Raw genomic sequence first — 57,671 nt, forward strand, 5'->3', positions numbered from 1 at the left:
TCTTCGACATACTCCGCAAGACCGAGCCGGGCCGCGGCGGGGAGATCCAGCTGACCGACGCGCTCCAGCAGCTCGCCGACGACGAGAAGCTCGGCGGCCCGGTGCACGGCGTCGTCTTCCAGGGCCGCCGCTACGACACCGGCGACCGAGGAGACTACCTGCGTGCCATTGTCAGGCTCGCGTGCGAACGTGAGGACCTGGGCCCGGAGTTCCGCACCTGGCTCCGCGGTTACGTCGGCCAGGAGCTGGCCGAGGACTGACACCGGCGGACCAGACAGAGGGCGGGCCCGGAGGAGATCCTCCGGGCCCGCCCTCTTCGCCGTCCCGGCTGTTCCGGACGGCCCCTTCCGCGGTCCGGAACACCCGATGCAGGCGTCCGGAACAGCCGGGACCGGCCGTCCTGAACAGCGGGGACCGTCGTCCTGAACAGCCTGGCGCCGCCGTCTAGAACGGCTCGAAGTCGTCGAACTCCCGGCCGGCCTCGTCCCGTTCTGCCTCCCTGTCCCGGCGGCGCTGGGCCGCGGGCCGGGGTGCCTCGAAGCGGTGGTCCTCACCGCGGCGGCCGAGCATCTCGGCGCCGGCCGTGACCGAGGGCTCCCAGTCGAAGACGACCGCGTTCTCCTCGGGGCCGATGGCGACGCCGTCGCCGCCCCGGGCGCCCGCCTTCATCAACTGCTCCTCCACGCCGAGGCGGTTGAGCCGGTCCGCGAGGTAGCCGACGGCCTCGTCGTTGTTGAAGTCGGTCTGGCGCACCCAGCGCTCGGGCTTCTCGCCGCGCACCCGGAACAGCGGCTCGCCGCCGACCTCCTCGCGGGTGACGGTGAAGCCGGCGTCGTCCACGGCCTTGGGCCGGATGACGATCCGCGTGGCCTCTTCCCTGGGCTTGGCCGCACGCGCCTTGCCGACCAGCTCACCGAGGGCGAAGGACAGCTCGCGCAGGCCGATGTGGGCGACCGCGGAGACCTCGAAGACGCGGTAGCCGCGGGCCTCCAGGTCGGGCCGGACCATCTCGGCGAGGTCCTTGCCGTCGGGCACGTCGACCTTGTTCAGGACGACGAGCCGGGGCCGGTTGTCGAGGCCGCCGTACTGCCGCAGCTCCTCCTCGATGACGTCGAGGTCGGACAGCGGGTCGCGGTCGGACTCCAGGGTCGCGGTGTCCAGGACGTGCACCAGTACGCTGCACCGCTCCACGTGCCGCAGGAACTCCAGGCCCAGGCCCTTGCCCTGGCTGGCGCCCGGGATCAGACCCGGCACGTCGGCGATGGTGTAGACGGTCGAACCGGCGGTCACCACACCGAGGTTGGGCACCAGGGTGGTGAAGGGGTAGTCCGCGATCTTCGGCTTGGCGGCGCTGAGCACCGAGATCAGCGAGGACTTGCCGGCGCTCGGATAACCGACCAGCGCCACGTCGGCGACGGTCTTCAGCTCCAGGACGACGTCCTGGAGGTCACCGGGCACGCCGAGCAGCGCGAAGCCGGGCGCCTTGCGGCGGGCCGAGGCCAGCGCCGCGTTGCCGAGACCGCCGCGGCCGCCCTGTGCGGCGACGTACGACGTCCCGTGCCCGACCAGGTCGGCGAGCACGTTGCCCGCCTTGTCGAGGACCACGGTGCCGTCCGGGACCGGCAGGACCAGGTCCTCGCCGTCCTTGCCGGAGCGGTTGCCGCCCTCGCCGGGCTTGCCGTTGGTGGCCTTGCGGTGCGGGGAGTGGTGGTAGTCGAGCAGCGTGGTGACCGACTGGTCCACGGTCAGGATGACGTCGCCGCCACGGCCGCCGTTGCCGCCGTCCGGGCCGCCCAGCGGCTTGAACTTCTCACGGTGGACGGAGGCACAGCCGTGGCCTCCGTTACCCGCGGCGACGTGCAGTTCGACGCGGTCCACGAAGGTGGTCATGGTTCGGTGCCTCCAGAAATCACGGGTATGTCTAGGTACTAACACGCGAAAGGCGGACCCGCCTTCCCGACCGGGAAGTGAGGTCCGCCTCGCGAAGCGTTCGGTGCCGAATCAGCGGATTCAGGCGACCGGAACGATGTTCACGACCTTGCGGCCACGGTGGGTACCGAACTCCACCGCGCCCGGCAGCAGGGCGAACAGGGTGTCGTCGCCGCCACGGCCGACGCCGGCGCCGGGGTGGAAGTGGGTGCCGCGCTGGCGGACCAGGATCTCACCAGCGTTCACGACCTGACCGCCGAAGCGCTTCACGCCGAGCCGCTGGGCATTGGAGTCGCGACCGTTCCGGGTGGACGATGCGCCCTTCTTGTGTGCCATGTCTTCTCAGTCCCTTACTTCGCAGCCGTGGGGATCGACGTGACCTTGATCGCCGTGTACTGCTGGCGGTGGCCCTGCCGACGGCGGTAGCCGGTCTTGTTCTTGTAGCGCAGAATGTCGATCTTCTGGCCCTTGTGGTGGTCCACGACCTCGGCCTGGACCTTGATGCCGGCCAGCACCCACGGGTCGCTGGTCACAGCGTCGCCGTCGACAACGAGCAGGGTCGAGAGCTCGACCGTGTCGCCAACCTTGGCGGTGGAAATCTTGTCAACCTCAACGATGTCGCCGACAGCAACCTTGTGCTGGCGACCACCGCTGCGCACGATGGCGTACACGCGGATCTCTCTTTCGCTCGAAGAAACGGCACCCCCGCAGGCCAGCCGCCCGGCAGCAGCATGGGCGACCTCTCCCGGCCGGCCTAGCGTCCGGGAGGAACAGGTTTACGGGGATGTGGCGGGCTCGATGACACGCCGACGGTCAAGATTACGGGCCGGGGCCGTGGGGGTCAAACTGGGCGTCCGCCCCCTCACGTCGGCGTCCCGTCGCTCAGGCGGCCGCGGCGACGTACCCGGCGTACGCCTCCTCGATGCCCTCCGGCGAGAGGTCGAGGTGCTCCAGGATCGTGTAGCGGCCCGGCCGGGTCTCCGGCGCGAACGCCACGGCCCGGACGAACTCCTCGTCGCTGAAGCCGATTTCCTCGGCCACCACGGGCAGCCCGTGCCGGCGCAGCCCCTCCACGATCAGCCGGGAGCCCTCGTGGTCGCCGCGCAGGTACGTGGCGAAGGCGGCGCCGAGACCCACCTGTTCGCCGTGCGCGGCGGCCCGGCGGGGGTAGAGCAGGTCGAGTGCGTGACTGATCTCATGGCAGGCGCCCGAGGAGGGCCGGGTGTGCCCGGCGATCGACATGGCGATGCCGGTCAGCACCAGACCCTCGGACAGCACGGTGAGGAACCCGTCGTCGCCGCAGCCGCCCGGGTGCCTGAGCACCGCCTCGCCGGCCTGGCGGGCCATGGCCGCGGCGAGACCGTCTATCTTCTCGCCGTTGACCCGGTGGTCCAGCTCCCAGTCCGCGACCGCGGAGATGTTGGACAGGGCGTCGCCTATGCCCGAGCGCACGAAGCGCAGCGGAGCCTCGCGGATCACGTCGAGGTCGATGAACAGGGCGATGGGCGCGGGCACGCCGTAGGAGCCGCGCCCCGCGTCGTTGTCCAGGTTGGACACGGGCGAGCAGATGCCGTCGTGCGAGAGGTTCGTCGGCACCACGACCAGGGGCAGCCCGATCCGCGCCGCGGAGTACTTCGCACAGTCGACGATCTTGCCGCCGCCGATGCCCACGACCGCGTCGAAGTCACCGGACTTCATGCGGTCGGCCAGGTCGACCGCCTCGTCCAGGGTGCCGCCGCCCACCTCGAACCAGGTGGCGGCGGGCAGGGCCGGCGCGAGGCGCTCGCGCAGCTGGGCGCCGTACCCGCGGCTGACCGCGACGGCGAGCCGCCCGGAGTCGGAGATGCGCTGGTCGGCGAGCACGCCCGCCAGGTCGTCCAGGGCACCCGCGCGGATGTCCATGACGATCGGCGACGGGAACAGCCGGGTCAGTACCGGCATGCGATCTCCCGCCCGCGGGCGAGGTCCTCGTGGTTGTCGATCTCGACCCAGTCGACGTCGCCGATCGGCGCCACGTCGATCCGGAAGCCGCGGTCGACCAGCTCCTGGTAGCCGTCCTCGTAGTACAGCTGCGGGTCGCGCTCGAAGGTCGCGCGCAGGGCGTCGGCCAGCTCCCCGGCCGCGTCGCCCTCGATCAGGGTCACGCCGATGTACTCACCGGTCGCCTCGGCCGGGTCCATCAGCTTGGTGATCCGCGTCATCCCCTTCTCGGGGTCGACGACGACCTTCATCTCCTCGTCCGCGAGGGACTTCACGGTGTCCAGCGCGAGGATGATCTTCTTGCCGTCGCCGCGGGCGGCCAGCAGCGTCTTCTCGACCGAGACCGGGTGCACGGTGTCGCCGTTGGCGAGGATCACGCCGTCCTTGAGCGCGTCCCGGCCGCACCACAGGGAGTAGGCGTTGTTCCACTCCTCGGCCTTGTCGTTGTCGATGAGCGTGAGCGTGAGGCCGTACTTCTCCTCGAACTCGGCCTTGCGCGCGTAGACGGCCTCCTTGCGGTAGCCGACGATCACCGCGACCTCGGTCAGACCGATCTCCGCGAAGTTGCCGAGGGTCAGGTCCAGGACAGAGACGGCCTCGGGCCCGTCCTCCGCGCCGACCGGCACCAGGGCCTTGGGCAGGGTGTCCGTGTAGGGGCGCAGACGCCGTCCGGCGCCGGCCGCCAGCACGAGGCCTATCATCGCGGTTCTCTCCTTCGGTTCAGGGTCGCAAGCCGGGGGCGCGGTGCCCCGGCCCGCTGGAAAAAGCAGGTGCGGCCCTCTCCTCGCGGACAGGACCGCACCCCGACGCGCCGGTGACCGGTCAGTCGACGGAGGTCGACTGCTTGGTCGCCGCGGCCTTCTTCGCCGCTGCCGTCTTCGTGGCCGCGGCCTTCTTGGCCGTCGTCTTCTTCGCGGCGGTCTTCTTCGCGGCGGTCTTCTTGGCCGCCGTCTTCTTGGTGGCCGCCTTCTTCGCCGTGGCCTTCTTGGCCGCCTTGCGGGCGGTCTTCTTGGCCGGGGCCGGGACCTCCTCGGCGGACCCCTCCTCGACCGGAGCTTCCCCGGCGGGAGCCTCCACGGCGGGAACCTCTCCGGCGGGGGCCTCCGCGGCCGCCTCGCTCGCGGCCGCGGGGACGACCACGACGGCCGTCTCCTCGGACGCGGTCGGCGCGGCGGCCTGCCGCACGGCACGGCGGCGCGGACGGGCCGGGGCGGCGCTCTCGGCGGGCGCGGGCGGCTCCTCCGCGGCGGGCTCCGCCACCGGGGCCGCAGGCGCGGTCTCGGCGACGGTCACCACGGCGGCCTCGGCACCCGCGGGGGAACCCGCCGGCGCGGACACCTTCCGGGTCGCCCGACGACGCGTACGGCCCTTCGGCGCGGCCTCCTCGGCGGCCTCGGGCGCCGGGACCACCTGGTCCTCGGCGGCCACGGGCTCGGCCAGCGCCTCGGCGGCCGGCTCCGGCCGCACCGGACGCGCCGCCGCCTCCTCGGCGGTGACCTCCTGGGCGGTCGGCTCGACGGCCTCTTCGCCGTCCTTCGCCCTGGCGGCGGCCTTCCGGGCGGACTTCTCCGCCCTCGGCGCGCCCGCCGGGGCCGACGCGCGACGGCTCGCCCGACGGCGGGTACGGCCGCGGCCGGCCGCCGCCTCCGCCTCGGCGACGCTGCTGTACAGCTCCTCGTCCGGCGCGAACCCCGGGGCCGCGAGGGCGACCGGCTCGGCGATCTCGGCGGCCACCTCGGCGGCGGTCTCGATCTCCGGCTCGGCGACCGCGGCGGTCTCGTGCACGTGCTCGTGCGGCTGCTCCTGCCCCTCGCCGCCACGGCCGCGCTTCTTGCGCTTGCCGCCGCCACCGCCGCCGGAGCCGGGCTGCTCCAGGTGGACGATGACACCACGACCGTTGCAGTGCACACAGGTCTCGGAGAAGGACTCCAGCAGACCCTGGCCGACCCGCTTACGGGTCATCTGCACCAGGCCCAGCGAGGTCACCTCGGCCACCTGGTGCTTCGTACGGTCGCGGCCCAGGCACTCCAGCAGGCGGCGCAGCACCAGGTCGCGGTTGGACTCCAGGACCATGTCGATGAAGTCGATCACGATGATGCCGCCGAGGTCGCGCAGCCGCAGCTGGCGCACGATCTCCTCGGCCGCCTCCAGGTTGTTCCTGGTGACCGTCTCCTCCAGGTTGCCGCCCTGGCCGGTGAACTTGCCGGTGTTGACGTCGATGACGACCATCGCCTCGGTCCGGTCGATCACCAGCGAACCGCCACTGGGCAGCCAGACCTTGCGGTCCAGTGCCTTGGCGAGCTGCTCGTCGATCCGGTAGGTGGCGAAGACGTCGACCTCCGAGGTCCACCTCGACAGGCGGCCCGCCAGGTCCGGCGCGACGTGCGCGACGTACCCGTGGATCGTCCCCCAGGCGTCGTCACCGCTGACGATGACCTTGGAGAAGTCCTCGTTGAAGATGTCGCGCACGACCCGGACGGTCATGTCCGGCTCGCCGTACAGCAGTGTCGGGGCGTTGCCGCTCTTGGCCTTCTTCTGGATGTCCTCCCACTGCGCCTGGAGCCGCTCGACGTCGCGGCGCAGCTCGTCCTCGCTCGCACCCTCGGCGGCGGTGCGCACGATGACGCCCGCGTCCTCGGGGACGATCTTCTTGAGGATGGTCTTCAACCGGGCCCGCTCGGTGTCGGGCAGCTTCCGGCTGATGCCGGTCATGGAGCCCTCGGGCACGTACACGAGGTAGCGGCCCGGCAGGGAGACCTGGCTGGTCAGTCGCGCGCCCTTGTGCCCGATCGGGTCCTTGGTGACCTGGACGAGCACGGACTGCCCGGACTTGAGGGCGGTCTCGATGCGCCGCGGGCCGTTGCCCATGCCCAGCGCCTCGAAGTTGACCTCACCGGCGTACAGGACGGCGTTGCGGCCCTTGCCGATGTCGATGAAGGCGGCCTCCATCGACGGCAGCACGTTCTGCACCTTGCCGAGGTAGACGTTGCCGACGTACGAGGTCGACTGCTCCTTGTTGACGTAGTGCTCCACGAGCACGTTGTCCTCGAGGACGCCGATCTGGGTGCGCTCGCCGTGCTGGCGCACGACCATCACGCGCTCGACGGCCTCGCGGCGGGCCAGGAACTCGGCCTCGGTGATGATCGGGACGCGGCGGCGGCCCTGCTCACGGCCCTCGCGGCGGCGCTGCTTCTTGGCCTCCAGACGGGTCGAGCCCTTGATGGACTGCACCTCGTCGGACGGCTCGCTCTGCTTGCGCGGCTCACGGACCTTGACGACCGTGCGCTCCGGGTCGTCGGAGGACGGCTCGGTGTCCACGGAGGTGTCACCGGCGCGACGACGGCGGCGACGACGGCGACGGCTGCCCGCGCTGGAGCCACCGGGCTCCTCGCCGCGTGCCTCCTCCTCGTCGTCCTCCTCCTGCTCGGCGGTGTCCTCGGCGTCCTGCGCCGCCTGCTCGGCGGCCAGGTCCTCGGTACCGTCCTCGGCGCCCTCGCCCTCGGCGGCGTCCCCGCGACGACGGCGACGGCCGCCCCGACGGCGACGGCGGCGCGAGGAGGACTCCTCGTAGCCCTCGGCGTCCTCGCCCTCACCCTCGGCGCTCTCGGGCTCCTCGTCCTCGCCCTCGTCCTCGTCCTCGACGACGGCCTCGGCGGTCGGGGCCTCCTCGACGCGCTCGGCGCGGCGGCGACGGCGACGGCGCGAGCCGGTCTCGGCGCGCTCCTCGGCGTACTCCGGGCTCTCCTCGGGCTCGGCGGGCTGCACGGGCTCCACGGCCTCGGCAGCGGCCTCGGCGGCGGCGCGCTCCGGCGTCTGGAAGCGCGGCTCGGCGAACACCGGCGCCTGGAAGACGGCGACGGCCGGACGCGCGGGCCGGCGCGAGCCCTCCTCGGCCCCGGCGGCGCGCGCGGGCTCGGAGAACCCGGACGCGGGGCGCACGGCCCGGCGCCGGGCTCGACGCGGGGCGGCGCTCTCGGCGGCCCCGGCCGCCTCGGCGGCGGCGACGGGCACGCTCTCGACGGCCGGCGCGGGCTCGGTGGTGTGCGTGGTGACGGGAACCTCCGGGGTGTGCGCGGCCTCGGCAGCGGGGGTGCTCTCGGGCGCGGTGACCCGGCGGGTGGCGCGACGGCGGGGACGACGGGGGGCGGCGTCCTCGTCGGGGGCCGGGGCGGCGGGCTCAGTGACCGGGGCCGGAGCCTCGGCCTCCGGCTCGGCGACCGGGGCCTCGGCGGCCGGGGTCTCCTCGGCGGCCTTCGGCGCGCCGGCGGGCGCGGAGGCCCGGCGGGTGGCGCGGCGGCGGGGACGCGCGGGGGCGGCCTCGGCGGCGGGCTCCTCGGCGGCCGTCACGGCCCCGGAAGCGTCCTCGACCGTGGCCCGGACGACCGTCTCGGCGGCCTCGGCGGACTCGGGCGAGCCGGCGGGCGCGGCGACGCGGCGGGTGGCCCGACGGCGGGTCCGGGGGGCGGGAGCGGCCTCTTCCGGCTCGGGGGCCGCTTCGGCGGCGACCGGCACGGCGGCCTCCGCGCTCTCCACGGCCTCGGCCACCTCGGCGGCGGGCGCCCCGGCGGGCGCGGACGCACGACGCGTGGCACGACGGCGCGGACGCGCGGCGGGCGCCTCCTCGACGGTCCCCGCCTCGGCGGCAGCGGTCTCGGCGGCCGGTACGACGGTCTCGGGCGTCTCGGCGGCCGGTACGACGGTCTCGGGCGTCTCGGCGACCGGTACGACGGTCTCGGCGGTGGGCGCGGCGGCCCGACGGGTGGTGCGACGGCGGGGACGCGCGGCGGGCGCCTCCTCCTCGGCCGGGGCCTCCGCCTCGGCCGCGCTCGGCGTCGCGACGCTGCGCGTGGCCCGGCGGCGTACGCGACGCGGGGCGGCGTCCTCGCCGACAACGACCTCGCCACCCTCGGCGACCTCGGCGGCCGGGGCCGGCGCGACGGTCTCGGCGGGCTCCGCCGTCTCGGTGGTGGCGGGCGCCCCGGCGGGCGCGGACGCGCGGCGGGTGGCACGGCGGCGCGGTCGCGCGGCGGGGGCGGCCTCCTCGGCCACCTGGGCCGCCGCGGCCTCCTCCGTGTCCACGGCCGTGGCCGCGGCAGCGGCCTCCTCGGCCTCGACCGCCTCGTCGGTCTCCTCCGTCTGCGCGGCCGGTATGGCCGGGACGGTGACCTCGGCGGGCGCCTCGCCCGCGACGGGCGGACCCGCGGGGCGAGAGGCGGCACGGCGACGCCTGCGCGGCGGCAGGGTGTCGCTCGGTGTGTTCAGTTCGGAACCCTCGGTGGGTTCGGTCGGCTCGAGCATGCGGGCGGTTCTCCCGTCAGGCTCCCGGGCGCCGCGCCTGGTCCGGCACCGGCCCGAAGGGGCCGTCCGCCGGTGACGTCCGCGGCCCGCGCGATGCGCGGTGGCCGCCGTCCGGGGCGCGGGCGCCGCACGGGAGCACTCTGTGTCCTGTCTCGCCGGTTCCGTACGCCTTGTCGGTACGGCCTGGCGAAAGTCTTCTGGTCGGTGCGCTGCCCGACCCAGGTGGCTCCCGAGTACGAGGGCGGCGCTACGACGTCCGTCCTACGCGGGACCTTCCGGCATCGGCGCCGTCGCGGCGGCAGCCGGCGCGGCCGTCAGGGCCTTGGCTGCCTCGCGGTCGGGCGCGAGCGGGTCGGTCACCGTGCCGGTCTCTTCATCGAACAGCCCCTGCGCCAGCCTGGTCACCGCTGCGGGGACCGGCGGCGCCAGGTCGGCCACGGCGCGGAGACCGGACAGGACGTCGTCGGGTCGTACGGCAGGCGTCACGTGCCGAACAACCAGCCGCAGTATCGCACAGGGCTGGTCGGTCGGCCCATCAGCCGGTGCGCCGTGCGCCTCGAGGCTCGCCACGGCCGGGCGGGCGTCGAAGGTGCGCACACCGTTCTTGGTCATGCGCTGCACCTCGACGGACCCGGCCCCGTTGAAGGCCTCGACCGCGCGCTCCGCGTCGGCCGGATCGACTCCGGCCAGCCTGAGCTCCCAGACGGAAGCCGTCAGCCGGTCGGCGAGACCCGAGGTGTGCGCCTCGACCGCGTCGACGATGTCGAGGCCGGTGGGCAGCGACTCATCGAGGAGGACGCGCAGTTTCCCGGGGTCGCGCGGCGCGGTGAGCGCGATCTCCAGGTACTCCGCCTCACTGCCGGTGCCGGTGGGTGCGGCATTGGCATACGACACCTTCGGGTGCGGCGTGAATCCGGCCGAGTACGCCATGGGCACCTCGGCGCGGCGCAGCGCACGCTCGAAGGCGCGCTGGAAGTCTCGGTGGCTGGTGAACCTCAGGCGGCCGCGCTTGGTGTAGCGCAGTCGAATGCGCTGCACCGCGGGTGCGGGCGGCGGGCCTTCGGGCTGTCGCTTGCCCAGTGTCCTGTCCTTCGTGAGAGCGGTTGTACTCCTACCAAGAGTACGTGCCGCGAGGCGCGGAGGTTCCCGTCGTGTCGGCGGGGGCGGGACGGGGCGGTCCGGTTACCCTTCACAGCCACCCCCTTTGATCATTTTGCCCCCTTCCGAACGATCCCCGGAGGGTACGACGGCGGAGAACCGCGGCCGGCGCCTGCTCAGGGCCCTCACCTTCTGGCTGCGTCCTGCGTTCACGCTGCGGGTGCTGAGCCGGTTCCAGCGGATCGCGGGCTTCGACCGCTCCATGGCCCTGGCGTCCAGCGCCCTGACCGCGCTGGTGCCGCTGGCGATCATCGGCGCGGCGGTGCTGACCAGCGTCGGTTCGTACGACATCGCACAGCACCTCGTCTCGCGGTACGGCCTGACGGGCGAGGGCGCCGCGGCGGTCGAGTCGCTCTTCGCCCCGGACCAGGAGAAGGCGGACGTCAGCGTCGTCGGCGTGCTGTTCCTGGCGGTCTCGGCGCTGAGCTTCACCCGCGCCCTGCAACGCCTGTTCGAGCAGACGTGGGAGCTGAGGTCCCTCAGCGTGCGCAACACCCGCAACGGCCTCGGCTGGCTGCTCTCCGGCGCCTGCTACATGGGGGTCAGCGGCCTGATCCACTCCCTGCCGAGCGAGGGCCGGGCGCATCTGGTCAGCACGGCGGCCGAAGTGCCGGTGACGGCGGTCTTCCTCGTCTGGAGCGGCGTCCTGCTGTCCGCGCGCCGCGTCGCCTGGCGCGACCTGATCCCCTTCGGCGTCACCGGCGCCGTGGCCATCGGCCTCTACTCCGTGGGCGCGACGCTCTACCTCCCCCGCCTCTTCAACACCTCCGCCCAGCGCTACGGCGTCGTCGGCGCCGTCTTCGCCATGATCTCCGCCCTCTTCGCGGTCATGCTCTGCATCGTCGGCGCCTCCGTCGTCGGCCGCGAGGTCCGCGACGAACTCACCCGCATCTCCCACGGCGAACGCACCCCCGACGACGAGGTCCGCCGCCAGTGGGACGCCATGGTCGACCAGGCACGCTCACGCTGGCGCACGGCCCGCGGCCAGGTCACCCGCCGGCACCCCGAGCCCCCGCCGGACGACTGAGCCGCCAGGCGGGGGTCCAAGGGACCTCCCCCGTCCGGCCGCGCCCCGGTCAGGGCGCCCCCGCTCCACGAGGCGTCCTCCCGGAGCACGGAGGAACCTCCGCCCGAGCCCGAGAGCACGGCCCGGACAGCGTTCCGCCCCCGTTCATCCGCCGTCGCCGGTCACGCGCTCGGCGCCTCGGTGTCGGCTTCCCCGGTGTCCGGCGCCGGCGTGTCGGGAACCTCGGTGCTCGGCACCTCGGTGCTGGGTGCCTCCGGGTCGGGTGCCTCGGTGTCCGGTGCCTCGGTGGTCGGCGGCGCGGTCGGTGTGTCGGGTGCCTCGGTGGTCGGCGGCGCGGTGGGCGTGTCCGGTGCCTCGGTGGTCGGCGGCGCGGTGGGCGTGTCCGGTGCCTTGGTGGTCGGCGGCGCCGTCGGGCTCGGAGGTGTGGTCGGCGCGGTCGGGCTCGGCGGAAGCGGCGGGACCGGCGGCAGGTTGTTCACGACGATGATGGTCGTGTTCTGGGGCGGCGAGGTGACCACCACGTAGACGACGCGGTTTTTCACCCTGCGCGCACAGTGCCACCTCTGCCGCTCATTGCGGACCTTGTAGCAGACCAGCTTGTCGGGCGTGGCCGGTGCGACGTGCGAGGTGCGCGGTGACGCGCCGACGTCGCTCGCGGAGATCCCCCAGGCCCCCAAAGCCAGGCAGGAGGAGGCTGTCACTGCGACACCGATGTTCCGGAAGAGCCGCTTGGCCATGCTGCTCACCCCAATCTCGGAGCGATCTGGACTGCGCCCGTCAAGGGCACCGGCAGGGCGACGCCCCGCCGCACACCCAAGCGTCAGTCCGCGCCCATCGGGGAACCAGGGGCAGAAACCACCGGCCGGGTGGGCGGAATTACCCCTCTCCCGCGAGCTCTCCGGCCGCTCCTTGCAAGAGCGCCAGCCGCGTGAGGTCGGCCCTGCGACGGAAACCCGTCTTGCTTCCGAGCCGGTCGAGATGGGAATGAACCGTGTGCTCGCTGATGTTCAGCTTGGAGGCGATCTCGCGGTCGGTGGCACCGCTCGCGACGAGTTCCAGGATCTGCCTCTCACGATCCGTGATGCGCAGACCTCGCTTGTGCGGAGTCCGGTCGTCGAGAACGGTGGAGAAATGACTGCGACCGGACGCGACGGCACGGATCGCTGTCAACAACTCAGCCTCCCCGACGTGTTGGCTGAGATACCCGCGAGCACCCGCTTCGATGAAGAGCAGGAGCTCCTCGGTCTGCGCCGCGGAGGCCGACAGCACGACGACCTTGTGCCCCCGCTCGTGTAACTCCGTGACCAGCTTGCACGCGTCCCTGACCGGCGCCTGGGTATGGAGCAGGACGACGTCTGCGTCCGCCGGGCACTCGGCGCGCCGCGGATCCGAGTTGCCGACAGAGGCCACCCTCTCCAGGTCCGGCGCGGTGTCGAGCACGTGCGAAAGGCCGCGCAGAAGAATCGGACCGTCGGAAATGATCGCTACGTACGTCGATTGTGCGCTCATCGGGGTTCCCGTGGATAGGGGCACCGGCCATGCGGGGACCGCGGGCCTGGGCAACTGGCGATTCGACAGCGTCACCTCAAGAATCGCCGCTGCGCGGCTGACCGGCATGCTGCGCTAGCCCGTACGGGAAAAGGAGGAGCCCATGGCCGTCGGCGGCCATGGGCTCCTCCTCACGCCGTCGGCGACTCACCCGCCGATCGAGGCCCCGTCACCTCAGTGCGCGTGACCGCTCGAAGCGGGCGCAGGCCCCGCGTTCTTGACCGTCAGGGGCAGCAACTTCTTGCCCGTCGGGCCGATTTGGATGTGGGTGTCCATCTGCGGCCATTCACCAACGGACCTAAAACCGCTACCGTGCTGGTCATGGGGAAGCGAACGAGGACCCGCGCGGCAACTGACCGCGCTCAGTACACGGTTGAGACTGAGTGGACGGAGGCGGACTTAGCGCTCTTGGAGGAACTGAAGAGGGCGGAGGCACGCTTACCCGACGACGCCCCGCGGGCCCTGTTGTCCGTGCGACTCTCCGTCCTCACCGACGACACGACGTCACCTGTTCGTCAGGAACTCGATCTCCGAAAGCTGGCCCTGGAGCGCGGTTGTCGAGTGGTAGGGGTGGCGAGCGATCTCAACGTGTCAGCCACGAAGGTTCCGCCGTGGAAGCGCAAGGAGCTCGGGGACTGGCTCAACAACCGGGCACCAGAGTTCGACGAGATCCTTTTCTGGAAGCTGGACCGCTTCGTCCGACGGCTCACCGACCTCAGCACCATGATCGACTGGTGTCTGAAGTACGGCAAGAACCTCGTCTCCAAGAACGACTCGATCGACCTGACCACGACGGCCGGGAAGATCATGGTGACGATCATCGGTGGTATCGCCGAGATCGAGGCAGCCAACACGAGCACACGCGTAGCCAGCCTCTGGGACTACACGAAGACTCAGGGTGAGTGGCTTGTAGGCAAGCCCGCGTATGGATACGAGACAGCGGAGGACGGGGACGGCCGAGTCGTACTCGCCATCAACCCGGATGCGTACCGGGCACTGCACTGGTGCCGGAAAGCCGCCATGCGCGTCAAGCCGGCGTCAGCGCGGCGCATGGCCAAGGTTCTCGTACGAGCCAGTCTCTGCGGGCCAGGGCTTACGGCCTCAACACTGCTCCGGCGCCTCAGGAACCCAGCCCTCATGGGCTACCGGGTAGAGGAGGACAAGAACGGAGGCGTACGCCGCTCGAAGATCGTCCTCGGCAGCGACGCTCAGCCCATCCGTGTGGCCGAACCGATCTTCACCGAGGAGGAGTACGACAGCCTTCAGAAGGCCCTGGACCACAGAGCGAAGGACCAGCCCACACGGCGTCCCGGCGGTGCGACGAAGTTCCTCGGCGTACTGATCTGCCATGACTGCCGCTCGAACATGACCGTGCAGAAGAACCGGGTCGCTGGACGGTCGTACTCGTACTTGCGGTGCGGCAAGTGCAAAGCCGGAGGACACGGCGCCCCTAACCCCGACGAGATCTACGGCAAGCTCGTGGACGACGTTCTGAGGGTCCTGGGTGACGAGCCTGTCATGACACGCGAGTACCGACAGGGCGCCGAGGCCCGCAAGGAGCTACAGCGGCTGGAGCAGTCGATCAGCTACTACATGACTGGCTTGGAGCCCGGAGGCCGGTTCACGAAGACCCGCTTCACCAAGGAGAAGGCCGAGAAGACGCTGGACGACCTCATCAAGCAGTTGGAGGCCATCGACCCGGAGTCCACGAAGGATCGATGGGTAGCCGTGCACAACGGCAAAACCTTCCGGCAGCACTGGGAAGAAGGCGGCATAGAGGCCATGGCCGCCGATCTGCTCAGGGTCGGCGTCAAGTGTGTGATCAAGCGGACCAGGGTGAAGGGGGTTCGCGCCCCTCACATCCACATGAAGCTCATGATCCCCAAAGACGTACGAGACCGGCTGATCATGAAAGAGGATGACTTCGCCAAAGGGGTCTGCCGCACGATCGGGTGACATCTGAACTCGCTTGCCCTGTGGGGCGGGTGGGAAGGATGTCGCTGTGCCCAAGCCTTATCCGGAGGAGTTCCGCCAGGACGTCGTGCGGGTCGCGAGGAACCGAGGCCCGGGTGTGACGGTGGAGCAGGTGGCCACCGACTTCGGAGTCCATCCGATGACGTTGTGGAAATGGATGCGCCGCGCGGACATCGACGACGGAACCAAGCCAGGGGTGACCAGTCAGGAGAGCGCGGAACTGCGGGAAGCGCGTCGGCGGATCAAGCTGCTGGAGCAGGAGAACGAGGTCCTGCGGCGGGCCGCGGCCTATCTGTCACAGGCGCATCTGCCGGGAAAAGGATCTACCCGCTCGTGAGGGAGCTGGCCGGGGACGGGGTGCCCGTCACGGTTGCGTGCCGGGTGCTGAAGCTCGCCAGACAGCCCTACTACCGCTGGCTGGACCAGCCGGTGACCGACGCCATGCTGGAGGAGGCATACCGCGCGAACGCGCTGTTCGACGCGCATCGCGACGACCCGGAGTTCGGCTACCGCTTCCTCGCCGACGAAGCGCGCGGCGCCGGGGCCGTGATGGCGGACCGGACCGCATGGCGGATCTGCCGGGACAACCGCTGGTGGAGCGTGTTCGGCAAGAAGCGCCGCAAGGGAAAGAAGGCCGGCCCGCCGGTGCACGACGACCTGGTCCGCCGTGACTTCACCGCGACCTGTGCAAACCGGCTGTGGCTCACCGACATCACCGAGCACGCCACCGGCGAAGGCAAGCTCTACCTCTGCGCGATCAAGGACGCCTTCAGCAACAGGATCGTGGGCTACTCCATCGACGCGCGGATGAAGTCCCGCCTGGCCGTGGCCGCCCTGGAAAACGCCGTGGCCCGGCGTGGAGACGTCGACGGCTGCATTCTGCACAGCGATCGCGGATCGCAGTTCCGCTCCCGGAAGTTCGTCCGGGCGCTCGATCGCCACCGGATGGCCGGTTCGATAGGGAGGGTCGGAGCTGCCGGCGACAACGCGGCCATGGAGTCCTTCTTCAGCCTGCTGCAGAAGAACGTCCTCGACCGCCGCGCCTGGGCCACCCGTGAAGAACTGCGGATCGCGATCGTGACCTGGATCGAGCGGACCTACCACCGACGGCGCCGACAAACGTCGCTCGCCCGGCTGACCCCCGTCGAATTCGAGACCGTCATGACCACGCCGGCCCTCCAGGCCGCGTGACCGCACCTGTCACCCGAACCTGCAGCAGACCCTCAGTAGGAGAATGCTTGCTGGGAGGAGGAAATTATGACTTGAGAGCTTTATCCAGGCTCTCTCCGAGTGAGGCAAATAGCTCCGGGTTTTCCACTACCAGCTTCTGGAGCGCTTCACCGAAACTCTCAGCCTCCTCAGCTAGGCGGAGCTGCAAGCACTGTTCCACCGCAATAATGTAGCCCACTGCTCGAAAATACGGAGACGTGAAATCCTCACTGAGCCGGATTGATTCCTTGGCGTGCGACAGAGATTTCTCATGCTCACCGATTAGCGCATATTCACGAGCAAGGAGCTGGTGCGCACCAGCAGCATCGCGCGTCTGCCCGTACTCAAGTAGTATAGCGATCGCCTGAGATGCATACTCCTCGGCGATCTGGATCTTCTGAAGCGCGAGGAGTAGCGGGGCTTGAGAAACCAGAACGTGCGCTAGACGGGACTTGTCACCCAGTTCGCTAAGCACAGAAATGGCCGCATTGAACCTGCCCTCGGCACCTTCTGGGTCTCCGAGGGCATAGAGCGTCTCGGCAACGTTTGCGTGCGCTAGTGCTTCACCTGACCGGCTACCAATCGTTCTACACAGTTCAACGTCCTCAAGATGCAAGTCAAGCGCCTCGTTGAATTTCTGAAGCCGTCTGAGTGTGACCCCAAGATCATTACTCACCATACTCACTTTATGAGGGTTTCCGATTTTCTTGAATTTTTCCAGCGAAGCCCGCTGAAGCTTTTCCGCTTCTTCTAGGTTACCCATTTCAAAATGAGCTATCGCAAGAGTATTCAAGGTCTCTGCCGCGCCTGGTTCATCCCCAGATTCCAGGCACACTTGCAGATCCAATTTGAAGTATTCGATGGCTTTTCTGGTTTCCCCTGAGGCCCGATGAATCGTCCCTAGATTGTAAAGAACTTTTCCGATTTCGTGCTGAAGATCGAGCCGCCGATAAATCTCCAGGCATTTTTCGAGGAGAGGAATTCCCTCCCCGTGTCGCCCGCAGTCCATAAATAGACAAGCGAGCTGGTTCGCAGATGAGGCGATCGCAACATCAATTCCCGACTCTAGCGATTTCAAATATACACGGGAAGCGAGCTCAAGCCCCTGATCAAATTCCCGCCTATACCGCGCGAGATTCGCCTGAGCGCCAAGCAATGCAATCTCGCCCAGCGGGTCATCTAGCTGGCTGGCAGCCGGGATACCTGTGTGAAGAACTTCCTCCCAAATCTGCCATTCACCTAGAACGTCGCAGATGCTAGACAGAGAGGCGGCAAAGCCGACAGCCCTCTCATTGGTGTCATGAATGAGCGTCATATTAATAGCGGCTGCAGCATTGGGAAGTTCTTCTCTTGCCCATGCAGCGGCTGATTCCGCCGAATCGATTTCTGCGGCATTTCCTAGATGGAACTCTACTCCTGTATGGCCAATGAGGAAAAATTGGGCCTTAACAGTCGAATCCTTCAACCAGTCGAGCATAGACTGGATTGCTTGCGACTTCTTTTTTGCGTCATCCCCGTCAAATTTCTCCTGCGCGTAAACCCGCAGGAGGTCATGGAAACGATATCTGCCGTACGTTGCTGCATGTTCGATCAGGTTGGCCTCTGCAAGCCTAGAAAGTAGCCTTCCTGCCTGACGTTCGTCGCATCTCATCAAGGATGAGCACAAGCCAGGTCCAAAGTCTTCGCCAGGTACGCATGAAAGTCTCTTGAAGGCATTTTTTGCACCCTTCCCAAGCTTTCGATACGAGAGGTTAAAGGCCGCCCTGACGGCTAAATCGCCAGCCTCCAGAGCTCCAAGGACATCGCGCATGTCTGTTAGCTCTTGCGCGAGGTGGGACATGCGCATGTTGCGTGTCGCGGTAAGTCGATTTGCCGCAATCCGTAGCGCTAGCGGAAGATATCCGCACGCCTCGACTACTTTTTCCGCACTCATTTGATCCGCCCCCACAACGTCGTCCCCGGTTACCCTTCTGAGGAAATTAAGAGACGTGGACGAGGGGAAGACCTCGAGATCGATTCTACAGAACCCTTCTAACCCGCGCAGCTGGCTTCGGCTAGTGATTAGCACAAGGGCTGAATTCCCTGCAGGTATAAGGGGCCGTACCTGTCGTTCGTCACTAGCATTATCTAGAACAATGATGAGCGGTCGATCAGCTACAGCTTTCCGATAGGCATCTAGCCTGGCTAGAGGGTCGCCCGGGATTTCCTCTTCCGGTATGCCGAGGGACCTCATGAGGCGACCCATTACTTCCTCAGGCGGCGCTGGATATTCGTCGGCGCCACGCAGATCTACGTAGAGGTCGCCGTCAGCATATGAATCGCTCGCGAGGTAAGAAGCATGGACTGCCAGGGCGGTCTTTCCTACACCCGGCTTCCCAGTGATAATTGCCCTAACAGGGGGTGTACAGGTATTCGCAGCGGGGGACGAAATCCCTAATAGCTCGATCTCAGCTTGTCGGCCAACGAAGTCCGGGATGTCGGGAGGCAGTAGCCGCAGACGAGTCGGCAGTGTGCTGGAAGCTTCAGGGAGGCTGATATTGAAGAAAGTTGGGTTAGTCAGGACTGGCTGATGCGCATCCCCGCTGATCGCCACTGCGGCGGTACCACTGGCTTCCGTGCCGCGTGTCTTCAACGAGTCTCCTCGGGGCTCTGAGTAATCTCCGTCTCAATGGGTCCCTCGGCATCGCCCCCCACTGCAACGGCTCCCGGCCCGGTTGCAGTGACACCGTGCGCTTGCACCGGACTGCTCAACTGTCCCTGGCCTACGACTCGAGTCTTGATCGTCGCTCGCGAAGACCCTCCGATCGACACAGATCCGGTACCTAGGGCCGTCGTTGGCCTAGCGGAGTCTTCAGGCGATCCGTCTCTGCTGAGGTAGTACTGCAAGGACGCCCCCACGGCCACGAGTATGGTGAGGGCTACCCACCAAGCCCAAAGAGGCCTGTCACTAACGACGTTCGTAACGAGACCCGTTGCAGCAGCCACCACAACAGTGAGAAAGGCTGCGACACCACGCTTCGCTGACTGAGTCACGTGTTGCCCCCAGGGTGCTTTGACCGTATACCACTGTTTTACAGCACACGCTCCAGCGCCCGTGCATGGTTCCACGTATCCGTATCAGGATCTGGCGCCGTCGAAGGTACCGGGGACCACGAGGGCACGAAGATCGCTGATCACGACCGACTAGATCAACGAGGCACACCAGGGTCACTGGATGACGCCAGGCGTCAGGTAGCCAGAAGCCCAGGTTGATTGGCAAACAGTTACCGGGCTCTTACAGATGGCACTGCACGGGTTCCGCTCCGTGGCATGCCGTCAGAAGGGGCTGGTTTGCGTCGACAAACCAGCTCGAGCCAGAGACAAGCATCCGCTTAAGACTGGCCCTCAGACCCACTCCACCTCGGAAACGATGTGCGGGCTAATTCCAGGGCCCGGTAGCGGCGTCCGAGAGGGCGCCGGCGGCGCCGACGGGCGAGGGACCGAGGTGCCGACCGCAGCCAGCGCAGCCGCCACCTCGTCCTCACTAGCCCCCGCCAACGCCTCAATCACCCGATCGAGTGTCTCGCTCACCTCAGTGCGCGTGACCACTCGAAGTGGGTGCCTGACCTGCGTTCTTGACCGTCAGAGGCAGCAACTTCTTGCCGGTCGGGCCGATTTGTATGGCCGTGTCCATCTGCGGACAGACGCCGCAGTCGAAGCAGGGGGTCCAGCGGCAGTCCTCGACCTCGGTCTCGTCGAGGGCGTCCTGCCAGTCCTCCCAGAGCCAGTCCTTGTCGAGGCCGGAGTCGAGGTGGTCCCAGGGGAGCACCTCCTCGTAGGTGCGCTCGCGGGTGGTGTACCAGTCGACGTCGACGCCGTGGGCGGCGAGGGCCTTGTCGGCGCAGGCCATCCAGCGGTCGTAGGAGAAGTGCTCACGCCAGCCGTCGAAGCGGCCGCCGTCCTCGTAGACGGCGCGGATGACGTCGCCCACGCGGCGGTCGCCGCGGGAGAGCAGGCCCTCCACGATGCCGGGCTTGCCGTCGTGGTAGCGGAAGCCGATGGAGCGGCCGTACTTCTTGTCGCCGCGGATCTTGTCGCGCAGCTTCTCCAGGCGCGCGTCCGTCTCCTCCGCCGACAGCTGCGGGGCCCACTGGAAGGGGGTGTGGGGCTTGGGGACGAAGCCGCCGATCGACACCGTGCAGCGGATGTCGTTCGAGCGGGAGACCTCGCGGCCCTTCTGGATGACGTGGGTCGCCATGTCGGCGATCTGCAGGACGTCCTCGTCGGTCTCCGTGGGCAGGCCGCACATGAAGTACAGCTTCACCTGGCGCCATCCGTTGCCGTAGGCGGTGGCGACCGTACGGATCAGGTCCTCCTCCGAGACCATCTTGTTGATGACCTTGCGCATGCGCTCGGAGCCGCCCTCGGGGGCGAAGGTCAGGCCGGAGCGGCGGCCGTTGCGGGTCAGCTCGTTGGCCAGGTCGACGTTGAAGGCGTCGACGCGGGTGGAGGGCAGCGAGAGACCGATCTTGTCGTCCGTGTAGCGGTCCGCCAGGCCCTTGGCGATGTCGCCGATCTCCGAGTGGTCCGCCGAGGACAGGGACAGCAGGCCGACCTCTTCGAAGCCGGTGGCCTTCAGGCCCTTGTCGACCATGTCGCCGATGCCCGTGATGGAGCGCTCGCGCACCGGGCGGGTGATCATGCCCGCCTGGCAGAAGCGGCAGCCGCGGGTGCAGCCGCGGAAGATCTCCACCGACATGCGCTCATGGACCGTCTCGGCCAGCGGGACGAGGGGCTGCTTGGGGTACGGCCACTCGTCCAGGTCCATGACGGTGTGCTTGGAGACCCGCCAGGGCACACCCGACCTGTTCGGGACGACGCGGCTGATACGGCCGTCGGGCAGGTACTCGACGTCGTAGAAGGCCGGGATGTACACCGAGCCCGTCTTCGCCAGCCGGAGGAGGACCTCCTCGCGGCCCCCCGGGCGGCCCTCGGCCTTCCACTCCCGGATGATCCGGGTCATGTCGAGGACGGCCTGCTCGCCGTCGCCGATGATCGCCGCGTCGATGAAGTCGGCGATCGGTTCCGGGTTGAAGGCGGCGTGGCCGCCGGCCAGGACGATCGGGTCGTCGTCGGTGCGGTCCCGGGACTCCAGCGGGATGCCGGCCAGGTCCAGCGCGGTGAGCATGTTCGTGTAGCCCAGCTCCGTGGAGAAGCTGAGGCCGAACACGTCGAAGGCCCTCACCGGGCGGTGGCTGTCGACCGTGAACTGCGGGACGCGATGCTCGCGCATCAGCGCCTCCAGGTCCGGCCACACGCTGTAGGTGCGCTCGGCGAGGACGCCGTCCTGCTCGTTGAGCACCTCGTAGAGGATCATGACGCCCTGGTTGGGCAGACCGACCTCGTACGCGTCCGGGTACATGAGCGCCCAGCGGACGTCGCACTCGTCCCAGTCCTTGACGGTGGAGTTGAGTTCTCCGCCTACGTACTGGATGGGCTTCTGCACGTGCGGGAGCAGAGCTTCGAGCTGCGGGAAAACCGACTCGACAGGCATCTCGCGAACCTTCATGAGCTGACAGGGGTGACCACCCAGCCTAACCCGCCCGCGGGTCTCCTCCGAACGGTCAGCCGAGCGAGCGGCCCCGGGCCTTCCGCCACCGCTCGGGCAGCTCTGCCTCCGCGGCCGCCGCCCGCGCCTCCTCCCTGGCGTACAGCACCCCGTACGGGAACTCGCTCTCCCCCGCCGCGTGGGCCACCGCGGCCAGCTCGCGCAGGGTGCGGCGGGCCATGACGCTGTCCTGGTGGTCGCCGAGGAGGGTGGTGAGGGACTTCATGGCGGCGGTGAGGTCGCGGGCGGGGGCGCCGAGGGCGGGGGTGGCGGCCTCGGCGGCGTAACGGGTGCGCTTGGCCTTCTTGCGGGCCTCGTGCAGGGCGAGGTCGCGGTCTTCGCCGGGTGGGAGGTCCAGGGCTCGCTCGATCAGGGTGGCGAGCCGCGCCAGGTCCTTCTCCACGGCCTTGCCGAGTACCTTCCTCGGTTTCCGCGCGGCCGCCTCGCGCAGCGGCGGGTCGGCGAGCAGGGCGTCCAGGGTGTTCAGGAGGGCGAGGTGGCGGGAGGAGTCGAGGACGCCGGTGAGGTGGGCGTGGGCGCCGGCGCCCCGGGCGGCCGCCCAGGACGCGAGGCGGTCGTGGGCCGGTCCGGTGCCCAGGTCGGGCGGCAGGGCGTCGAGGGCCGTGGTCAGGCGTTCGGCCAGCACCTCCTGGTCGCGGTCGATTCCCAGCTCGCCCGCGAGCCACTTCAGCTCGACGGCGATCGGGTCGGTGACGGCGCGGTCGAGGACGGCGCGGAAGGTCCGCAGGGTGCCGCGGGCGCGGCGGGTGGCGACCCGCATCCGGTGCACGGCGTCGGGGGTGTCGAGGCGGACGGCGGGGTCGAGGGCGACCAGGGCGTCCCGCTGGGCACGGAGATAGGCGAGCACGTGGTCGCCCGCGGTGACGGGCTTCGCCGGCTCGACGGGTTTGCGGTGGAACCCGGTGCGTTCCAGGGCGCGGGCCAGTTTCGAGGGCGAGGCGGACGGTCGTACACCTGCCCTGGCCAGCCGCTTCTCGACCTGGTCGAGGAGGGCGGGGTCTCCCCCGTCGGCCAGTTCGACCTCGATCTCGGTCCACTGGACGGTGCCGCCCTCGCCGGTGAGCCGCTCGGCGGTCACGGCGTCCACGCTCGCCTCGGCCAGCAGGGTGCCGTCCGCGTCCACCAGGTGGCGTACGTCCCGGGCGGAGCGCAGTCTCACCAGCGGGACCAGCGCGGCCTCCCGGACCCGGGAGCGGACCAGTGCGGCGAGTTCCTCGGGGAGGGTGTCGGACAGGGGGGCCTGGATCTCGTCGCGGACTCCGGGGGCGACCGGGAGCTTGAGGTGCCAGCCGGCGTCGGAGCCCCCGGTGCGGCGGCGCAGGGTGAGGGAGGCGGCGGCGAGGCGTTGGTCGGCGGTGTCGTAATAGGTGGCGTCCAGCTCGACCAGGCCCTTGTCGAGCACGGCCGCCACCTCGCCGACGCCGGTCAGGTCGGGCAGCCCGCTGTCATCGGATTCGTACTTGCGCTCGATCTCGCGTTTCGTCTCCGCCATGAAGCGAATCTAGTGCGCGGCGGGCCGGGGCGGCAGAGGGCGCCCGGGGTGTTGGGCGGGAAAGGTCCCGCCCCGCCCGGTGGGCCGACCGACCGCCCCGGACCCGGGGGGGCTTACGCCGACATCGGCCGCTGCACCTTGATCGACTGGAGCAGGCCCACGGCCACCCAGACCGCGAACATCGATGATCCGCCGTACGACACGAAGGGCAGTGGCAGACCGGTGACCGGCATGATGCCGAGGGTCATGCCGATGTTCTCGAACGCCTGGAAGGCGAACCAGGCCACGATGCCCGCGGCGACGATGGTGCCGTACAGCTCGGTCGAGTCACGGGCGATCCGGCACGCCCGCCACAGGATGACGCCGATCAGGAAGATGATGAGACCGGCGCCCAGGAAGCCCAGTTCCTCGCCCGCGACCGTGAAGACGAAGTCGGTCTGCTGCTCGGGCACGAACTGGCCGGTGGTCTGCGAGCCGTGGAAGAGCCCGGCGCCCGTCAGGCCGCCGGAGCCGATGGCGATGCGGGCCTGGTTGGTGTTGTAGCCGACGCCGGCCGGGTCCAGGTCCGGGTTGGCGAAGGCCGCGAAGCGGTTGATCTGGTACTGGTCCAGGATGTGCAGCTGCCAGATGGCGACGCAGCCGATCACCCCGGCGGCAAGCAGCCCGAACACCCAGCGGTTGGAGGAGCCGGAGGCGAGCAGCACGCCCAGGATGATGGCCACCATGGCCAGCACCGAGCCGAGGTCCGGCATCAGCAGCAGGATCATGCAGGGCACGGCCGCGAGTCCGAGCGCCTGCGCCACGGTGCGGTGGTCCGGGTACGGCTTGTCGCCCGCGTCCACCCGCGCGGACAGCAGCATCGCCATGCCGAGGATGATCGCGATCTTGAGGAACTCGGCGGGCTGGATGGAGAAGCCGCCGATCACGATCCAGTTCCGCTGGCCGTTGATGGTGGCGCCGAGCGGGGTGAGGACCACCAGGGCGAGCAGGACGGAGGCGCCGTAGAGGATGGGCACCGCGTTGCGCAGGGCGCGGTGGCCCAGCCACAGGGTGCCGATCATCAGGGCGAACCCGATGCCCAGGTTCATCAGGTGGCGTTCCAGGAAGAAGTAGGGGTCTCCCTGGTTGATCTCGGTGCGGTTGCGGGTCGCCGAGAAGACCAGCAGCGAGCCCATGAGCGACAGGGCGGTCGCGGCCAGCAGTATCGGCCAGTCCAGGCGCCGGGTCAGCGAGTCGCGGGCGAAGAGCCTGGTCCAGCCGGCCCGCGCGGGTCCGTACCCGGAGACGGAGAAGCTGTTCGCGCCGGTCATGAGGGCATCCTCCGGCTTCCCCGCTTCCGGCGTGGCCGCCTTCGGGTGTTGCTGTTGCCGTTGGTGGTGGGGGCGGTGGTGGCGGGCTGCTGGTCGCCGCCGTTGCTCGGGTTGTCCTTCTGGGAGGCCTCGGTGTCCTTCGCCGGGTCGCCGGGGACCGGCTGCGCGACGATGGTGCCGTCCGTGCGGACCTTCGGCAGGGCCTTCTGCGGCTCGGGCAGCAGTGCCTTCTTGTTGTCGACGGAGCCGTCGCCCTGGACGCCGTAGAGCGCGCTGTAGATGTTGCGCACGGCCTCACCGGAGGCGCCGGAACCCGTACCGGCCTGGGCGATCGTCATGATCACCGCGTAGTCCTTGGAGTAGGTGGCCATCCAGGAGGTGGTCTGCTTGCCGTAGACCTCCGCCGTACCGGTCTTGCCGTGCAGCGGGATCTTGTCCTGGGGCCAGCCGCTGAACTTCCAGGCCGCCGTACCGCGGGTGATGACGCCCGCGAAGGCGTCGTCCATGCCCTTGAGGGTGGCCTGGGTGACCGGCAGCCTGCGCTGCACCTTGGGCTTGATCTCCTGGACGGTCTTGCCGTCGGGGCTCACGATCGCCTTGCCGATGGTCGGGACGTACTCGGTGCCGCCGTTGGCGACGGCGCCGTAGATCATCGCCTCCTGGATCGGCGTGACGAGGGTGTCGCCCTGGCCGATGGAGTAGTTGATCTCGTCACCCTCGCGCATCTTGTTGCCTTCGAGGCAGTTCTCGTAGGCGATCTTCTCGACGTAACTGCCGTCCTTCTTGCCGGTCTTGCACCAGGAGTCCTTGTTGGCCTTCCAGTAGTCCAGCTTCCACTGACGGTCGGGGACGCGGCCGCCCAGCTCGTTCGGCAGGTCGATGCCCGTCGGCTTGCCGAGGCCGAACTGGTGGGCGGTCTTGAAGAAGTAGTCCTTCGGCTGGCCCTTCTTGGGGTTGATGCCGCCGTCCTTCTTCCACTCCCGGTCGGCGAGTCCGTAGAAGACGGTGTCGCAGGAGACCTCCAGGGCGCGGCCCAGTGAGATGTCGCCGAAGTTCTCGCCCTCGAAGTTCTTGAAGACCTGGTTGCCCACCCGGTAGTCGCTGGTGCACGGGTAGCCGCCGTCCCACGCGTAGCCCGCCTGGACCGCGGCGGCCGTGGAGACCACCTTGAAGGTCGAGCCGGGCGCGGCCTGACCCTGTATGGCCCGGTTGAGCAGCGGGTAGTCGGAGTCCTTGCCGGTGAGGGCCTGGTAGTCCTTGGCGGAGATGCCGCCCACCCATGCGTTCGGGTCGTAGGTGGGGGCGGAGGCCATGGCGACGATGCGGCCGGTCTTGGCCTCCATCACGACGACGGCGCCGGAGTCGGCCTTGTAGTTCTCGCCGGTGAGGGTGTCGAACTGCTGGCGGGCGGCCTTCATCGCCTTGTCCAGTTCGTACTCCGCGACGCGCTGGACGCGGGAGTCGATGCTGGTGACCAGGTTCGAACCGGGCTCGGCGGCGTCCGACTTGGCCTTGCCGATGACCCGCCCGAGGTTGTCCACCTCGTACCGCGTCACGCCGGCCTTGCCGCGCAGCTCCTTGTCGTACTGCCGCTCCAGGCCGGAGCGGCCGACCATGTCCGAGCGCAGGTAGGGGGAGCTGGTGTCCTTGGCCTTCTGGATCTCGTCGTCGGTGACCGGGGAGAGGTAGCCGAGGACCTGCGCGGTGTTGGACTTGCCGGGGCCGGGGTAGCGGCGCACGGCCTCGGGCTCGGCGGTGATGCCGGGGAAGTCCTCGGAGCGCTCGCGGATCTGCAGGGCCTGGCGGGGCGTGGCCTTGTCGGTGATCGGGATCGGCTGGTACGGCGATCCGTTCCAGCACGGCTGGGGTGTCTTGGCGTCGCAGAGGCGGACCTTCTGCATGACGTCCTCGGTGCTCAGGCCGAGGACCCCGGCCAGCTTGGCCAGGACCGCCTTGCCGTCGTCCTTCTGCTTGAGCAGGTCGGTGCGGGAGGCGGAGACCACCAGACGCGTCTCGTTGTCCGCGAGGGGCACGCCGCGGGCGTCCAGGATCTCGCCGCGCACGGCGGGCTGGACGACCTGCTGGACGTGGTTCCCGGAGGCCTCCTTCTGGTACTGGGCACCCTCCCGGATCTGCAGGTACCACAGCCGGCCGCCGAGCGTGCCGAGCAGGGAGAGGACGAGGATCTGGATCACGACGAGCCGGATCTGGACCCGTGGGGTCCGGCCCGTCTCGGGAATGTTGGTCACTGCGGCTGCTCCCCCTCTCGGCGCACGGACGTCCGGACGCGCTGCGCGTGTGTGCGAACGGGCAGCGCGCGTACGCATGATGAACGATCGGTCGGTGAGGCCGCGTTCCACGAATGCCGACCCGTTCGGGTGAATCGCCCCGGGACTCCCGGGGCCTGACGCGTCTTCACAGCCGCTTGACCCCCTTGATGCGGCCGACCCGGGCGGAGCGGGTGCGGGCCTTGGCCTTGAGCGCGCCGAGTCCGGTGCGCTGGCTGCCGATGCGCAGCCCGGTGCCGGAGGACAGCCAGCCCGAGGAGATGTCGGCCGCCTTGGCGCTGGTGGCGGTCTCGGCCAGCGGGTCGTTGTCGCACCGTCGGGCCAGCCACATCACCGCCGGGACCACGAACGGGGCCAGCAGCAGGTCGTACAGGGCGGCCGAGACCAGCAGGCCGGGCAGGCCGACATGGCGGGCGGCGGTGTCGCCGACCAGGGCGCCGACCCCGGCGTACAGCAGGGTGGAGCCGATCGCGGCGGCGACGACCACGGCCATGGGGCCGGTCGCCGACCTCAGCCGGCCGTTGTCCGGCTTGATCAGCCCGGCGAAGTAACCCGTCACGCAGAGCACCAGCGCGTAGCGGCCGGCCGCGTGGTCGGCGGGCGGGGCCAGGTCGGCCAGCAGGCCGGCGGCGAACCCGACGAGGGCGCCGCCGACATGGCCGTACACCATGGCGAGGCCGAGCACGGTCAGGAGCAGCAGGTCGGGGACGGCGCCCGGCAGATGGAGGCGGGCGAGGACGCTGACCTGGATCACCAGGGCGACCACGACCAGCGGCACGGAGAGCAGGATCCGGTTGACACGCATGGGAGGGGGCTCCTACGGCTACTGGTTGGTCGGCGACGGGTCGCTCTGCTGCTGGTCGCCCGTGTTCGCGTCCGCGGACGGGGTGACGGTGACGGTGACCGTGGGCGTGGGAACCGGCTTGGGCTTGGCCGGCAGGACCTCGTCGCGCGGGTCCTTCTGCGGCGCCTGGACGACCACGCCGACGATGTCGAGCTTGGTGAAGCTGACGTACGGGGTGACGTACAGGGTGCGCGTCAGGCCGCCGCCGGAGGGGTCCACGCGGGAGACCACGCCGACCGGGACGCCCGGCACGAACGGCTTGTCGGACTCCGAGCCGAAGGTGACCAGACGGTCGCCCTTCTTCACCTCGGCCTTGCCGTTGAGGAGTTGGACGCGCAGCGGGCGGTCGCCCTGCCCGGACGCGAAGCCGAGTTCGTCGCTGCCCTCCATGCGGGTGCCGACGGTGAAGTCCGGGTCGTTGGCGAGCAGCACGGTGGAGGTGTCGGGTCCGACCGTGGTGACCCGGCCGACCAGACCGTCGGCGTTGAGGACGGTCATGTCCCGCTTGATGCCGTCGCTCGCGCCGACGTCGATGGTGACGGTCCAGGAGAAGCCCTGCGCCGACCCTATGGCGACGACCTGGGCGCCCTTGATGCCGTACTGGCCCTCGCCCGCGAGCCTCAGCATCCGGTCGAGCTGGTTCAGACGGCTGCGGCTGCGGTCGTCGCTGCCGAGCTTCGCCTTGAGGGCCGCGTTCTCCTTCTCCAGCGTGGCGAGCCTGCTGTGCCGCTCGTCCGAGTCGCGGATCGCGGAGACGGCGTTGCCGACCGGGTCGACCGCGGAGGACAGCCCGTCCTCCACCGGTCCGAACACGGTGGCCGCGGCCTGCCGGGCGCCGTCGACCGGGGAGTTCCGGCCCCCTCGGATATCCACGGTGATCAACGCGAACGCGACGGCGATCAGCAGGACCAGGAGCAGCCGGCTCTCTTTGGTGTCCCTCACGTGCGGCGGCCGTGCCCTTCCTCAAGTAGGAATTCGTCGGGACCCCCGGAAAAGCGCGAAAGGTACGGCGCAAATCCAAGCGGCCCATTTGGGGGAGCTTATGCCTCTATATCAACGATCCGCCGCACGAGAGGAGAACGTCTCGTACGGCGGAATCGAAGTGTCGCGTCATCGCCGCGGCTGGGCGTCCAGCACCTGCTGGAGCGCCTCGAACTCCTCGACGCACTTTCCGGATCCGAGGGCGACGCTGTCCAGCGGGTCCTCGGCGATGTGGATCGGCATGCCGGTCTCGCGGCGCAGCCGCTCGTCCAGGCCGCGCAGCAGGGCGCCGCCGCCGGTGAGCACGATACCCCGGTCCATGATGTCGCCGGACAGCTCCGGCGGGCACTTGTCGAGGGTCGTCTTGACCGCGTCCACGATCGCGTTGACCGGTTCCTCGATCGCCTTGCGGACCTCGGCGGCCGAGATGACGACGGTCTTGGGCAGCCCGGACACCAGGTCCCGGCCGCGGACTTCGGTGTGCTCGTCGGTCTCGAGCTCGTACGCCGAACCGATGGTGATCTTGATCTGCTCGGCGGTGCGCTCGCCCAGGAGGAGGCTGTACTCCTTCTTGATGTACTGGATGATCGCGTTGTCCAGTTCGTCGCCCGCCACCCTGATGGACTGCGCGGTGACGATGCCGCCCAGCGAGATGACCGCGACCTCCGTGGTGCCGCCGCCGATGTCCACCACCATGTTGCCCGTGGCCTCGTGGACCGGCAGGCCGGAGCCGATGGCCGCGGCCATGGGCTCCTCGATGATGTGCACCTGGCGGGCGCCCGCCTGGGTGGAGGCCTCGATGACCGCGCGGCGCTCGACGCCCGTGATGCCCGAGGGGACACAGACGACGACGCGCGGGCGGGCGAGGTAGCGGCGCTTGTGGATCTTCAGGATGAAGTAGCGCAGCATCCGCTCGGTGATCTCGAAGTCGGCGATGACGCCGTCCTTCAGCGGCCGGACCGCCACGATGTTCCCCGGCGTCCGGCCGATCATCTTCTTCGCTTCGGCGCCGACCGCCAGGATGCCGCCGGTGTTGGTGTTGATCGCGACGACGGACGGCTCGTTGAGCACGATTCCGCGACCCCTGACGTACACCAGCGTGTTGGCGGTCCCGAGGTCGACAGCCATGTCACGGCCGATGAACGACATTGAGTTCCCCATCCGGATTCATCTGGCCTTCCCGAGCTTTTGAGGGCATGTCAGGCAGGCGAGGCGGGTGCTGTGACGTGAAGGCTTCCATCGTAAACGCGCCTGCACGGACACTGCGCGAGGGTCTCCGCCATTGTCACCAGATGGCGGGCCGCCCCGCTTGTGGAGACGGGCGTTCGGGGGCGCTCGTTCCCTCTATCGCCGGTATTACGCGCGGCCCGGGAAGAAGATCTTCACCTCGCGCTCGGCGGACTCCTCGGAGTCGGAGGCGTGGATGAGGTTCTCGCGGACGATCACGCCGAAGTCGCCGCGGATGGAGCCCGGCTGGGCGGCGATCGGGTCGGTCGGGCCGGCGAGCTGGCGCACGCCCTCGATGACCCGCTCGCCCTCGACGATCAGGGCGACGACGGGACCGGAGGACATGAACGCGACCAGCGGCTCGTAGAAGGGCTTGCCCTTGTGCTCGCCGTAGTGCTGCTCCAGGGTCTCCTGGTCCAGGGTGCGCAGTTCCAGCGCGGTGATCTGCCAGCCGGCCTTGCGCTCGATACGGCTGATGATCTCGCCGGTCAGGCCGCGACGGACGGCGTCGGGCTTGAGCAGGACGAGGGTGCGCTGGCTCACGGGGGGACTCCTTACGCGTGGGACGTGTGCGGTGGGACGAGGTTACAGGGCGTGTCCGTGCGCCCGTTACGCAGCGTCAGCCGAGGACTCGGCCTGGGCGGCGGCGAACCGGGCCTTGGCCTCGTCCACCTTGCGGCCGAAGTGCACCGACGCCCACCACAGGCCCGCGAACACCGCGCCCATGAAGTACATGGTCGGCACGAAGACGCCGGAGGCGATCAGGGCGAGCTGGAGAGCCCAGCCGAGGGCGATGCCGCCGGGGCGGGTCACCATGCCGCACAGCAGCACGCACAGGACCATGGCGATGCCGCTGACCAGCCAGACGGTGGAGACCGACAGGCTCGGGTCCTTCATGGCGACCAGGCCGGCGAAGCCGATGACGAAGAACTCGCCGATCAGCGTGGATGAACAGAGCGTACGCACGTCGGACTCCTCAGCCCTTGCCCAGCAGCAGCCGGGCCTCGCCGACCGTGATGACGGAACCGGTGACCAGCACCCCGCCGCCCGCGAACTCGCCCTCCTCCTCGGCCAGCGTGATCGCGGCCTCCAGGGCGTCGGGCAGCCGCGGCTCGACCTGCACCCGCTCGTCGCCGAAGACCTCGACGGCGATGGCGGCCAGCTCGTCCGCGTCCATGGCGCGGTGGCTGGAGTTCTGGGTGACGACGACCTCGGCGAAGATCGGCTCGAAGGCCTCCAGCAGGCCGCGCACGTTCTTGTCCGCGCTCGCGCCGACGACGCCGATCAGCCGGGTGAAGTCGAAGGCCTCGCGCACGGCCTCCGCGGTCACCTCGGCGCCGGCCGGGTTGTGCGCGGCGTCCAGGACGACGGTGGGAGACCGTCGTACGACCTCCAGGCGGCCCGGGGAGGTGACGGCGGCGAAGGCCTTGCGGACGGTGTCGATGTCCAGCGGTTCGGCGCGCTGGGCGCCGACGCCGAAGAACGCCTCCACGGCGGCGAGCGCCACGGCCGCGTTGTGCGCCTGGTGGGCGCCGTGCAGCGGGAGGTACACCTCGGGGTACTCGCCGCCGAGGCCGCGCAGGGTGACGAGCTGTCCGCCGACGGCGACCTGGCGGGCGACGACGCCGAACTCCAGGCCCTCGCGGGCCACGGTGGCGTTGACCTCCACGGCCTTCTTCAGCAGCACCTGGGCCGCGTCGACGGGCTGCTGGGCGAGGATGACGGTGGCGTCCTGCTTGATGATGCCCGACTTCTCACCGGCGATCTCGGCGGTGGTCTCACCGAGGCGGTCGGTGTGGTCCAGGCCGATCGGGGTGACGACGGCGACATCGGCGTCGATCACGTTGGTGGCGTCCCAGGAGCCGCCCATGCCGACCTCGACGACGGCCACGTCGACGGGGGCGTCCGCGAAGGCCGCGTAGGCCATGCCGGTGAGGACCTCGAAGAAGGACAGCCGGTACTCCTGGGCGGCGTCCACCATCTCGATGTACGGCTTGATGTCCTGGTACGTCTCGATGAACCGCTCGGCGGAGACCGGGGCGCCGTCCAGGCTGATGCGCTCGGTGATCGACTGCACGTGGGGGCTGGTGTAGCGGCCGGTGCGCAGGTCGAAGGCGCCGAGCAGGGACTCGATCATGCGGGCGGTGGAGGTCTTGCCGTTGGTGCCCGTGATGTGGATCGAGGGGTACGTGCGCTGGGGGTCGCCGAGGACGTCCATCAGCGCGGCGATCCTGCTGACCGAGGGCTCCAGCTTGGTCTCGCCCCAGCGGGTGGCCAGCTCCGCCTCGACCTCGCGCAGCGCCTTGTCGACTTCCGGGTCCTCGGGACGCGCGGGCACGTCGGCCTGCGGCTGCCCGCCCTGGGTCCGCAGGGTACGGCTGCCGGCCTCGATCACGGCGAGGTCGGGGTCGCGGGTGGTCTCGGCCTCGATGATCTCCTCGAAGGAGTCGAGGGGGTCGGGCTGGTCGTTCTCGTGCGGGAGGTCGCTCACGGGCCCAGTCTACGGAGGGTCGGTGACATGGGTGCGCGAAGGCCCCGGTGCCTTGTCGGTACCGGGGCCTTCGGTGTCGTGGCTACGCCTGGGGCAGCTTCTCCAGCTGGGCCTGGATGCGGGCGATGTCCTCGTCCGCCTTGGCGAGGCGGGTGCGGATCTTGTCGACCACGTTCTCCGGGGCCTTGGCGAGGAATGCCTCGTTGCCGAGCTTCGCCGTGGCCTGGGACTTCTCCTTCTCCGCGGCCGCCAGGTCCTTCGCCAGACGCTTGCGCTCGGCGGCGACGTCGATCGTGCCGGAGAGGTCCAGCGCGACCTCGGCCCCGGCGATCGGCAGGGTGGCCGTGGCCGTGAAGGAGTCGCCCTCGGGCTGGAGGCGCAGCAGCTGGCGGATGGCCGCCTCGTGCGGGGCCAGCGCCGTGCCGTCCAGCGCCAGCCGCGCCGGCACCCGCTGTCCGGGCTGGAGGCCCTGGTCGGCGCGGAAGCGGCGGACCTCGGTGATGACGGACTGGAGCGCGGAGATCTCCTGCTCGGCGTCCGCGTCACGGAAGCCGCTGTCGGCCGGCCACTCGGCGATGACGACCGACTCGCCGCCCGTCAGCGTCGTCCACAGCGTCTCCGTGACGAACGGGACCACCGGGTGCAGCAGCCTCAGGGTGACGTCGAGGACCTCGCCGAGGACCCGCTTCGATGCCTCCGCCGGCTCGCCGCCCGCCTGGAAGACGGTCTTGGACAGCTCGACGTACCAGTCGAAGACCTCGTCCCACGCGAAGTGGAAGAGGGCGTCGGACAGCTTGGCGAACTGGTAGTCGTCGTAGTACGCGTCGACCTCGGCCACGACCGAGTTGAGGCGGGAGAGGATCCAGCGGTCCGTCGCCGACAGCTTCGACGCGTCCGGCAGCGGGCCCTCGACCGTCGCGCCGTTCATCAGCGCGAAGCGCGTCGCGTTCCAGATCTTGTTGGCGAAGTTGCGGGAGCCCTGGACCCAGTCCTCGCCGATCGGCACGTCGACGCCCGGGTTGGCGCCGCGGGCCAGCGTGAAGCGCAGGGCGTCCGAGCCGTACTTGTCCATCCAGTCCAGCGGGTTGACCGCGTTGCCGAAGGACTTCGACATCTTCTTGCCGAACTGGTCGCGGACCATGCCGTGCAGGGCGATGGTGTGGAACGGCGGGGTGCCGTCCATCGCGTACAGGCCGAACATCATCATCCGGGCGACCCAGAAGAAGAGGATGTCGTAGCCGGTGACCAGCACGGAGTTCGGGTAGAACTTCGCGAGCGACTCGGTCCGCTCCGGCCAGCCCAGCGTGGAGAAGGGCCACAGGCCGGAGGAGAACCAGGTGTCGAGGACGTCGGTGTCCTGGTGCCAGCCCTCGCCGGCCGGCGGCTCCTCGCCGGGGCCGACGCAGACGACTTCGCCCTCGGGGCCGTACCACACCGGGATCCGGTGGCCCCACCACAACTGCCGCGAGATGCACCAGTCGTGGAGGTTGTCGACCCAGTCGAAGTAGCGCTTCTCCATCTCCTGCGGATGGATCTTGACCTTGCCCTCGCGGACCGCGTCGCCCGCGGCCTTGGCGAGCGGGCCGACCTTGACCCACCACTGCATGGACAGGCGCGGCTCGATGGTGGTCTTGCAGCGCGAGCAGTGGCCGACCGAGTGGACGTACGGCCGCTTCTCGGCGACGATCCGGCCCTCGGCGCGCAGCGCCGCGACGATCGCGGAGCGGGCCTCCAGGCGGTCCATGCCCTGGAAGGGGCCGTGGACGGTGATGACGGCGTGCTCGTCCATCACGGAGATGGAGGGCAGGTCGTGGCGCTGGCCGATCTCGAAGTCGTTCGGGTCGTGCGCGGGGGTCACCTTGACGGCGCCGGTGCCGAACTCGGGGTCGACGTGGGCGTCGGCGACGACCGGGATGGAGCGGTCGGTCAGCGGCAGCCGGATGAGCTTGCCGACCAGGTGCTTGTAGCGCTCGTCCTCGGGGTGGACGGCGACGGCCGTGTCACCGAGCATCGTCTCGGCACGGGTGGTGGCGACGACGATGCTGTCGTCCCCCTCGCCGTACTTCATGGAGACCAGCTCGCCGTCGTCGTCCTGGTACTCCACCTCGATGTCCGAGATGGCGGTCAGGCAGCGGGGGCACCAGTTGATGATGCGCTCGGCGCGGTAGATCAGCTCGTCGTCGTACAGGCGCTTGAAGATGGTCTGGACGGCCTGGGAGAGGCCCTCGTCCATGGTGAAGCGCTCGCGGGACCAGGCGACGCCGTCGCCGAGGCGGCGCATCTGGCCGGAGATCTGGCCGCCGGACTCGGCCTTCCACTGCCAGACGCGCTCCACGAAGGCCTCGCGGCCCAGGTCGTGGCGGGACTTGCCCTCCTTGCCCAGCTCCCGCTCGACGACGTTCTGGGTGGCGATGCCGGCGTGGTCCATGCCGGGCTGCCACAGGGTCTCGTAGCCCTGCATGCGCTTGCGGCGGGTCAGGGCGTCGATGAGGGTGTGCTCGAAGGCGTGGCCCAGGTGGAGGGAGCCGGTGACGTTGGGCGGCGGGATGACGACGGTGTACGGCGGCTTGTCGCTCTTCGCGTCCGCCTCGAAGTAGCCCCGTTCTACCCAGCGCTCGTACAGCGGCCCCTCTACGTCGGCCGGCGCGTACTGGGTCGGCAGTTCGGTGTCGGGCGCGGGTGGCTGCTGCTGAGCGTTCTCGGTCACGGGGGTCAGTTTAGAGGGGTCACGGGCCGGTCCCGAAACGCGTTTGTTCTGTAACGGTGCGGCCCCCGGTGCCCTGCGTTTCCCGGGCCTGGTTCAGGATGTCAGGAACATATAAGCGTTCTAGGGGGATCCCAGAGATGAGCAACAACCAGCCGGGCCCGTACGGCCAGCCACCCCAGCAGCCGGGTCCCTACGGCCAGCCGGGGCAGCCCGGTCCGTACGGGCAGCCGCAGCAGCCGGGTCCGTACGGCCAGCAGCCGCCGGCCGGCCCTTACGGGCAGCCGCCGCAGGCCCCGCAGCAGCCCGGCTACGGCTACCCCCAGCAGGCCCCGCAGCAGCCGGGGTACGGCTACCCGCAGCAGGGAATGCCCCCGCAGCAGAACCCCTACGGCCAGCAGCCCTACGGCCAGCAGCAGCCGTACGGCGCCGTGCCCGGCATGCCCCAGCCGCCCCAGCCGGGCGGCGGCAAGAAGCGGACGGGCCTGGTCATAGGCGCGGTCGCGGTCGTGGCCGTGGTGGCGGTGGGCGCGTACTTCCTGTTCAACGGGGGGAGCGGAACCGTCAGCGTCGCGGACGACGGCGCGCACAAGCTGATCACTCCCAACTCGGTGATCAACGGGACGTACACCAAGCAGGACGGCTCGGACGGCTCGTCTGAGGGGCTCAGCGACTCCGACAAGTCGGACTTCCAGAAGTGGGGCGTGCAGAACCCCACGGAGGTCAACTCCAGCTACGAGACCGGCACCGGGCTGACCAAGAAGGGCCTGTCCTTCAGCGGTGTGTACGGCACCATCGACGACCCCGAGGCGGTGGTGGACGCCATGTTCGCCAAGATCAAGACGGAGGCGTCGAAGGACCAGAGCGACTCTGGCACCAAGGGCAAACTGATAGGCAGCCCGGAGGCCGTCCACCCGGCCGGCTTCTCCAACGGCGTCATGAAGTGCCAGGTGGCGCAGATCGACAGCACCAGTTCCTCGTCCTCGGCCTCCGGCATGCCGAAGAGCATCAAAATGCCGGTGTGCATCTGGGGCGACCACAGCACCGTCGCCTTCGTCTCGGACTACAGCGTGGCCTCCCTCGCCTCCGGCCAGGCCGGCTCGCTGGACGACACGGCGGAGCTGGCTGCGAAGCTGCGCAACGACGTGCGTGTCAAGGTCTGAGGCTCTGAGAACGGGTGGTTGCTGAACGAAGGCGGCTCACGTGGATGAGCCGCCTTCGCCTTGTGATCAGGCCCGCTTGCAGGCCGCCAGCGACACGTCGCTCTTCACGCCGACCCGGGCCAGGTCGGTGACACAGACGGGGTTGGCCGCCTTTCCGATGCCGGTGTCGATCGCCCCGTGGCTGCAGGCCGCCTTCACCTTCGGGCCGGCGAAGTATCCGTGGCCGGCCACGTAGGTGGTGCAAGCGCTCTGCGTAGCACTCGCCGGTGAGGCCACGAGGACCGGCAGGGCCCCTGCCGCCACCACCACAGCGGCCGTGGCCGTCATGCGCTTCGCCCTCTGGAAAGTCATTCTCCGGGTCCCTCCGTTTTCGCGCAGCCGGACGTGCTGACGCGTGTCCGACTCAGTCCCGCTGATCCAAGCACGGGAAAAGGACGGGACCCGGTCCGCGCCGAAACGATGACTCGATCTGACCGATCATGTTCCGACACGCCGACGGGCAGACACCCGTCGCAGGGTGCCTGCCCGTCGGCGCGGAGAGGCTCAGGCCGTCTTCTGCTCCCCCGCCCCCCTGCCCCGCGCGTCGCGCGGGATCAGGGTCGGGTTGACGTTCGAGAGGACCACGTCGGCGGTGATGACGACGCGGGCGACGTCCTTGCGGGACGGGACCTCGTACATCACGCCCTGGAGGACCTCCTCCATGATGGCGCGCAGGCCGCGGGCGCCGGTCTGGCGGAGGATGGCCTGGTCGGCGATGGCCTCCAGGGCCTCGCGCTCGAAGTCCAGCTCCACGCCGTCGAGTTCGAACAGGCGCTGGTACTGCTTGACGAGCGCGTTGCGCGGCTCGACCAGGATCTGCAGCAGGGCCTCGCGGTCCAGGTTGTGGACCGAGGTGATCACGGGCAGCCGGCCGATGAACTCGGGGATCATGCCGAACTTGACCAGGTCCTCCGGCATGACGTCCTCGAAGACGTCCTTGGCCTCCAGCTCGCGCTTGGACAGGATCGTGGCGCCGAAGCCGATGCCCTTGGCGCCCGCCCGGGACTCGATGATCTTCTCCAGACCGGCGAAGGCACCGCCCACGATGAACAGCACGTTCGTCGTGTCGATCTGGATGAACTCCTGATGCGGGTGCTTGCGGCCGCCCTGCGGCGGGACCGAGGCCGTGGTGCCCTCCAGGATCTTCAGCAGGGCCTGCTGCACGCCCTCGCCGCTGACGTCCCGGGTGATCGACGGGTTCTCGCTCTTGCGGGCCACCTTGTCGATCTCGTCGATGTAGATGATGCCCGTCTCGGCCTTCTTGACGTCGTAGTCGGCCGCCTGGATGAGCTTCAGGAGGATGTTCTCGACGTCCTCGCCGACATAGCCCGCCTCCGTCAGCGCGGTCGCGTCGGCGATGGCGAACGGCACGTTCAGCATGCGCGCCAGGGTCTGGGCGAGGAGGGTCTTGCCGGAGCCCGTGGGGCCCAGCAGGAGGATGTTGGACTTCGCCAGCTCGATGGCGTCGTCACGGCCGCTCGCGCCGCCGTTCTCGCCCGCCTGGACCCGCTTGTAGTGGTTGTACACCGCGACGGACAGGGCCTTCTTGGCGGCCTCCTGGCCGACCACGTAGCCCTCAAGGAACTCGTAGATCTCGCGGGGCTTGGGCAGTTCCTCCCAGCGCACCTCGCTGGTCTCCGCGAGCTCCTCCTCGATGATCTCGTTGCAGAGATCGATGCACTCGTCGCAGATGTAGACACCGGGCCCTGCGATGAGCTTCTTGACCTGCTTCTGGCTCTTGCCGCAGAACGAGCACTTGAGCAGATCGCCGCCGTCACCGATGCGTGCCACGGTGTGCTTCCCCTTCGCCTGGGAACCGCCTGGACACTGCGTTCCAGCGGCTCCTGGTGCTGCCTTATGTCCGACGGTACCTTGCCGGGCCCGGTGTTCGGGCCCCCCTTGGCAGGGTTCACTTGCCGTGAGCCCTGCCGAGGGGGGCGTGAGAGCGTGCCGCTCCGCGTCAGCGGACCTCGGCGTTGTTCAGCTTGCGGGTGGAGATGATCTGGTCGACGAGGCCGTACTCCAGCGCCTCCTCGGCCGTGAGGATCTTGTCGCGCTCGATGTCCTCGCGGACCTTCTCCAGCGGCTGGCTGGAGTGCTTGGCCAGCATGCTCTCCAGCTGCTCGCGCATCCGGGTGAACTCCTTGGCGATGATCTCCAGGTCGGAGAGCTGCCCGCGGCCGGTGGAGCCGGCCGGCTGGTGGATCAGCACGCGGGAGTTCGGCAGCGCCATGCGCTTGCCCGGGGTGCCGGCGGCGAGCAGGACGGCCGCGGCGGAGGCCGCCTGGCCCATGCACACCGTCTGGATGTCGGGCTTCACGAACTGCATCGTGTCGTAGATCGCCGTCAGGGCGGTCATGTCGCCGCCCGGACTGTTGATGTAGATCGAGATGTCCCGGTCGGGGTCCATCGACTCCAGGCACAGCAGCTGCGCCATGACGTCGTTGGCGGACGCGTCGTCGATCTGGACGCCCAGGAAGATCACGCGCTCCTCGAAGAGCTTCGCGTACGGGTCGTACTCGCGGATGCCCTGGGAGGTGCGCTCGACGAAGCGCGGGACCACGTAGCGGGCGTCGGGCCGGGGCCCTTCGTACAGGCCGCTGGCCGCGCCGGGGAAGTTGCTCATGGGTTGTTCACCGTCCTGGTGGCGTTCTGGGGGCTGGGGTGGTGGCGGTGCGTGGCGTGGCCGGACCGGTCAGGCACCGGTGCCGCCGCCTCCCGGAACACCCGAGGCGTTCGTGATGATCTCGTCAATGAGACCGTACTCCTTGGCCTCTTCCGGGGTGAACCAGCGGTCGCGGTCCGCGTCGCGGGTGATCGTCTCGAAGGTCTGGCCGGAGTGGAACGCGGTCAGTTCGGCCATGCGCTTCTTGGTGCGCAGCAGGTACTCGGCCTGGATCTTGATGTCCGTGACCGAACCGCCGAGGCCCGCGGAGCCCTGGTGCATCATGATGTCCGCGTGCGGCAGGGCGAAGCGCTTGCCCGCGGCGCCGCCGGTGAGCAGGAACTGGCCCATGGAGGCCGCCATGCCCATCGCGATGGTGACCACGTCGTTCGGGATGTACTGCATGGTGTCGTAGATCGCCATGCCGGCCGTCACCGAGCCGCCCGGACTGTTGATGTAGAGGTAGACGTCCTTGTCCGGCTCCGCGGCCAGGAGCAGCAGCTGAGCCGTGATCTTGTTGGCGATGTCATCGTCGACCTGCTGGCCGAGGAAGATGATCCGCTCGCCGAGCAGTCGGTTGTAGACCTGGTCGCCGAGGCCGCCACCGATGGAGGGCTCGCCGGCGGCGGAGGGCATCAGATTCGTCACGTATCCACCTGCTCGTCTCACGACGGCGCCGGGCCGTCTCACGTCGTCCTGCCGGAGGCTTGGGGGTTTCAGGAGACTCCCCTGCCCCCGTACTCATGGACCCTAACGCTCGGGCACGTTCGGGGAATCCCGGAGTAGCGACTGTTCGCCGGGGGCGTAGCGCTCCGCCGGGTGGGGCCGGACGCGGATCGGGGGTCCGGGCGCGGTTCGGGGGTCCGGGCACGGTCGCCGTCGGGCTGCGGGTGCGTCGCGGCTCGCGGCGCGAACGCGACCCGACGCGGCCCCCACGCCCCCGCCCCGGTCGTCCTCGCCGGTACGGCGACGGGCCCCCGGGAAGGTCCCGGGGGCCCGTCGTACGCGCGTCAGAGGCGCCGTGGGGCGGCTCAGCCCTCGGTGGTCTCCTCGGTGGCCTCGGCCTCGGCGGCCTCGGTCTCCTCGTCCTCGTCGCCGAGGTCGACGATCTCGCCGTTGGTGTCCTTCACCGTGGCGGCCTCGACCACGACGGCCAGGGCCTTGCCGCGGGCGACCTCGCCGACCAGGAGCGGCACCTGGCCACCCTCGACGACAGCCTGGGCGAACTGGTCGGGGGACATGCCGGAGGAGGCCGCGCGCCGCATGAGGTGCTCGGTGAGCTCCTCCTGGTTGACGTTCAGCTGCTCCTTCTTGACCAGCTCGTCCAGGACGAACTGGGTCTTGATGCCCTTGACCGCCGCCTCACGGGTCTCGGTCTCGAACTCCTCGGCGGACTTGCCCTGGATCTCCAGGTACTTGTCGAGGGTCAGGCCCATCTGACCGAGCTGGTGGTGCTCCAGGTTGTGCTTGCGGGTGTTGACCTCGTCCTCGAGCAGCTTCTCGGGGACCGGGACCTCGACCAGTTCGAGGAGCTTCTCCAGGACGCGCTCCTGGGCCTGCGTGGCCTGGTCGAACTCCTTCATGTTCGCGAGGCGCTTGCGGCTGTCGGCCTTGAGCTCGTCCAGGGTGTCGAACTCGGAGGCGAGCTGCGCGAACTCGTCGTCCAGCTCCGGCAGTTCACGCTTGGCGACCTGGGTGACCTTGACGGTGACCTCGGCCTCCTTGCCCGCGGCGGAGCCACCCTTCAGCTCGGAGGTGAAGGTGCCCTCCTCGCCGGCGGACAGGCCCTTGACGGCGTCGTCGATGCCGTCGAGCAGCTCGCCGGAGCCGATGGTGTAGGAGACGCCGTTGGCGATGCCGTCCTCCAGCACCTCGCCGTCGACCTTGGCCTCCAGGTCGATGGTGACGACGTCGCCGTCCTCGGCGGCGCGCTCGACCGGGGAGGTGGAGGCGAAGCGCTCGCGCAGCTGCTCGACCGACTTCTCGACGTCCTCGTCGGTGACCTCGACGGCGTCGACCTCGACCTCGATGCCGGAGTAGTCCGGGATCTCCAGGGCCGGGCGGACGTCGACCTCGGCGGTGAAGTTCAGCGTCTCGCCGTCCTTCAGCTCGGTGATGTCGACGTCGGGCTGGCCCAGCGGGCTCAGCTCGGCCTCGTTGACCGCCTCGGTGTAGAACTTCGGAAGCGCGTCGTTGACCGCCTCCTCCAGGACCGCACCGCGGCCGAACCGCTGGTCGATGACGCGGGCCGGGATCTTGCCCTTGCGGAAGCCCTTCACCGTGACCTGCTGGTTGATCTTGCTGTACGCCGCGTCGAGGCTGTCCTTGAGCTCCTCGAAGGGCACCTCGACAGTGAGCCGAACCCGGGTCGGGTTCAGGGTCTCCACGGCGCTCTTCACGGTTCGGTCTCCTTGTGGCTGACTGCTTGGGTTCTGCCGGAGCCAGACAGCTCCGGCGGATTCGCCGCCCGGAGGAGTACGTAGGCCGTGAGGGCCGGGGCACACGGGCGTGCAGCTTGCATAGTAACCGCAGGCGTTCGGCGCCCCAAAAGGCGATCTTCGCGGCGCCGCGAGCGGGCGCCCGGGTACCGGCCGAACGGCGGCGGATCAAGGCCCGACCAGGGCCCGACCGGCGATCGAGTCGAGGGCCGAACGGGTGACGGACGGCGATCGGGCCGAGGGCCGAACGGGTGACGGACGGCGATGGGGCCGAGGACCGCACAGGAGGCTGACCGCCGATGGGCCAGGGGCCGGACAGGAGGCTGACCGCCGATCGGACCGAGGACCGAACAGGAGGCGGACCGCCGATCGGGGCGAGGTCGAGCAGAGGGCGGTCGCGGATCCGGCTCAGGCCCGCGGAGATGGACCGGCGATCCGGCCCAGGCCGAAGGAAGGCGGACCGGCGATCCGGCCCGGGGAGCGGCAGCGGGGCGACCGGCCATCGGATCGGAGCCGGTCGAGGACGGACCGGCGGCCGGGTCAGCAGCTGCCCAGGACGAGCCGATCGGTGGTCGGGGTGGCGGGATTTGAACCCACGGCCTTCCGCTCCCAAAGCGGACGCGCTACCAAGCTGCGCCACACCCCGTCTGTGTGCGACACGTAGGGTACATGCCCCGGCGGCCCGCGTCGGCCGCATTCTTCGAGGCGGGGCGCGTGGTGTTCGTTGATCGGACTTGTTGGCCCAAGCGGCGGGCGACCCGCTACGATGCCTGAGTGCCGCGGTCACGGACCTGCGGCGCGATGCTGCGGGCGTAGCTCAATGGTAGAGCCCTAGTCTTCCAAACTAGCTACGCGGGTTCGATTCCCGTCGCCCGCTCTGGATGCCGAAGGCCCAGGTGAGAGGTCGTCCCTCACACCTGGGCCTTCGCCGTTCCGCCTCGTCCTCCCCCTCGCTCCTCCCTCTCGCTGTCGCGTCTCCCCGTTGCGGCACCCGTGCGCGCGAGATACGATCCGCACCGGTACGGAACATAACTAGGTCATAGGGGGACCGTGATGCGGGTGAAGGACTTCGACCACCTGGTGCTCAACGTCTCGGACACCGAGCGCGCGCTGGGCTTCTACACCGGGCCGCTGGGACTCGCGGGCGAGCGGGTCGAGGAGTGGCGGGCCGGACAGGTGCCGTTCCCGTCGGTGCGGGTCAGCCCCACCACCGTCATCGACCTCCTGGAACGGCCGCGCGGTGAGTCCAACGTCGACCACATCTGCCTGGTGGTGGACCCGCTGGACTGGCAGCAGGTCGTCGACTCCGGCACCTTCGACGTGCTGGAGGGGCCCGTGCCGCGCTGGGGCGCCCGGGGATCGGCCCAGTCGGTCTACGTGCGCGACCCCGACGGGAACACCGTGGAGCTGCGCTGGTACCCGCAGGACGCCGCCGCGTGAGCCCGGCGGCCGGCGGCCGGCCCAGGGACCCGGCGATCGACGCGGCGGTGCTGGCGGCGACCGTACGCCTCCTGCACGAGGACGGGTACAGGGGCCTCGCGCTGGAGAAGGTGGCGGCCGTCGCGGGCACCAGCAAGGCCGCGGTCCGCCGCCGCTGGCCCCAGCGGCAGCGCCTGGTGATCGACGCGCTCGCCTCGGTCCTCGTCGTACCACCCGCGCCGGACAACGGCTGCACCCGCTGCGATCTGCACCAGAGCGTGCGGCTGCTCGCCGAGGTGCTGCACGAGCGGTCGCCGGCCGGGGTGCTCGCACCGCTGATCGCCGACTGCTCCGCCGATCCCGAACTCCACGAGTACCTGCTGCGCAGCCTCGTACAGCCCGGCCGGGCGGCCGCCGCGGTCGCGGTGCGGCGGGCCGTCGAGCGCGGGGACCTGATGCCGGACGTGGACCCCGAGCTGTTCGTGGACCTGCTCGCCTCGGTGGTCTACCGGCGGGCGCTGTTCGGCGAGGCCCCGGTCGACGCGTCCGCGGCGCGGGCGCTGGTGGACCTGCTGCTGCGCGGGGTCGCCGTGGACTTCGACCGTCTGGTGTTCATCAGCCGGCAGCCGGCCGAGCAGCGGCATCTCCACCACTGACCCCACCCGGCGCGCGGTTCGGGACTCGTCAGAACTTGATCGAGTCGATCGAGTCCGCTATCGAGGTCAGGAACCGGTTGATGGACGGCGCCATGCCGGTGGAGGCGAGGAAGAAGCCGAAGAGGATCGCCACGATGGCGGGTCCCGGCTTGATGCTGCCCCCTCTTATGAGCACCACCAGGACGATCGCCAGCATCAGCGCTACGGATACTGAAATGACCACAACAGATCACACCCTCGGTCGGTCCCTGCTCCCGGCCCGGGGGTACGGCCCGCACCCCCGCCAGAACCATCGTGCCACCAACGGGCCTGCTCCATGCGGGCGCTGACAGGATGTCGGGCCCGCCGTCCCGGGCGGGGGACGCGCCGCACTGCAATTCGACGGACAGGCGCACAAGACTTCGGCCGCAATTACGCGAGTTCGTTTCCGTGTCCACACATCTCACGCGCAGGTAATTCGAATTAGTGACACCGCAGTGCGGTATGCCCCAATTATTGGGGATGAATCGGTACATCGAGGGCCAACGGTGGACCTCTGCGTGAGCGTCATCACGCCCGCACGGGAGGCGAGTTCGTCAAATCCGGGGGCATACGAAGGAGATAACCAGGAAGGACTAGGGGGTTTTACGGAATCCCGCAGACGACGCTAGGGTGCCTGAGATGTTTGACGCCGCCTCCTCCCCCGGCCAGAACCCACGGCCGCTCCCCCCGGCACAGTCGCCGGCGGACGGAGTGCCCGGACCGCGCGCCCCGCAGCGTGCGCGGGAGGAGCAGCAGCCGAAGACAGGCAGACCCGGCAAACCGCGCGATCCGTTCTTCGACAACGCGAAGTTCATGGCGATCGCACTGGTGGCGATCGGACACTCCTGGTCCCCGCTGAAGACCGACCACCGGGTCCTGGAAGACCTGTACAACGTCGTCTACACCTTCCACATGCCGGCGTTCATCGTCATCTCCGGCTATTTCTCACGCAGTTTCGACATGCGCCCCGACCGGCTGAAACGCCTGGTCACCGGCGTCGCGGTGCCCTATGTGCTGTTCCAGCTCGCGTACTCGCTGTTCAAGCGGTACGCGGGCCACATCGACGGCCCCATCAGCCTCTTCTCGCCGTACTACCTGACGTGGTTCCTGCTCGCGCTGTTCGTGTGGCGCCTGACCAGCCCGCTGTGGAAACTGGTGCGCCGGCCGCTGCCCGTGGCGCTCGGGCTCGCCATGCTGGGCTCGGTCACCCCGGGGGTCGACGACAGCCTGGACTTCGGCCGCGTCCTGCAGTTCCTGCCCTGCTTCGTCCTCGGACTGCTGCTGAGGCCCGAGCACTTCACGATGATGCGCACGCGCCGGATGCGGCTCCTGTCGGTGCCCGTGTTCGCGGCCGCGCTGGTGATCGGCTGGTGGACCGCGCCGCACATGAACGACAACTGGTTCTACCGGCAGGACTCCGCGCAGGAACTCGGCGCTCCCTGGTGGATCGGACCGCTGATGACGCTGGCGATGTTCGGCTGCGCGATGCTGCTGACCGCCTGCTTCCTCGCCTGGGTGCCGGGCCGTCGTACCTGGTTCACCGCACTCGGCGCGGGCACGCTGTACGGCTACCTGCTGCACGGCTTCGTGATCAAGAGCGTGCTCTTCCTGGGCGGGTTCGACATCGCCCAGCGGTACGGCGGCTACGGCTCGGCCGCCGTCACCGTCCTCGCGGTGGCCACCGTCACGGTGCTGTGCACCAAGCCGGTGCAGCGGGTGTTCCGGTTCGCGATGGAGCCGGAGATGGCGTGGGCGTTCAAGCAGGACGCGACGGAACTGGCCCGTGAGCGGCAGCGGAAGGAACCCGAGCCGGTGCGGGCGGGCGCCTGACGGCGGGGACCGGGGTCAGGCGTCGAGACCGAGGAGCGCGCGCATGCCCGCGTACTTCTCGGTCAGTCGTTTCCGGGTCGCTTCGTCCAGTACGGCAAGACGCTCCGGGTCGGCGTTGTGCGCCAGGTCCGCCTCCTTCACCAGCAGGGCGCCCGGGGTGTCGAGGACGCGCCGGGCGTACGACGCCGGTTCCTCCCCCGGACGCTTGGTGACGGCGTCCACGATGGCCTTGGTGCGCGGGGTGAGCGCGGCCCCCGCCAGCCAGGCGCGGCTCAACGCGTCGTCCTCCACGGCGTCGTGCAGCCAGGCCGCCGCGATCTGCTCGGCGTCTCCCCCGCGGGCGCGCACGCCCTCGGCGACGGCGGCGAGGTGTTCGGCGTACGGCCGTCCGGCCTTGTCGGTCTGCCCCTCGTGCGCGGCACGGGCGAGGGCCTCGACGTCGGCGAGGGTGAGGGGTGCGGTCATCCGGCCACTCTCCGTCAGGCGTGGGTCAGCGGGGCGTGGGCCGTGGCCTCGCGGCAGATCAGCAACAGGGCCCGATCGTCGTTGACGTCCTTGGCGACGGCCTCGATGAGGTGCCAGGCGGCGCCGTGGAAGCCGCCGGCGACGTAGCGGTCGGCCTCGCCGGTGAGGCGGTCGATGCCCTCGACGATGTCCCGGTCGGAGGTCTCCACCAGGCCGTCGGTGAACAGCATCAGGACGTCCCCGGGCCGCAGCGAGCCCTTGACGGAGTCGAACTGGGCGCCGTCGTAGACCCCGAGGAGCGGGCCCTCGGCGGACTTCTCCTCCCAGCGGCCGCTGCCCGCGCTGAGCTGGAGGCCCGGCGGATGGCCCGCGGAGTACAGCTCGTAGTCCCCGGAGTCGAGGTCCAGGACGAGGTGGATGGAGGTGGCGAAGCCCTCGTCCCAGTCCTGGCGGAGCAGATAGCCGTTGGCGGCGGTCAGGAAGGCGTGCGGGGGCAGGGAGCCGAGCAGGCCGCCGAAGGCACCCGACAGCAGCAGGGCGCGGGAGCCGGCGTCCATGCCCTTGCCGGAGACGTCGGTGAGGACGACCTCCAGGGTGCGGCCGCCGTTGGTGCGGGCGGCGACCACGAAGTCGCCGGAGAAGGACTGGCCCCCGGCCGGCCGCAGGGCCATCTCGTGGTGCCAGCCCTGGGGCAGCTTGGGCAGCTTGCTCTGTACCCGGATGCGCTCGCGCAGGTCGAACAGCATGGTGCCGCCGCGCCGCCAGGGCACGCCCACGCGGCTGCGGAACTGGGCGGTGAGCAGGCCGAAGAAGCCGCAGGCGGCCACCACCAGGACGACGCCCGGGGTGACGCGGGAGGGGCCTTCGGTGTACGGGCCGAGACGTACCGACTCCACGATCAGCGCGGTGGCCGCCGCCGCGTACAGGCCGAGCAGGCTGGCCGGGCGCAGCAGCAGCCCGCCGGCGACGATCGGCAGCACGAGCAGGGCCGGGGAGCACCACACCGAATCGAACAGGGTCATGGCCGCGAAGAGCGGGACGGTGAGCAGCAGGCCGGCGAAGGCGACCCAGTCGGACCCGTCGCCGCGGAAGTAGTCGACGGCGCTTCTGCGCAGCCCGACGCGGGCCCGGTGCCACTGTATCTTCCACCGGGCCGTGAACGTGTCGGCCTTCGCGCGCGTCTCTCGTCCTGCTGCCATCAGTTCGGGACCCTATCCATCGCACCGGCCGCTTGGCACGGGAGGCCCCACTTGTCCCCCGTGCGAGACCCGGGTTCACAGGTTCGCTCAGACGCCGGAATTCCGTAAACCCACCCGAAGGAGTGTCAGCTCTTCTGACAGGTGGGGCACCAGAAGAGGTTGCGCGCGGCGAGGCCGGCGGTGCGGATCCCGTCGCCGCAGACGTGGCAGGGCTGGGTGGCGCGGCGGTAGACGTAGACCTCGCCTCCGTGGTCGTCCACGCGGGGCGGGCGGCCCATGGCCTCGGGGCTGTGCTCGGGCCGTACGGTGTCGATCCGGTTGTGGCGTACGCCCTCGCGCATCAGCGCGACGAGGTCGGTCCACAGGGCGTCCCACTCGGCGGGGGTGATGTCGCGGCCCGCCCGGTAGGGATCGACGCCGTGGCGGAAGAGGACCTCGGCGCGGTAGACGTTGCCGACGCCGGCCACGATCTTCTGGTCCATGAGCAGGGCGGCGATGGCCGTACGGCTGCGGCCGATCCTCCGGTACGCCGCCGACGGGTCGGCGTCCTCGCGGAGCGGGTCGGGGCCGAGGCGGGCGTGGACGGCGTCCTTCTCGTCCTCGGTGATCAGGGCGCAGGTGGTGGGGCCGCGGAGGTCGACGTACGCCGTGTCGTTCGCGAGCCGGAGGCGGACGGTGTCGGTGGGCGGCGGCGCGGGGGCGTCCCCGAAGCCGACCTTGCCGAACAGGCCGAGGTGGATGTGGACCCAGTCGATGTCCCGGAACCGCAGGAACAGGTGCTTGCCGTGGGCCTCGGTGGCGGTCAGCTCGGCCCCGTCCAGAAGGGCGGCGGCGTCGGAGAACTTGCCCTGGGGGCTGGTGACGCGGGGCGTCGTGCCCTGGAAGCGGGCGGCGTAGTCCTGCGCCAGCCGATGGATGGTGTGCCCTTCCGGCAAAGCGGGCCGTCCTTCCTCTTCTCCTCGTTCCTCTCCCGTCCGCGCCGCTCGTACGGCGTGCGGGCCTCGCCTCCCCAGCCTAGGCGCGCCTCACCGCCGGACTTCCCCTTTCGGCCACGCACGACGCCCACCCTCCGACCCGTGCGGCGGGTGGCGGGTGGGCGCGAGCGGGCGGGAAGGCTACTGCTGGGGGTGGTGGGCCGGGATCGGGGGGAGGTCGCCCGTGGTCTCGTAGGCGGTCAGCATGTCGATGCGGCGGATGTGGCGCTCGTCACCCGAGAACGGGGTGCCCAGGAACACCTCGACGAACTTGGTCGCCTCCTCGGTGCTGTGCATGCGGGCACCGACGGCCACCACGTTGGCGTCGTTGTGCTGGCGGCCCAGCGCCGCCGTCTCCTCGCTCCAGGCCAGCGCCGCGCGCACGCCCTTCACCTTGTTCGCGGCGATCTGCTCCCCGTTGCCGGAGCCGCCGATCACGATGCCGAGGGCGTCGGCGTCGGCGGCCGTGCGCTCGGCGGCGCGCAGGCAGAAGGGCGGGTAGTCGTCCTGGGCGTCGTAGATGTGCGGCCCGCAGTCGACGGGCTCGTGCCCCGCTGCCTTGAGCCACTCGACGAGGTGGTTCTTGAGTTCGAAGCCCGCATGGTCGGAGCCGAGATACACGCGCATGAGACGAGTGTGACATGGGGGAATCAGGGCAGCAGCCCCGGGTCCGCGGCATCCGGCGGGTGCCCCCGTCAAGGCGTCCGGGGGTGACTCACGTGACACCCGGGGCCGCTACGGATTTCGTCGTCAAATGTGAGCGGGACCATAGAAGCTCAAGGGAACCTCAAGTAACAATCCGGATTCATAGGTTCCCGAATTCGTTCGCCTCGGATTCACTGGACCGACTCGTACACCGCTCGTACGAATCCCGTACCGGACCCCCCACGGGCACCCCCGTCTCCGTACGAGAACCCCCCGCTCTACAGGCGCAAAGGAATCCGTCCATGACTCCTCCTGGTTCCGGACTTCAAGCAGGCCTCAAGAACCGGCACCTGACGATGATCGCCATCGGCGGCGTGATCGGCGCCGGCCTGTTCGTCGGTTCCAGCTCCGGCATCGCCGCGGCCGGACCGGGCATTCTGCTGTCCTACGCCCTCGTCGGCACCCTCGTCGTCCTCGTGATGCGCATGCTGGGCGAGATGTCCGCGGCCAACCCGACCTCCGGCTCCTTCTCCGAGCACGCCGACCGCGCGCTCGGCCGCTGGGCCGGTTTCTCCATCGGCTGGCTGTACTGGTTCTTCTGGGTCGTCGTGCTCGCCGTCGAGGGAACCGCGGGCGCCAAGATCCTTGCGGGCTGGGTACCGGCGGTGCCGCAGTGGGGCTGGGCCCTCATCGTGATGCTGGTGCTGACCGCGTCCAACCTCGTCTCGGTCGGTTCCTACGGCGAGTTCGAGTTCTGGTTCGCCGGCATCAAGGTCGTGGCGATCGGCGCGTTCATCGTCGTCGGCCTGCTCGCGATCTTCGGTGTGCTGCCGGGCGCGCACGCCGACAAGGCGTCCTTCGCCAACCTCACCGACCACGGCGGATTCCTGCCGCACGGTCCGGGCGCGATCCTCACCGGTGTCCTGCTGGTCGTCTTCTCCTTCATGGGCAGCGAGATCGCCACCCTGGCGGCCGGTGAGTCGGAGGACCCGCAGCGCGCGGTCACCAAGGCCACCAACAGCATCATCTGGCGTATCGGTGTCTTCTACCTCGGCTCGATCCTCGTCGTGGTCACGCTGCTGCCGTGGAACGACCCGTCGCTGGAGAAGCAGGGTTCGTACGTCGCCGCGCTGAACTCCCTCGGCATCGCGCACGCCGGCGAGATCATGAACGTCATCGTGCTGACGGCGGTCCTGTCCTGTCTCAACTCCGGCCTGTACACGGCCTCCCGCATGGCCTTCTCGCTCGGCCAGCGCGGTGACGCGCCCAAGGCGTTCGCCCGCACCACCTCCCGCGGTGTGCCGATGGCGGCGATCCTCGCGTCGGTCGTCTTCGGCTTCGTGGCCGTCTTCTTCAACTACGAGTTCCCCGACACCGTCTTCCTCTTCCTGGTCAACTCCAGCGGTGCGGTGGCCCTGTTCGTGTGGCTGGTCATCTGCTTCTCGCAGCTGCGGATGCGCCGGATCATCCAGCGCGAGGCGCCGGAGAAGCTCATCGTGCGGATGTGGCTCTACCCCTACCTGACCTGGGCGGCGGCCGCGGTGATCGTGGCGGTCCTGGTGTACATGCTCTTCGACACCGAACACGACGGCCGGGAGACGGTGCTGCTGTCGCTGCTCGTCGCGGCGATCGTGGTGGGCATCTCCCTCGTCAAGCAGAAGGTCGCGGGCAACCGTCCGGCCCCGGCCGCGGAGGCCGCGACGGACAAGGTCTCCATCGGCTGACCCACGCCCTCACACACAACGGCCGCGGGGCCTGACGAACGTCGTCAGGCCCCGCGGCCGTTGTGTGTGCCGGGCTGTGCTCAGCGCTTGCCCGCGAACTTCCACGCGGTGGGCAGCAGGCCCATCGCGAGGGCGGCCTTGAGGGCGTCGCCGATCAGGAAGGGCACGAGACCGGCCGCGACCGCCTGGCCGAGGGAGAGGTGGGCGGCCAGGGCCAGGTACGGCACGCCGACGGCGTAGATGACGGCCGAGCCGAGGACCATCGTGCCCGCCATGCGCAGCGGGGAGCGGTCGGCGCCGCGGCGGGCGAGGGCGCCCACGACGGCGGAGGCGAGCAGCATGCCGAGGACGTAGCCGAAGGACACCGCGCCGGCGCCGGACTCACCGCCCGCGAACCACGGCACGCCGACCATGCCGGCGACCGTGTACAGGGCGAGGGAGAGGAAGCCGCGGCGGGCGCCGAGCGCGGTGCCCACCAGCAGCGCGGCGAAGGTCTGGCCGGTCACCGGCACCGGCGAGCCGGGCACGGGCACCGACAGCTGTGCGGCGAGCCCGGTGAGCGCGGCGCCGCCGAGCACGAGGGCGGCGTCGCGGACGCGGGACGCGGGCAGCAGGTCGGCGAGGACGGTACCCGGTCGGGCGCTGACGGTGGCGGTGCTCATGGGGACTCCGCGGGGTGGAGGGGACAGGTGGGAACATCGCGACGCTATACCGGCGCCCCTCATCCGATCACCGTCAGCGCTCGACAAAGGGTTGATCGCCCCCTTGGTGGGCTCCGCACAAAGAGTGCCGCTCACACCGGGTACGGCGTGACGACGGTCACTGAGGTGGAGTGCTCCAGCAGACTCGGCGAGCTGACACCACGTCTGTAGGGATCCACCAAAGGGCCGGTGGACATCGGTCCGGTGACCCGCGGGCGTCCCGGTCGGGGGCCCAGCTGTCGCCGTCCGGGACGGGGGCGGGCCGGTCACGCGCGGCGCGGTGGCGCGGCCGACCGGGCCCGCGCCCGCGTCGGTGGGCGGGCACGGTGCGCGGCTCGCCGGGCTCGGGCCGGTCCGGGGTCCGCGGTGCCGCGGCGTTCACGCGGGGTGGGCGGCCGCGTGCGCGTCGAGCCGGCCGGCGCCCGGTTCGCGCCCGGCGGGCGCGTGCGGCGGTGCCGTACTCCTCGGTGGCGCCGCCGGACCCGCGCGGCCGGGTGGCGGCGCGGCGCGGGCCGGAGCACGAACCGCCCGCCCCGCCAAGGGCGTTGGCGGGGCGGCGCCGATCGTGGTGCCGGCCCCGGCCGCGGCGCGGCGCCCCGCGCCGCCGGGTCAGGGACTCGCCGCCGCGCTGTCCGCCGAGGTACCGGTCCGTGCTTTCGGCGGCGGGTCGTCCGGTGGCGCCGGCCGCGTCGTCCCGCGATCCGCCGAGCGCCTGCGACCGGATCACCGGCCCCCGCGCCGTCGACCACCACGACGGCCTGCCGCGCCGACCGCGCCGGGTGACCGTCGCCGGTGGCGTGGCGGTCGGCGTCGACGGCGACGAGAGCTGCTCGATCGAGGGCGACGCGTCGCACCGCACGCCCGCACCCGCCCCCGTACAGGCCCCGCACAGGCCCCGTACAGGCCCCGTACAGGCCCGCGGCGACGTAACCGGAATCTCACTCTCCGAATGCCGGGTGTCCGGATATTGAACGGCTTCTCCGCGTGAACGGACAGGGCGCCCAGACTGGGTTGATTTTTACCCGCCTATCGCATCGGGAGAGCCGCGCCCATGCCCACCAGCACCCGCTCGGAGACACCACGACTGGCGGACAATCCCGCCCTTTCCCATGGCCTCAAGCAGCGCCATCTGTCGATGATCGCCCTCGGCGGCGTGATCGGCGCGGGCCTGTTCGTCGGGTCGGGCGCGGGCATCGCCGCCGCCGGCCCGTCCATCGTGATCGCCTACACCCTCTCCGGGCTGCTGGTGATGCTGGTGATGCGGATGCTCGGCGAGATGTCGGCCGCCTACCCGTCCTCCGGCTCCTTCTCCGCCCACGCCGAGCGGGCGATCGGGCCCTGGGCCGGGTTCGCCGCGGGCTGGTCCTTCTGGGTGCTGCTGTGCACCGCCGTCGGCCTGGAGGGCATCGGCGCGGCCAGGATCGCCCAGGGCTGGGTGCCCGGCAGTCCGCAGTGGATGTGGGTCGCCCTGTTCATGCTGGTCTTCCTCGGCACGAACCTGGCCGCCGTGAAGAACTTCGGCGAGTTCGAGTTCTGGTTCGCCGCGCTCAAGGTCGGCGCGATCTCGCTGTTCCTGGTGCTCGGCGTGCTCGCCATCACGGGCGTGCTGCCCGGCACCGACTCCCCCGGCACCTCCCACCTCACCCACTTCCTCCCGCACGGCGGCCAGGGCCTGGTCATCGGCCTGCTCGCCTCGGTCTTCGCCTACGGCGGCCTGGAGACGGTCACCATCGCGGCGGCGGAGTCCGAGGACCCGGTGCGGGGCGTGGCGCGCGCGGTGCGCACGGCGATGTGGCGCATCGCCGTCTTCTACATCGGCTCCATGGCCGTCGTCGTGACCCTGGTCCCCTGGAACTCCCCCGACGTCGTGACGCACGGCCCCTACGTGGCGACCCTGGACCACCTCGGCATCCCGGGCGCGGGCCGGCTGATGGACGTCGTGGTGTTCGTGGCCCTGCTGTCCGCGATGAACGCCAACATCTACGGTTCCTCGCGCATCGCCTACTCCCTGGTCCAGCGCGGCCAGGGCCCCAAGGCGCTCGCGAAGCTGTCCGGCGGGGTGCCCCGGATCGGCGTGCTGACCTCCTGCCTGGTCGGCTTCGTCTGCGTGCTGCTGAGCTACTGGCGGCCCGACGACGTCTTCCCCTGGCTGCTGAACATGATCGGCGCGGTGATCCTGATCGTCTGGATCTTCATCGCCGTCTCCCAGCTGCTGCTGCGCCGCCGCATCGAGCGCGAGGCGCCGGAGAAGCTCGTGGTGCGGATGTGGGCGTTCCCGTTCCTGACCTGGGTGGCGCTCGCGGGCATGGCCGCGGTCTTCGTGCTGATGGCGCGACAGCCGGACACCCGGGTCCAGCTGTACTCGTCCGGGGCGATGACGGTGGTGCTCGCGGCCACGGGTTACGCCTGGCAGCGGATACGCGCCAAGCGCTGATCCCCCGCGACGCCGACGGCGAGGCCCCCCTGTGCGACACGTGGGGGCCTCCCTTCACGACGGCAGGCCGATCACGGAAGGCCCTCCGCGAGGACGTGACTCGCGAAGAGCCTTCCGCCGTGCGCGCGAAGCGCGTTCAGGTCTCCCCGGTTTCCCCACACATAAGGAATTGACACCCCTCGGACGATCATTACAACCTGTGTTCCTGTGATGACCAACAGTGTGCGGGTACTGGCCGCCGGCGACCGCTTCGTACGGCCCTCGCTGATCACGGCCGCGCTGGCCCGCGAAGCCCGCTGCGACATCAGGGAGTTGACGCTCGACTGGCCGCGGAAACCGTTCGGCAGGGTCGGCGAGGTCCATGAGGCCAGCGATGTGGAGGACGAGCTGATCGCGGCCCTCGCCGGCGCGGACGTCCTCGTCACCCAGACGGCACCGGTCACCGAGCGGGTCCTCACCGCCCGTCCGGAGCTGCGGCTGGTCGCGGTCTGCCGGGGCCGCCCGGTGAACGTCAACCTCGACGCGGCCCGGAGACACGACGTGCGGGTGTGCTGCGCGCCCCGCCGCAAAGCCGCGGCGGTGGCGGAGTTCACCGTCGGGCTGCTGCTCGCCGCCCTGCGGCGCATTCCGCAGGCCCACGACCGCCTTGCCGCGCAGGGGAGTTGGGCGGGACCGAGGTACTACACGTACGAGCACAGCGGCCTCGAACTGGAGGACCTGCCCGTCGGGGTCATCGGCTACGGCGCGGTCGGCAGCCGGGTGGCGCGGGCGCTGGGGGCGTTCGGGGCACGGGTGATGGTGTACGACCCGTACGCGCGGGGCGAGACGCACGGGCTGCGGATGTCCTCGCTGGACGAGTTGCTGCGGCGCTCGCGGGTGATCAGCCTGCACGCCCGGGTCACCGAGGAGACGCGGGGACTCATCGGGGCGCGGGAGCTGGCGCTGCTGCCGCCGGGGGCGGTGGTGGTGAACACGGCGCGGGGGGCGCTGCTGGACGAGGGGGCGCTGTGCGACGCGCTGGAGGACGGGCGTCTCGCGGCGGCGGCCCTGGACACGTACGCCGACGAGCCGCTGCCCGCCGACTCGCGGTTGCGGACGGCCGGGGAGCGGGTGGTGCTGACACCGCACGTCGGCGGGGCGAGCCGGGCGGTGGCGGAGAAGGGGGCGCGGACCGCGGCAGCGGAGGTGGGACGGTGGATACGGGGGGAACGGCTCCACCACTGCCTGACGTGAGGCGCGCGAAGGACGGGCGAACACCCGCCCCGAAGACACGGCCGACGACCGCGCACACCCGCACGCCGCCCGCCCATCCAACACACCCCCCGACCGGAGGCAGGGCGACGGACACCGGCGGAACAGCCCCACCACAACCCGACGAGAACCACACGCGCAGAACGGGCGAACACCCGCCGCGAAGACACGGCCGACGACCGCGCGCACCCGCCCATCCAGCACGGCCCCGCGCCCGGCGAACCGCGACATGGCACGGGCCCGGCGCGGAACCGGGCCCGGCCGGCCGACTACAGGTTGCTGAAGTCCGGCCCCTGCGTCCGGGTCCGCTTGATCTCGTAGAAGCCCGGGACCGAGGCCACCGCCAGGGTGCCGTCCCAGAGGCGGGCGGCCAGTTCGCCCTTGGGGGCCGGGGTGACGACGGGGCCGAAGAAGGCGATCTGCTCGCCGTCGTCGCCGGGCACGGCGATGACCGGGGTGCCGACCTCCTGGCCGACCTTGTCGATGCCCTCCTTGTGGGAGGCGCGCAGCTCGGCGTCGAACTCGAAGTCCTCCTGCTCGGCGTAGTCGATCAGCTCGGCCGGCAGGCCGACGTCGGCGAGCGCGCCGGCGATGGCCTCCAGGGTCGCGCCCTCGCCGTTGTTGTGGATGCGGGTGCCGAGCGCGGTGTAGAGCGGGCCGACGATGTCCTGGCCGTGCTTCTGCCAGGCGGCGGTGACCACCCGTACCCCTTGCCACGCCTGGACGGCCAGCATCTCCCGGTACTGGTCGGGCAGCTCGTCCAGCTTGTCCTCGTTGAGGACGGCGAGGCTCATGATGTGCCAGCGGACCTCGATGTCGCGGAGCTTCTCCACCTCCAGGACCCAGCGGGAGGTCATCCAGGCCCAGGGGCACAGCGGGTCGAACCAGAAGTCGACGGGGGTCTTGCCGGACGGGGAAGCGGTCTCGGACATGGCTCTCCTCAGCGAAACGGTCTTCTGGGAGGAGCAACGACACCGTCACGGAGGGCATTCCCGCTGAACCCGGTCAGGGGCACATGGCAGGATCGGTCCTGTTCAGCCCTCAACCACGCGATCACAAGGGAGTGCCGCCGTGCCCGGTGAGAACCTTTCCCGCGACGAGGCCCGGGAGCGGGCCGCCCTGCTGTCCGTCGACGGATACGACGTGTCCCTGGACCTCAGGTCGGCCGTCGGCGAGGCCGACGGCGAGCCGCGCACCTTCCGCTCGGTCACCACGATCCGGTTCCGCTGCAACGAGCCGGGCGCCACCAGCTTCGCCGACCTGGTCGCGCCGAGCGTGACCGCCGTGTCGCTCAACGGCAAGGACCTGGACCCGAGCGAGGTCTTCGACGGCGCCCGGATCGCCCTCGATGACCTGGCCGCGGAGAACGAGCTGGTGGTCGACGCCCAGTGCGCCTACTCGCGCACCGGCGAGGGCATGCACCGCTTCGTGGACCCCGAGGACGGCGAGGTCTACCTCTACACGCAGTACGAGCCCGCCGACTCCCGCCGGGTGTTCGCCAACTTCGAGCAGCCGGACCTCAAGGCGCCCTTCCGCTTCGAGGCGCGCGCGCCCGAGGGCTGGACGGTGTGGAGCAACGGCGCCGGTGAACTCGTCGACGGCGTCTGGAAGTTCGCGGAGACCAAGCCCATCTCGACGTACATCACGTGCGTGGTGGCGGGGCCGTACCACTATGTGACCGACTCCTACTCCCGTACGTTCGCGGACGGTACGACGCTGGAGATCCCGCTGGGCGCGATGTGCCGCAAGGGGCTCGCGCCGCACTTCGACGCCGAGGACGTCTTCCTGGTCACCAAGCAGGGCCTGGACTTCTTCCACGAGCACTTCGACTACCCGTACCCGTTCGGGAAGTACGACCAGGCGTTCGTGCCGGAGTACAACCTGGGCGCGATGGAGAACCCGGGCCTGGTGACCTTCCGCGAGGAGTTCATCTTCCGCGGGAAGGTGACGCAGGCGTCGTACGAGGCGCGCGCCAATGTGATCCTGCACGAGATGGCGCACATGTGGTTCGGCGACCTGGTCACCATGGCCTGGTGGGACGACCTGTGGCTGAAGGAGTCCTTCGCGGACTTCATGGGCACGTTCGCCAATGTCGGCGCGACCCGCTTCAAGGACGCCTGGATCACCTTCGCCAACCGCCGCAAGGCGTGGGCGTACCGGGCGGACCAGCTGCCCTCCACGCATCCGGTCACGGCGGACATCCGCGACCTCCAGGACGCCAAGCTGAACTTCGACGGCATCACGTACGCCAAGGGCGCCTCGGTGCTCAAGCAGCTGGTGGCGTACGCCGGCCAGGACGCGTTCCTGGAGGGCGCGCGCCGGTACTTCAAGCGGCACGCGTACGGCAACACGCGCCTCGGTGACCTGCTGTCGGTGCTCGGCGAGACCAGCGGCCGGGACATGACGGCGTGGTCGCTGTCCTGGCTGCAGACGGCCGGGGTGAACGCGCTGACCCCGCAGGTGGTCCTCGCGGACTCCCGGGTCTCCGAGCTGGCGGTGGTCCAGGAGGCCCCGGAGTCACACCCCGAACTGCGCCCGCACCGGGTCGCGGTGGGCCTGTACCGGCTCACCGACGGCGGCGCCCTCGAACGGTACGCGCGGGTGGAGACGGACGTGGAGGGCCCGCGCACGGTCGTGGCGGAACTCGCCGGCGCCGAGGCCCCGGACCTGGTCCTGGTCAACGACGACGACCTCACCTACTGCAAGATCCGCTTCGACGCCGCCTCGCTGGCCACGCTCCGGGAGCACCTGGGCGACCTGACCGACCCGCTGGCGCGCGCGCTGTGCTGGTCGGCGCTGTGGAACATGACCCGGGACGCGCTGCTGCCCGCCCGGGACTTCATCGCCCTGGTGCTGCGGTTCGCGGGCCGCGAGTCCGACATCGGCGTGCTCCAGATGCTGCACGCGTGGACGCACACGGCGCTGGACCGCTACGCCTCCCCCGCCTGGCGCGAGACCGGCGGCGCGCTGCTCGCCGAG

At 69.9% G+C, this 57,671-nt stretch carries 44 protein-coding genes, 2 tRNA genes and 1 pseudogene (1 of these 47 running past the window's edge); 13 read left to right on the forward strand and 34 right to left on the reverse strand.

Annotated features, from left to right (window positions below; translation table 11 throughout):
• Positions 1-260: pseudogene (locus tag QSK45_RS26235) on the forward strand (UTP--glucose-1-phosphate uridylyltransferase); the annotation flags it as partial.
• Positions 261-444: 184 nt separating this feature from the next.
• On the opposite strand, the gene obgE reads toward QSK45_RS26235, so the two are convergent.
• The 7 genes from obgE to QSK45_RS26270 all read right to left on the reverse strand — a co-directional run bounded on the left by obgE (position 445) and on the right by QSK45_RS26270 (position 10,245).
• On the reverse strand, positions 445-1,890 hold the full coding sequence (obgE, locus tag QSK45_RS26240; RefSeq protein WP_285561073.1) for a GTPase ObgE: 1,446 nt from the start codon (positions 1,888-1,890) through the stop codon (positions 445-447).
• Between the two features lie 120 nt (positions 1,891-2,010).
• Positions 2,011-2,265 (reverse strand): 50S ribosomal protein L27, encoded by a 255-nt coding sequence (rpmA, locus tag QSK45_RS26245; protein ID WP_030779398.1) that lies wholly within the window; start codon positions 2,263-2,265, stop codon positions 2,011-2,013.
• A 14-nt stretch (positions 2,266-2,279) separates the two neighbouring features.
• Positions 2,280-2,600 (reverse strand): 50S ribosomal protein L21, encoded by a 321-nt coding sequence (gene rplU / locus QSK45_RS26250; protein ID WP_009188585.1) that lies wholly within the window; start codon positions 2,598-2,600, stop codon positions 2,280-2,282.
• A gap of 211 nt (positions 2,601-2,811) precedes the next feature.
• Positions 2,812-3,870, reverse strand: coding sequence for an iron-containing alcohol dehydrogenase family protein (locus QSK45_RS26255; protein WP_285561082.1), 1,059 nt, complete (start codon positions 3,868-3,870; stop codon positions 2,812-2,814).
• Positions 3,858-4,610 (reverse strand): phosphocholine cytidylyltransferase family protein, encoded by a 753-nt coding sequence (locus tag QSK45_RS26260; RefSeq protein ID WP_285561085.1) that lies wholly within the window; start codon positions 4,608-4,610, stop codon positions 3,858-3,860. Before QSK45_RS26260 ends, QSK45_RS26255 begins: the two co-directional genes overlap by 13 nt.
• A 121-nt stretch (positions 4,611-4,731) precedes the next feature.
• The gene (locus tag QSK45_RS26265) at positions 4,732-9,207 is read right to left on the reverse strand and encodes an Rne/Rng family ribonuclease (RefSeq protein ID WP_285561087.1); all 4,476 of its coding nucleotides are present in this window, start codon (positions 9,205-9,207) and stop codon (positions 4,732-4,734) included.
• A gap of 261 nt (positions 9,208-9,468) precedes the next feature.
• Entirely contained in the window at positions 9,469-10,245 is a 777-nt protein-coding gene (locus QSK45_RS26270; protein WP_285561089.1) for a TIGR03936 family radical SAM-associated protein, read from the reverse strand.
• Positions 10,246-10,411: 166 nt separating this feature from the next.
• Here QSK45_RS26270 and QSK45_RS26275 point away from each other — a divergent pair, with 166 nt between their 5' ends.
• Entirely contained in the window at positions 10,412-11,392 is a 981-nt protein-coding gene (locus QSK45_RS26275) for a YihY/virulence factor BrkB family protein (RefSeq protein ID WP_285561091.1), read from the forward strand.
• A gap of 161 nt (positions 11,393-11,553) precedes the next feature.
• Here QSK45_RS26275 and QSK45_RS26280 read toward each other — a convergent pair whose 3' ends face one another.
• Positions 11,554-12,129 carry a hypothetical protein gene (locus QSK45_RS26280; RefSeq protein WP_285561093.1) on the reverse strand — a complete coding sequence of 192 codons (576 nt, stop codon included), beginning with the start codon at positions 12,127-12,129 and terminating at the stop codon, positions 11,554-11,556.
• Positions 12,130-12,268: 139 nt separating this feature from the next.
• A complete protein-coding gene (locus QSK45_RS26285) occupies positions 12,269-12,901 on the reverse strand; it encodes a response regulator transcription factor (protein ID WP_285561094.1) in 633 nt (210 codons plus the stop codon).
• 360 nt (positions 12,902-13,261) lie between these two features.
• Here QSK45_RS26285 and QSK45_RS26290 point away from each other — a divergent pair, with 360 nt between their 5' ends.
• Positions 13,262-14,896 carry a recombinase family protein gene (locus tag QSK45_RS26290; RefSeq protein WP_285561096.1) on the forward strand — a complete coding sequence of 545 codons (1,635 nt, stop codon included), beginning with the start codon at positions 13,262-13,264 and terminating at the stop codon, positions 14,894-14,896.
• Positions 14,897-14,942: 46 nt separating this feature from the next.
• Positions 14,943-16,105 (forward strand): IS3 family transposase gene (locus QSK45_RS26295; RefSeq protein ID WP_285561098.1). Its coding sequence is split into 2 segments (ribosomal slippage): positions 14,943-15,227 and positions 15,230-16,105, totalling 1,161 coding nucleotides; the frame shifts between segments, so codons are not numbered across the junction.
• A 64-nt stretch (positions 16,106-16,169) separates the two neighbouring features.
• Here the strand turns inward: QSK45_RS26295 and QSK45_RS26300 are convergent.
• The 12 genes from QSK45_RS26300 to QSK45_RS26355 form a co-directional block, all read right to left on the reverse strand.
• The gene (locus tag QSK45_RS26300) at positions 16,170-17,933 is read right to left on the reverse strand and encodes a tetratricopeptide repeat protein (RefSeq protein ID WP_285561100.1); all 1,764 of its coding nucleotides are present in this window, start codon (positions 17,931-17,933) and stop codon (positions 16,170-16,172) included.
• A gap of 1,761 nt (positions 17,934-19,694) precedes the next feature.
• Positions 19,695-21,656, reverse strand: coding sequence for a TIGR03960 family B12-binding radical SAM protein (locus tag QSK45_RS26305; RefSeq protein ID WP_285561102.1), 1,962 nt, complete (start codon positions 21,654-21,656; stop codon positions 19,695-19,697).
• A gap of 70 nt (positions 21,657-21,726) precedes the next feature.
• The gene (locus QSK45_RS26310; RefSeq protein WP_285561104.1) at positions 21,727-23,223 is read right to left on the reverse strand and encodes a CYTH and CHAD domain-containing protein; all 1,497 of its coding nucleotides are present in this window, start codon (positions 23,221-23,223) and stop codon (positions 21,727-21,729) included.
• Between the two features lie 113 nt (positions 23,224-23,336).
• Positions 23,337-24,533, reverse strand: a complete 1,197-nt coding sequence (rodA, locus tag QSK45_RS26315; protein ID WP_285561106.1) for a rod shape-determining protein RodA — start codon at positions 24,531-24,533, stop codon at positions 23,337-23,339.
• On the reverse strand, positions 24,530-26,782 hold the full coding sequence (mrdA, locus tag QSK45_RS26320; RefSeq protein WP_285561108.1) for a penicillin-binding protein 2: 2,253 nt from the start codon (positions 26,780-26,782) through the stop codon (positions 24,530-24,532). Before mrdA ends, rodA begins: the two co-directional genes overlap by 4 nt.
• A gap of 166 nt (positions 26,783-26,948) precedes the next feature.
• Positions 26,949-27,626 (reverse strand): rod shape-determining protein MreD, encoded by a 678-nt coding sequence (mreD, locus tag QSK45_RS26325; RefSeq protein ID WP_285561109.1) that lies wholly within the window; start codon positions 27,624-27,626, stop codon positions 26,949-26,951.
• Between the two features lie 18 nt (positions 27,627-27,644).
• On the reverse strand, positions 27,645-28,607 hold the full coding sequence (mreC, locus tag QSK45_RS26330; protein WP_285561111.1) for a rod shape-determining protein MreC: 963 nt from the start codon (positions 28,605-28,607) through the stop codon (positions 27,645-27,647).
• A gap of 168 nt (positions 28,608-28,775) precedes the next feature.
• Positions 28,776-29,795: a rod shape-determining protein gene (locus tag QSK45_RS26335; RefSeq protein ID WP_285561478.1), complete on the reverse strand. Its 1,020-nt coding sequence runs from the start codon at positions 29,793-29,795 to the stop codon at positions 28,776-28,778.
• A gap of 207 nt (positions 29,796-30,002) precedes the next feature.
• Entirely contained in the window at positions 30,003-30,416 is a 414-nt protein-coding gene (ndk, locus tag QSK45_RS26340) for a nucleoside-diphosphate kinase (protein WP_285561112.1), read from the reverse strand.
• Between the two features lie 66 nt (positions 30,417-30,482).
• Positions 30,483-30,839 carry a DUF4233 domain-containing protein gene (locus QSK45_RS26345; RefSeq protein ID WP_285561114.1) on the reverse strand — a complete coding sequence of 119 codons (357 nt, stop codon included), beginning with the start codon at positions 30,837-30,839 and terminating at the stop codon, positions 30,483-30,485.
• Between the two features lie 10 nt (positions 30,840-30,849).
• A complete protein-coding gene (gene folC, locus QSK45_RS26350; protein WP_285561116.1) occupies positions 30,850-32,364 on the reverse strand; it encodes a bifunctional tetrahydrofolate synthase/dihydrofolate synthase in 1,515 nt (504 codons plus the stop codon).
• 82 nt (positions 32,365-32,446) lie between these two features.
• Positions 32,447-35,071, reverse strand: coding sequence for a valine--tRNA ligase (locus QSK45_RS26355; protein ID WP_285561119.1), 2,625 nt, complete (start codon positions 35,069-35,071; stop codon positions 32,447-32,449).
• Positions 35,072-35,208: 137 nt separating this feature from the next.
• Between QSK45_RS26355 and QSK45_RS26360 the strand changes: the two genes are divergently transcribed.
• A complete protein-coding gene (locus QSK45_RS26360; protein WP_285561121.1) occupies positions 35,209-36,231 on the forward strand; it encodes a mediator complex subunit 15 domain-containing protein in 1,023 nt (340 codons plus the stop codon).
• Positions 36,232-36,297: 66 nt separating this feature from the next.
• Here the strand turns inward: QSK45_RS26360 and QSK45_RS26365 are convergent, their stop codons facing one another.
• From QSK45_RS26365 to QSK45_RS26390, 6 genes are all read right to left on the reverse strand, one after another.
• Complete coding sequence (locus QSK45_RS26365; protein WP_285561123.1) at positions 36,298-36,582, reverse strand: hypothetical protein; 285 nt, start codon at positions 36,580-36,582, stop codon at positions 36,298-36,300.
• 192 nt (positions 36,583-36,774) lie between these two features.
• Positions 36,775-38,061 (reverse strand): ATP-dependent Clp protease ATP-binding subunit ClpX, encoded by a 1,287-nt coding sequence (gene clpX / locus QSK45_RS26370; protein ID WP_285561125.1) that lies wholly within the window; start codon positions 38,059-38,061, stop codon positions 36,775-36,777.
• Between the two features lie 169 nt (positions 38,062-38,230).
• Complete coding sequence (locus QSK45_RS26375; protein ID WP_285561127.1) at positions 38,231-38,896, reverse strand: ATP-dependent Clp protease proteolytic subunit; 666 nt, start codon at positions 38,894-38,896, stop codon at positions 38,231-38,233.
• A 69-nt stretch (positions 38,897-38,965) separates the two neighbouring features.
• Positions 38,966-39,571, reverse strand: a complete 606-nt coding sequence (locus QSK45_RS26380; protein ID WP_285561480.1) for an ATP-dependent Clp protease proteolytic subunit — start codon at positions 39,569-39,571, stop codon at positions 38,966-38,968.
• 395 nt (positions 39,572-39,966) lie between these two features.
• Positions 39,967-41,334, reverse strand: coding sequence for a trigger factor (gene tig / locus QSK45_RS26385; RefSeq protein ID WP_285561129.1), 1,368 nt, complete (start codon positions 41,332-41,334; stop codon positions 39,967-39,969).
• A gap of 608 nt (positions 41,335-41,942) precedes the next feature.
• A tRNA-Pro gene (locus tag QSK45_RS26390) sits at positions 41,943-42,019 on the reverse strand.
• Between the two features lie 160 nt (positions 42,020-42,179).
• On the opposite strand from QSK45_RS26390, the gene QSK45_RS26395 reads away from it, so the two are divergent.
• The 3 genes from QSK45_RS26395 to QSK45_RS26405 all read left to right on the forward strand — a co-directional run bounded on the left by QSK45_RS26395 (position 42,180) and on the right by QSK45_RS26405 (position 43,448).
• Positions 42,180-42,250: transfer RNA gene (locus tag QSK45_RS26395), tRNA-Gly, on the forward strand.
• A 176-nt stretch (positions 42,251-42,426) separates the two neighbouring features.
• Entirely contained in the window at positions 42,427-42,813 is a 387-nt protein-coding gene (locus QSK45_RS26400) for a VOC family protein (protein ID WP_285561131.1), read from the forward strand.
• Positions 42,810-43,448, forward strand: a complete 639-nt coding sequence (locus QSK45_RS26405) for a TetR/AcrR family transcriptional regulator (RefSeq protein WP_285561134.1) — start codon at positions 42,810-42,812, stop codon at positions 43,446-43,448. The genes QSK45_RS26400 and QSK45_RS26405 overlap by 4 nt, the downstream gene beginning before the upstream one ends.
• 28 nt (positions 43,449-43,476) lie before the next feature.
• Here QSK45_RS26405 and QSK45_RS26410 read toward each other — a convergent pair whose 3' ends face one another.
• Entirely contained in the window at positions 43,477-43,671 is a 195-nt protein-coding gene (locus QSK45_RS26410) for a hypothetical protein (protein ID WP_285561136.1), read from the reverse strand.
• 437 nt (positions 43,672-44,108) lie between these two features.
• Here QSK45_RS26410 and QSK45_RS26415 point away from each other — a divergent pair, with 437 nt between their 5' ends.
• Complete coding sequence (locus QSK45_RS26415; protein WP_285561138.1) at positions 44,109-45,299, forward strand: acyltransferase family protein; 1,191 nt, start codon at positions 44,109-44,111, stop codon at positions 45,297-45,299.
• A 15-nt stretch (positions 45,300-45,314) separates the two neighbouring features.
• On the opposite strand, the gene QSK45_RS26420 is transcribed toward QSK45_RS26415, so the two are convergent.
• The 4 genes from QSK45_RS26420 to QSK45_RS26435 all read right to left on the reverse strand — a co-directional run bounded on the left by QSK45_RS26420 (position 45,315) and on the right by QSK45_RS26435 (position 48,564).
• Positions 45,315-45,764, reverse strand: coding sequence for an HD domain-containing protein (locus QSK45_RS26420; RefSeq protein ID WP_285561140.1), 450 nt, complete (start codon positions 45,762-45,764; stop codon positions 45,315-45,317).
• 14 nt (positions 45,765-45,778) lie between these two features.
• Positions 45,779-46,963, reverse strand: coding sequence for a PP2C family protein-serine/threonine phosphatase (locus QSK45_RS26425; RefSeq protein WP_285561142.1), 1,185 nt, complete (start codon positions 46,961-46,963; stop codon positions 45,779-45,781).
• Between the two features lie 125 nt (positions 46,964-47,088).
• Complete coding sequence (locus tag QSK45_RS26430; protein ID WP_285561144.1) at positions 47,089-47,898, reverse strand: Fpg/Nei family DNA glycosylase; 810 nt, start codon at positions 47,896-47,898, stop codon at positions 47,089-47,091.
• 180 nt (positions 47,899-48,078) lie between these two features.
• Complete coding sequence (locus QSK45_RS26435) at positions 48,079-48,564, reverse strand: ribose-5-phosphate isomerase (RefSeq protein WP_285561146.1); 486 nt, start codon at positions 48,562-48,564, stop codon at positions 48,079-48,081.
• Between the two features lie 320 nt (positions 48,565-48,884).
• Between QSK45_RS26435 and QSK45_RS26440 the strand changes: the two genes are divergently transcribed.
• On the forward strand, positions 48,885-50,306 hold the full coding sequence (locus QSK45_RS26440) for an amino acid permease (protein WP_285561148.1): 1,422 nt from the start codon (positions 48,885-48,887) through the stop codon (positions 50,304-50,306).
• Positions 50,307-50,386: 80 nt separating this feature from the next.
• Here QSK45_RS26440 and QSK45_RS26445 read toward each other — a convergent pair whose 3' ends face one another.
• Positions 50,387-50,968: a biotin transporter BioY gene (locus QSK45_RS26445; RefSeq protein ID WP_285561149.1), complete on the reverse strand. Its 582-nt coding sequence runs from the start codon at positions 50,966-50,968 to the stop codon at positions 50,387-50,389.
• A gap of 1,090 nt (positions 50,969-52,058) precedes the next feature.
• On the opposite strand from QSK45_RS26445, the gene QSK45_RS26455 reads away from it, so the two are divergent.
• Positions 52,059-53,441 carry an amino acid permease gene (locus QSK45_RS26455; RefSeq protein WP_285561151.1) on the forward strand — a complete coding sequence of 461 codons (1,383 nt, stop codon included), beginning with the start codon at positions 52,059-52,061 and terminating at the stop codon, positions 53,439-53,441.
• A 210-nt stretch (positions 53,442-53,651) separates the two neighbouring features.
• Positions 53,652-54,674, forward strand: coding sequence for a 2-hydroxyacid dehydrogenase (locus QSK45_RS26460; RefSeq protein ID WP_285561153.1), 1,023 nt, complete (start codon positions 53,652-53,654; stop codon positions 54,672-54,674).
• A 287-nt stretch (positions 54,675-54,961) separates the two neighbouring features.
• Here QSK45_RS26460 and QSK45_RS26465 read toward each other — a convergent pair whose 3' ends face one another.
• Positions 54,962-55,624 (reverse strand): mycothiol-dependent nitroreductase Rv2466c family protein, encoded by a 663-nt coding sequence (locus QSK45_RS26465; protein ID WP_285561155.1) that lies wholly within the window; start codon positions 55,622-55,624, stop codon positions 54,962-54,964.
• Between the two features lie 139 nt (positions 55,625-55,763).
• Here QSK45_RS26465 and pepN point away from each other — a divergent pair, with 139 nt between their 5' ends.
• Positions 55,764-57,671 carry the 5' portion of an aminopeptidase N gene (gene pepN, locus QSK45_RS26470; protein ID WP_285561157.1) on the forward strand. Its footprint extends 663 nt past the window's final position, so 1,908 of the gene's 2,571 nt are visible here — the first part of the coding sequence; it begins with the start codon at positions 55,764-55,766; its stop codon lies beyond the right edge, outside the window.

Source organism: Streptomyces hygroscopicus subsp. hygroscopicus, from assembly GCF_030269125.1.
GTDB lineage: Bacteria > Actinomycetota > Actinomycetes > Streptomycetales > Streptomycetaceae > Streptomyces > Streptomyces hygroscopicus_C.

What these genes read in the sequence shown, in the direction of transcription:
- obgE (WP_285561073.1), bottom strand. Translation starts at nt 1,890, where the DNA reads ATGACCACCTTCGTGGACCGCGTCGAACTGCACGTCGCCGCGGGTAAC.
- rpmA (WP_030779398.1), bottom strand. Translation starts at nt 2,265, where the DNA reads ATGGCACACAAGAAGGGCGCATCGTCCACCCGGAACGGTCGCGACTCC.
- QSK45_RS26255 (WP_285561082.1), bottom strand. Translation starts at nt 3,870, where the DNA reads ATGCCGGTACTGACCCGGCTGTTCCCGTCGCCGATCGTCATGGACATC.
- QSK45_RS26260 (WP_285561085.1), bottom strand. Translation starts at nt 4,610, where the DNA reads ATGATAGGCCTCGTGCTGGCGGCCGGCGCCGGACGGCGTCTGCGCCCC.
- QSK45_RS26265 (WP_285561087.1), bottom strand. Translation starts at nt 9,207, where the DNA reads ATGCTCGAGCCGACCGAACCCACCGAGGGTTCCGAACTGAACACACCG.
- QSK45_RS26280 (WP_285561093.1), bottom strand. Translation starts at nt 12,129, where the DNA reads ATGGCCAAGCGGCTCTTCCGGAACATCGGTGTCGCAGTGACAGCCTCC.
- QSK45_RS26285 (WP_285561094.1), bottom strand. Translation starts at nt 12,901, where the DNA reads ATGAGCGCACAATCGACGTACGTAGCGATCATTTCCGACGGTCCGATT.
- QSK45_RS26290 (WP_285561096.1), top strand. Translation starts at nt 13,262, where the DNA reads ATGGGGAAGCGAACGAGGACCCGCGCGGCAACTGACCGCGCTCAGTAC.
- QSK45_RS26300 (WP_285561100.1), bottom strand. Translation starts at nt 17,933, where the DNA reads ATGCGCGATGTCCTTGGAGCTCTGGAGGCTGGCGATTTAGCCGTCAGG.
- QSK45_RS26305 (WP_285561102.1), bottom strand. Translation starts at nt 21,656, where the DNA reads ATGCCTGTCGAGTCGGTTTTCCCGCAGCTCGAAGCTCTGCTCCCGCAC.
- QSK45_RS26310 (WP_285561104.1), bottom strand. Translation starts at nt 23,223, where the DNA reads ATGGCGGAGACGAAACGCGAGATCGAGCGCAAGTACGAATCCGATGAC.
- rodA (WP_285561106.1), bottom strand. Translation starts at nt 24,533, where the DNA reads ATGACCGGCGCGAACAGCTTCTCCGTCTCCGGGTACGGACCCGCGCGG.
- mreD (WP_285561109.1), bottom strand. Translation starts at nt 27,626, where the DNA reads ATGCGTGTCAACCGGATCCTGCTCTCCGTGCCGCTGGTCGTGGTCGCC.
- QSK45_RS26335 (WP_285561478.1), bottom strand. Translation starts at nt 29,795, where the DNA reads ATGTCGTTCATCGGCCGTGACATGGCTGTCGACCTCGGGACCGCCAAC.
- QSK45_RS26360 (WP_285561121.1), top strand. Translation starts at nt 35,209, where the DNA reads ATGAGCAACAACCAGCCGGGCCCGTACGGCCAGCCACCCCAGCAGCCG.
- QSK45_RS26365 (WP_285561123.1), bottom strand. Translation starts at nt 36,582, where the DNA reads ATGACTTTCCAGAGGGCGAAGCGCATGACGGCCACGGCCGCTGTGGTG.
- QSK45_RS26375 (WP_285561127.1), bottom strand. Translation starts at nt 38,896, where the DNA reads ATGAGCAACTTCCCCGGCGCGGCCAGCGGCCTGTACGAAGGGCCCCGG.
- QSK45_RS26380 (WP_285561480.1), bottom strand. Translation starts at nt 39,571, where the DNA reads ATGCCCTCCGCCGCCGGCGAGCCCTCCATCGGTGGCGGCCTCGGCGAC.
- QSK45_RS26400 (WP_285561131.1), top strand. Translation starts at nt 42,427, where the DNA reads ATGCGGGTGAAGGACTTCGACCACCTGGTGCTCAACGTCTCGGACACC.
- QSK45_RS26415 (WP_285561138.1), top strand. Translation starts at nt 44,109, where the DNA reads ATGTTTGACGCCGCCTCCTCCCCCGGCCAGAACCCACGGCCGCTCCCC.
- QSK45_RS26420 (WP_285561140.1), bottom strand. Translation starts at nt 45,764, where the DNA reads ATGACCGCACCCCTCACCCTCGCCGACGTCGAGGCCCTCGCCCGTGCC.
- QSK45_RS26425 (WP_285561142.1), bottom strand. Translation starts at nt 46,963, where the DNA reads ATGGCAGCAGGACGAGAGACGCGCGCGAAGGCCGACACGTTCACGGCC.
- QSK45_RS26435 (WP_285561146.1), bottom strand. Translation starts at nt 48,564, where the DNA reads ATGCGCGTGTATCTCGGCTCCGACCATGCGGGCTTCGAACTCAAGAAC.
- QSK45_RS26440 (WP_285561148.1), top strand. Translation starts at nt 48,885, where the DNA reads ATGACTCCTCCTGGTTCCGGACTTCAAGCAGGCCTCAAGAACCGGCAC.
- QSK45_RS26445 (WP_285561149.1), bottom strand. Translation starts at nt 50,968, where the DNA reads ATGAGCACCGCCACCGTCAGCGCCCGACCGGGTACCGTCCTCGCCGAC.
- QSK45_RS26455 (WP_285561151.1), top strand. Translation starts at nt 52,059, where the DNA reads ATGCCCACCAGCACCCGCTCGGAGACACCACGACTGGCGGACAATCCC.
- QSK45_RS26460 (WP_285561153.1), top strand. Translation starts at nt 53,652, where the DNA reads ATGACCAACAGTGTGCGGGTACTGGCCGCCGGCGACCGCTTCGTACGG.
- QSK45_RS26465 (WP_285561155.1), bottom strand. Translation starts at nt 55,624, where the DNA reads ATGTCCGAGACCGCTTCCCCGTCCGGCAAGACCCCCGTCGACTTCTGG.